The sequence below is a fragment of the Mesorhizobium robiniae genome, from assembly GCF_040545535.1.
GTDB lineage: Bacteria > Pseudomonadota > Alphaproteobacteria > Rhizobiales > Rhizobiaceae > Mesorhizobium > Mesorhizobium robiniae.
Genome location: NZ_JBEPMC010000007.1, coordinates 168,518 through 226,188 on the forward strand (window position 1 = coordinate 168,518; position 57,671 = coordinate 226,188).

The 57,671-nt window shown below is 62.7% G+C and carries 49 protein-coding genes and 1 riboswitch (2 of these 50 running past the window's edge); of the genes, 32 read left to right on the forward strand and 17 right to left on the reverse strand.

Going from position 1 to position 57,671, the window contains the following annotated elements; genetic code table 11:
* Positions 1-227 carry the 3' portion of a metallophosphoesterase gene (locus tag ABID19_RS20390; protein WP_354493008.1) on the forward strand. Its footprint begins 682 nt before the window's first position, so the window shows 227 of its 909 coding nt (coding positions 683-909); its start codon lies beyond the left edge, outside the window; it ends in the stop codon at positions 225-227.
* Positions 228-233: 6 nt separating this feature from the next.
* Here ABID19_RS20390 and ABID19_RS20395 read toward each other — a convergent pair whose 3' ends face one another.
* Positions 234-1,484 (reverse strand): glycoside hydrolase family 5 protein, encoded by a 1,251-nt coding sequence (locus tag ABID19_RS20395; RefSeq protein ID WP_354492763.1) that lies wholly within the window; start codon positions 1,482-1,484, stop codon positions 234-236.
* Between the two features lie 110 nt (positions 1,485-1,594).
* Here ABID19_RS20395 and ybgC point away from each other — a divergent pair, with 110 nt between their 5' ends.
* The 9 genes from ybgC to ftsH all read left to right on the forward strand — a co-directional run bounded on the left by ybgC (position 1,595) and on the right by ftsH (position 11,640).
* The gene (ybgC, locus tag ABID19_RS20400; RefSeq protein WP_354492764.1) at positions 1,595-2,068 is read left to right on the forward strand and encodes a tol-pal system-associated acyl-CoA thioesterase; all 474 of its coding nucleotides are present in this window, start codon (positions 1,595-1,597) and stop codon (positions 2,066-2,068) included.
* Between the two features lie 292 nt (positions 2,069-2,360).
* Entirely contained in the window at positions 2,361-3,071 is a 711-nt protein-coding gene (tolQ, locus tag ABID19_RS20405) for a protein TolQ (protein WP_354492765.1), read from the forward strand.
* Positions 3,072-3,080: 9 nt separating this feature from the next.
* On the forward strand, positions 3,081-3,539 hold the full coding sequence (gene tolR / locus ABID19_RS20410; RefSeq protein ID WP_352928166.1) for a protein TolR: 459 nt from the start codon (positions 3,081-3,083) through the stop codon (positions 3,537-3,539).
* A 7-nt stretch (positions 3,540-3,546) separates the two neighbouring features.
* Complete coding sequence (locus tag ABID19_RS20415; RefSeq protein WP_354492767.1) at positions 3,547-4,704, forward strand: TonB family protein; 1,158 nt, start codon at positions 3,547-3,549, stop codon at positions 4,702-4,704.
* A gap of 67 nt (positions 4,705-4,771) precedes the next feature.
* Positions 4,772-6,055, forward strand: a complete 1,284-nt coding sequence (gene tolB, locus ABID19_RS20420; RefSeq protein WP_354493009.1) for a Tol-Pal system beta propeller repeat protein TolB — start codon at positions 4,772-4,774, stop codon at positions 6,053-6,055.
* A 283-nt stretch (positions 6,056-6,338) separates the two neighbouring features.
* A complete protein-coding gene (gene pal, locus ABID19_RS20425) occupies positions 6,339-6,845 on the forward strand; it encodes a peptidoglycan-associated lipoprotein Pal (RefSeq protein WP_095487393.1) in 507 nt (168 codons plus the stop codon).
* Positions 6,846-7,046: 201 nt separating this feature from the next.
* Entirely contained in the window at positions 7,047-8,150 is a 1,104-nt protein-coding gene (gene ybgF, locus ABID19_RS20430; protein ID WP_354492769.1) for a tol-pal system protein YbgF, read from the forward strand.
* 34 nt (positions 8,151-8,184) lie between these two features.
* A complete protein-coding gene (gene tilS / locus ABID19_RS20435) occupies positions 8,185-9,588 on the forward strand; it encodes a tRNA lysidine(34) synthetase TilS (protein WP_354493010.1) in 1,404 nt (467 codons plus the stop codon).
* Between the two features lie 123 nt (positions 9,589-9,711).
* A complete protein-coding gene (gene ftsH, locus ABID19_RS20440; RefSeq protein WP_065011263.1) occupies positions 9,712-11,640 on the forward strand; it encodes an ATP-dependent zinc metalloprotease FtsH in 1,929 nt (642 codons plus the stop codon).
* Between the two features lie 424 nt (positions 11,641-12,064).
* Here the strand turns inward: ftsH and ABID19_RS20445 are convergent, their stop codons facing one another.
* Positions 12,065-12,721, reverse strand: a complete 657-nt coding sequence (locus ABID19_RS20445) for a hypothetical protein (RefSeq protein ID WP_435528760.1) — start codon at positions 12,719-12,721, stop codon at positions 12,065-12,067.
* 840 nt (positions 12,722-13,561) lie between these two features.
* Here ABID19_RS20445 and glmM point away from each other — a divergent pair.
* From glmM to serA, 5 genes are all read left to right on the forward strand, one after another.
* On the forward strand, positions 13,562-14,914 hold the full coding sequence (gene glmM, locus ABID19_RS20450; RefSeq protein ID WP_126104543.1) for a phosphoglucosamine mutase: 1,353 nt from the start codon (positions 13,562-13,564) through the stop codon (positions 14,912-14,914).
* Positions 14,915-15,141: 227 nt separating this feature from the next.
* A complete protein-coding gene (locus tag ABID19_RS20455) occupies positions 15,142-15,978 on the forward strand; it encodes an outer membrane protein (protein ID WP_354492772.1) in 837 nt (278 codons plus the stop codon).
* Positions 15,979-16,179: 201 nt separating this feature from the next.
* Positions 16,180-16,926 carry an outer membrane protein gene (locus ABID19_RS20460; RefSeq protein WP_354492773.1) on the forward strand — a complete coding sequence of 249 codons (747 nt, stop codon included), beginning with the start codon at positions 16,180-16,182 and terminating at the stop codon, positions 16,924-16,926.
* Between the two features lie 224 nt (positions 16,927-17,150).
* Positions 17,151-18,326, forward strand: a complete 1,176-nt coding sequence (locus ABID19_RS20465) for a phosphoserine transaminase (protein ID WP_354492774.1) — start codon at positions 17,151-17,153, stop codon at positions 18,324-18,326.
* Positions 18,327-18,395: 69 nt separating this feature from the next.
* Complete coding sequence (gene serA, locus ABID19_RS20470; RefSeq protein WP_354492775.1) at positions 18,396-19,997, forward strand: phosphoglycerate dehydrogenase; 1,602 nt, start codon at positions 18,396-18,398, stop codon at positions 19,995-19,997.
* A 163-nt stretch (positions 19,998-20,160) separates the two neighbouring features.
* Here the strand turns inward: serA and ABID19_RS20475 are convergent, their stop codons facing one another.
* Complete coding sequence (locus ABID19_RS20475) at positions 20,161-20,595, reverse strand: SH3 domain-containing protein (RefSeq protein WP_354492777.1); 435 nt, start codon at positions 20,593-20,595, stop codon at positions 20,161-20,163.
* Positions 20,596-20,840: 245 nt separating this feature from the next.
* Positions 20,841-21,731: a DMT family transporter gene (locus ABID19_RS20480; RefSeq protein ID WP_354492778.1), complete on the reverse strand. Its 891-nt coding sequence runs from the start codon at positions 21,729-21,731 to the stop codon at positions 20,841-20,843.
* A gap of 318 nt (positions 21,732-22,049) precedes the next feature.
* Here ABID19_RS20480 and ABID19_RS20485 point away from each other — a divergent pair, with 318 nt between their 5' ends.
* Positions 22,050-23,348 (forward strand): adenylosuccinate synthase, encoded by a 1,299-nt coding sequence (locus ABID19_RS20485; protein WP_354492780.1) that lies wholly within the window; start codon positions 22,050-22,052, stop codon positions 23,346-23,348.
* A 74-nt stretch (positions 23,349-23,422) separates the two neighbouring features.
* On the forward strand, positions 23,423-25,039 hold the full coding sequence (locus ABID19_RS20490) for a hypothetical protein (RefSeq protein ID WP_354492781.1): 1,617 nt from the start codon (positions 23,423-23,425) through the stop codon (positions 25,037-25,039).
* Positions 25,040-25,071: 32 nt separating this feature from the next.
* On the opposite strand, the gene ABID19_RS20495 is transcribed toward ABID19_RS20490, so the two are convergent.
* The 4 genes from ABID19_RS20495 to ABID19_RS20510 form a co-directional block, all read right to left on the reverse strand.
* Positions 25,072-25,371, reverse strand: a complete 300-nt coding sequence (locus ABID19_RS20495; protein ID WP_354492782.1) for a CcdB family protein — start codon at positions 25,369-25,371, stop codon at positions 25,072-25,074.
* Positions 25,371-25,613: a type II toxin-antitoxin system CcdA family antitoxin gene (locus tag ABID19_RS20500; protein ID WP_126035442.1), complete on the reverse strand. Its 243-nt coding sequence runs from the start codon at positions 25,611-25,613 to the stop codon at positions 25,371-25,373. Before ABID19_RS20500 ends, ABID19_RS20495 begins: the two co-directional genes overlap by 1 nt.
* Before the next feature lie 99 nt (positions 25,614-25,712).
* Positions 25,713-27,530 (reverse strand): ABC-F family ATP-binding cassette domain-containing protein, encoded by a 1,818-nt coding sequence (locus ABID19_RS20505; RefSeq protein ID WP_354492784.1) that lies wholly within the window; start codon positions 27,528-27,530, stop codon positions 25,713-25,715.
* Position 27,531: 1 nt separating this feature from the next.
* A complete protein-coding gene (locus ABID19_RS20510; RefSeq protein WP_354492785.1) occupies positions 27,532-28,176 on the reverse strand; it encodes a thiamine diphosphokinase in 645 nt (214 codons plus the stop codon).
* A 102-nt stretch (positions 28,177-28,278) separates the two neighbouring features.
* Positions 28,279-28,393: riboswitch (TPP riboswitch) on the forward strand.
* A gap of 43 nt (positions 28,394-28,436) precedes the next feature.
* On the opposite strand from ABID19_RS20510, the gene thiB reads away from it, so the two are divergent.
* From thiB to ABID19_RS20530, 4 genes are all read left to right on the forward strand, one after another.
* Entirely contained in the window at positions 28,437-29,450 is a 1,014-nt protein-coding gene (gene thiB / locus ABID19_RS20515) for a thiamine ABC transporter substrate binding subunit (protein ID WP_354492786.1), read from the forward strand.
* 263 nt (positions 29,451-29,713) lie between these two features.
* Positions 29,714-31,333, forward strand: a complete 1,620-nt coding sequence (thiP, locus tag ABID19_RS20520; RefSeq protein WP_354492787.1) for a thiamine/thiamine pyrophosphate ABC transporter permease — start codon at positions 29,714-29,716, stop codon at positions 31,331-31,333.
* Positions 31,330-32,103, forward strand: a complete 774-nt coding sequence (gene thiQ / locus ABID19_RS20525) for a thiamine ABC transporter ATP-binding protein (protein ID WP_354492789.1) — start codon at positions 31,330-31,332, stop codon at positions 32,101-32,103. Before thiP ends, thiQ begins: the two co-directional genes overlap by 4 nt.
* Positions 32,104-32,393: 290 nt before the next feature.
* Positions 32,394-33,821, forward strand: coding sequence for a M48 family metalloprotease (locus tag ABID19_RS20530; protein WP_354493011.1), 1,428 nt, complete (start codon positions 32,394-32,396; stop codon positions 33,819-33,821).
* Between the two features lie 107 nt (positions 33,822-33,928).
* Here ABID19_RS20530 and ABID19_RS20535 read toward each other — a convergent pair whose 3' ends face one another.
* Complete coding sequence (locus ABID19_RS20535; RefSeq protein ID WP_352928114.1) at positions 33,929-34,792, reverse strand: RNA polymerase factor sigma-32; 864 nt, start codon at positions 34,790-34,792, stop codon at positions 33,929-33,931.
* Between the two features lie 330 nt (positions 34,793-35,122).
* Here ABID19_RS20535 and ABID19_RS20540 point away from each other — a divergent pair, with 330 nt between their 5' ends.
* From ABID19_RS20540 to ABID19_RS20550, 3 genes are all read left to right on the forward strand, one after another.
* Complete coding sequence (locus ABID19_RS20540) at positions 35,123-35,896, forward strand: amino acid ABC transporter substrate-binding protein (RefSeq protein ID WP_354492791.1); 774 nt, start codon at positions 35,123-35,125, stop codon at positions 35,894-35,896.
* Between the two features lie 158 nt (positions 35,897-36,054).
* Positions 36,055-36,735 (forward strand): amino acid ABC transporter permease, encoded by a 681-nt coding sequence (locus ABID19_RS20545; RefSeq protein WP_029348816.1) that lies wholly within the window; start codon positions 36,055-36,057, stop codon positions 36,733-36,735.
* Positions 36,732-37,505 (forward strand): amino acid ABC transporter ATP-binding protein, encoded by a 774-nt coding sequence (locus ABID19_RS20550; protein ID WP_354492792.1) that lies wholly within the window; start codon positions 36,732-36,734, stop codon positions 37,503-37,505. Before ABID19_RS20545 ends, ABID19_RS20550 begins: the two co-directional genes overlap by 4 nt.
* Before the next feature lie 162 nt (positions 37,506-37,667).
* Here the strand turns inward: ABID19_RS20550 and ABID19_RS20555 are convergent, their stop codons facing one another.
* The 6 genes from ABID19_RS20555 to ABID19_RS20580 all read right to left on the reverse strand — a co-directional run bounded on the left by ABID19_RS20555 (position 37,668) and on the right by ABID19_RS20580 (position 45,639).
* Complete coding sequence (locus ABID19_RS20555) at positions 37,668-38,249, reverse strand: CarD family transcriptional regulator (RefSeq protein WP_027152934.1); 582 nt, start codon at positions 38,247-38,249, stop codon at positions 37,668-37,670.
* Between the two features lie 365 nt (positions 38,250-38,614).
* Positions 38,615-38,953: a ferredoxin FdxA gene (gene fdxA, locus ABID19_RS20560; RefSeq protein ID WP_095487362.1), complete on the reverse strand. Its 339-nt coding sequence runs from the start codon at positions 38,951-38,953 to the stop codon at positions 38,615-38,617.
* Between the two features lie 149 nt (positions 38,954-39,102).
* Positions 39,103-39,489 carry an RNA-binding S4 domain-containing protein gene (locus ABID19_RS20565; RefSeq protein WP_354492794.1) on the reverse strand — a complete coding sequence of 129 codons (387 nt, stop codon included), beginning with the start codon at positions 39,487-39,489 and terminating at the stop codon, positions 39,103-39,105.
* Between the two features lie 14 nt (positions 39,490-39,503).
* Positions 39,504-42,917, reverse strand: coding sequence for a helicase-related protein (locus tag ABID19_RS20570; RefSeq protein WP_354492796.1), 3,414 nt, complete (start codon positions 42,915-42,917; stop codon positions 39,504-39,506).
* 686 nt (positions 42,918-43,603) lie between these two features.
* Positions 43,604-44,326, reverse strand: coding sequence for an acetoacetyl-CoA reductase (phbB, locus tag ABID19_RS20575; RefSeq protein WP_354492798.1), 723 nt, complete (start codon positions 44,324-44,326; stop codon positions 43,604-43,606).
* Positions 44,327-44,454: 128 nt separating this feature from the next.
* Entirely contained in the window at positions 44,455-45,639 is a 1,185-nt protein-coding gene (locus ABID19_RS20580) for an acetyl-CoA C-acetyltransferase (RefSeq protein ID WP_354492799.1), read from the reverse strand.
* Between the two features lie 296 nt (positions 45,640-45,935).
* On the opposite strand from ABID19_RS20580, the gene phaR reads away from it, so the two are divergent.
* The 3 genes from phaR (at position 45,936) to ABID19_RS20595 (ending at position 48,928) form a co-directional block, all read left to right on the forward strand.
* Entirely contained in the window at positions 45,936-46,547 is a 612-nt protein-coding gene (gene phaR / locus ABID19_RS20585; protein ID WP_354493012.1) for a polyhydroxyalkanoate synthesis repressor PhaR, read from the forward strand.
* Positions 46,548-46,977: 430 nt separating this feature from the next.
* Positions 46,978-47,760 (forward strand): 3-hydroxybutyrate dehydrogenase, encoded by a 783-nt coding sequence (locus tag ABID19_RS20590; RefSeq protein WP_354492801.1) that lies wholly within the window; start codon positions 46,978-46,980, stop codon positions 47,758-47,760.
* 37 nt (positions 47,761-47,797) lie between these two features.
* Entirely contained in the window at positions 47,798-48,928 is a 1,131-nt protein-coding gene (locus tag ABID19_RS20595) for a patatin-like phospholipase family protein (RefSeq protein ID WP_354492802.1), read from the forward strand.
* A gap of 14 nt (positions 48,929-48,942) precedes the next feature.
* Here the strand turns inward: ABID19_RS20595 and ABID19_RS20600 are convergent, their stop codons facing one another.
* Complete coding sequence (locus tag ABID19_RS20600) at positions 48,943-49,542, reverse strand: TetR/AcrR family transcriptional regulator (RefSeq protein ID WP_354492804.1); 600 nt, start codon at positions 49,540-49,542, stop codon at positions 48,943-48,945.
* Between the two features lie 120 nt (positions 49,543-49,662).
* On the opposite strand from ABID19_RS20600, the gene ABID19_RS20605 reads away from it, so the two are divergent.
* The 5 genes from ABID19_RS20605 to ABID19_RS20625 all read left to right on the forward strand — a co-directional run bounded on the left by ABID19_RS20605 (position 49,663) and on the right by ABID19_RS20625 (position 57,443).
* Positions 49,663-50,124, forward strand: a complete 462-nt coding sequence (locus tag ABID19_RS20605) for a (2Fe-2S)-binding protein (RefSeq protein WP_354492806.1) — start codon at positions 49,663-49,665, stop codon at positions 50,122-50,124.
* Between the two features lie 2 nt (positions 50,125-50,126).
* Complete coding sequence (locus ABID19_RS20610; protein ID WP_354492807.1) at positions 50,127-52,400, forward strand: xanthine dehydrogenase family protein molybdopterin-binding subunit; 2,274 nt, start codon at positions 50,127-50,129, stop codon at positions 52,398-52,400.
* A 418-nt stretch (positions 52,401-52,818) separates the two neighbouring features.
* The gene (locus ABID19_RS20615; protein WP_354492808.1) at positions 52,819-53,994 is read left to right on the forward strand and encodes an efflux RND transporter periplasmic adaptor subunit; all 1,176 of its coding nucleotides are present in this window, start codon (positions 52,819-52,821) and stop codon (positions 53,992-53,994) included.
* Positions 53,995-53,996: 2 nt separating this feature from the next.
* Positions 53,997-57,176: an efflux RND transporter permease subunit gene (locus tag ABID19_RS20620; RefSeq protein WP_354492810.1), complete on the forward strand. Its 3,180-nt coding sequence runs from the start codon at positions 53,997-53,999 to the stop codon at positions 57,174-57,176.
* Between the two features lie 108 nt (positions 57,177-57,284).
* Positions 57,285-57,443, forward strand: a complete 159-nt coding sequence (locus ABID19_RS20625) for a DUF3309 family protein (protein ID WP_036267059.1) — start codon at positions 57,285-57,287, stop codon at positions 57,441-57,443.
* Between the two features lie 83 nt (positions 57,444-57,526).
* On the opposite strand, the gene ABID19_RS20630 is transcribed toward ABID19_RS20625, so the two are convergent.
* Positions 57,527-57,671: the final stretch of an NAD-dependent epimerase/dehydratase family protein gene (locus ABID19_RS20630; protein ID WP_354492812.1), read on the reverse strand. 815 nt of this gene lie beyond the right edge of the window; 145 of the gene's 960 nt are visible here — the last part of the coding sequence; its start codon lies beyond the right edge, outside the window; it ends in the stop codon at positions 57,527-57,529.

The following is a 57,671-nucleotide window of genomic DNA, read 5'->3' on the forward strand; positions in this document are numbered from 1 at the left end:
CGTCACGCGTTTCGCTCACGCTTTCCGGCCATACCCATGGCGGGCAGGTGCGGCTGTTCGGCTTTTCTCCGGTCGTGCCGTCGCGGTTCGGCAACCGCTTCGCCTATGGCCATGTCGTGGAGGAGAACCGCAACCTGATCGTTTCAGGAGGCCTCGGCTTCAGCATCCTGCCGGTGCGTTTCGGGATGCGTCCTGAGATTCTTTCGATCGAACTGGGCTCAGCGTGAACCGCTTCAATGAAGCGACCTGATCGCGTCCAGCACATCCGGCTCGGCCTTCTCGCCATTGAAAGCGTCGACGATGCCGAAGGCGCCGCCATAGCTCCACACCGACCATGAAAAGCCATGCGCTTCGGCGCGCGCGATCATGTCCTTGACGTAAGCGGCGCGATATTCTGCCGGCATCACATAGGCATTGCCGTATTCCTGGCGGATCATGCCGAATTCGCCGAGCGTGACGTTTTCGGATTTTATCCCATGGGCCTTCGCCCAGGCTTCGACAGTCTTGAACGGCGCGTCCATGACAGCGAGCAGCTTTTCGTGCGTGTCCATGCTGGCGACCTGTTCATCAAGGTAGGCGAGCAGACCGTTCTGGCGCGCCCATGGCGCCTCGGCCTTGATCCTGGCTCGGATCGTGTCGAGCGTCGCATCGAGTTCGGCACGCGGCACGGCGGTGAGCGGATAAGGCAGTCCGGTGACATAAGGGATGAAATCGCCGGCCCAGGTCGCACCCTGATGGGTGAGCAGGAACGGATCGTAGGAGTGGAAGGTCCAGATCACGTTGTCGTCCGGGATCGCCTTCGGATCGATCTTCGCCAGCGATGCCGCGCTGGAATAGCAGGCGCCGGTCAGGATCAGGGTGAGCTTTGTGGCCGACGAACGCGCCGCCGCGAACAGTCTTTGCTGACGCTCCGGCCACAGGCTGGTGCCGTCGCTGTCGCAGTCGACGATCGGCTCGTTCATCGGCTCGAAGGCGACCTTCGTTGGGTCTTCCGTGGCCAACGTGCGCGCCATCTTGCGTACCATTTCGACATAGGCGTCAAACGTCTGCGGGTTGTCCATCACCTGACCCATGCCGATCTTGCGGTTGCCACCAGCCGGGATCAGATGCATGTCGACGATCACCTTCAAACCGGCGCGATTGATCATGCGTACCGAACTCAGCACGCCGGCATAGAGCTCGTCGCGCAGCGCCAGCGTTTCGCCGGACAGGAACGGTGATGGGTCGACCGGCATGCGCAGAAAATCGAAGCCGGCGCTCTTCAGCGCCTTGAGGTCATCGTTTTTGAGGAACTTGCGCCATTCGGGATAGGGCAGGATTGCTTGCCGGTCGCTCCATTTGTCCTCGCCCGGCCAGGTCGTCCATTGGTCGAGATTGAGGCCGCGTTTCATCGAAAAGCTTGCGGCCTGGCCCGGCAATACCAGCACGCCGAGCAGAAGCAGCGCCGCCATCAAGGTCTTGATCATCGCCGTCAACAGTGCCATCGGGTTCTTGCGCCAAGCTAATGCGTGTCGCCTAAAAGTGTGTAGCGGTTTTGGGACAACGAAGCGCGTCGCACTGTAGGTGCCCGGCCAGACCCAAAAAGGGAAGCGCAATGGACGATCATGGTGAATCGGCGGCGCTATCCGCCGGACTTTCCGGCGCGCTGACGGAATTCGGCCACCGGCTGATGGCGCGGGTCTATTATGCCGACACCGATTTCTCCGGCGTCGTCTATCACGCGCGCTATCTCGAATTCTTCGAACGCGGCCGTTCCGACTATCTCAGGCTTGCCGGCGTCCATCACACCGAACTCGCCGAGGGCAAGCATGGCGAAAGAATAGTCTGGGTGGTGCGGCGTATGGAGATCGACTTTCGCGGGCCCGCCCGCATGGACGACATCCTGACCATCGAGACGCGCACCGAGGACATTTCAGGCGCCCGCATCTTCATGGCGCAGCAGCTGAAGCGCGGCGGCGAGGCGCTGGTCGAGGCGCGGGTCGAGGCGGCGATCATCGGCGAGAACGGCCGGCCAAAACGTTTTCCGAAGGAATGGATCGCAGCCTTCATGCCCACGACAAATCGATAGGTTCAATCGGTAAATTACTGACGCCGATGATCCGCTGACGATGCCTGGCGGCTCGCCCAAGGCGCGGCAATGCGCCGCGCTATACGTCCTAACCCATCCTTAACCATAACGGTTCATGAAGAGAGTGGTGAAGATTGGAGGAATCCAGCGCCTTCCTTTCACCAACATTTGCCCCGAAAAGGCCGCCAACGGTGCATTTTGGGGTTATTCCGCAAGCTTTGCGCGAACGGACCACAAGGGATGCCTATGGGCCAGCCGCCAGCCGTGCCCGGAAAATCTTAAGGACGTAACCATGGAAAATATCGCACTCGCCGAACCGGGCGCGCATTTGTCGATTTGGGCGCTGTTCATGCAGGCCGGCTGGGTGGTCAAGCTGGTTATGATCGGGCTGCTCTGCGCCTCGATCTGGAGCTGGGCGATCATCGTCGACAAACTCGTCGCCTATGGCCGCATGCGGCTCGCGCTCAATCGCTTCGAACAGGTGTTCTGGTCGGGGCAGTCGCTGGAAGAGCTTTATCGCACGCTCGCCGACCGCAAGACCACTGGCATGGGCGCCATCTTCGTTGCCGCCATGCGCGAATGGAAGAAGAGCTTCGAGAAGGGCGCGAAATCGCCGCTCGGCCTGCAGAACCGCATCGACAAGGCGATGGATCTGGCGCTGACCCGCGAAATGGAAAAGCTGGAAGGACGGCTTGGCTTTCTCGCCACCACCGGCTCGGCGGCGCCCTTCATCGGCCTGTTTGGAACCGTCATCGGCATCATGACCTCGTTCCAGGCGATCGCCGCATCCAAGAATACCAGCCTGGCGGTGGTTGCACCCGGCATTGCCGAAGCGCTGCTGGCCACGGCAATAGGCCTGCTCGCGGCCATCCCCGCCGTCATCGCCTACAACAAGCTGTCGTCGGACGCGAGCAAGATCGCCGTGCGCATGGAGGGGTTCGCGGACGAGTTCTCCGCCATACTCTCGCGCCAAATCGATGAAAAAGTCGCGCAGAAGACCTGAGGAACGATCATGGGAATGTCTGTAGGCGCGGGTGGCGGAGGACGCGGTGGTCGCGGCCACAGGCGGCGAGGCCGCCATCACGCGATGATATCGGAAATCAACGTCACGCCGATGGTCGACGTGATGCTGGTGCTGCTGATCATCTTCATGGTCGCCGCACCCTTGCTGACGGTTGGCGTGCCGATTGACCTTCCGGACACCCAGGCCAAGGCGATGAACGTCGACACGCAGCCGATCACCGTCTCGATCAACTCCACGGGCCAGATATATCTCCAGGAGACCGAAATCCCGATCGAGGAGCTGGTGGCGAAACTGCAGGCGATCTCGAAGACCGGTTACGACGAGCGCATCTTCATCCGTGGCGACAAGTCAACGGACTATGGCACCGCCATGAAGGTGATGGCTCGAATCTCTGCCGCCGGGTACAAGAATATCGGCCTGGTTTCGCTGCAGGAACAGGATCAATAGACGCAAGATGAGGACCGGCCTCACCACATCGGTGATCTTGCATGCGACGGCGATCGCCTTCGGGCTGTTCACGTTGTCCTCGCCGCCTGCGATGCCCGCGTCCGATGTCGAATCGGTGTCGGTCGACATCGTGCCGATGGAAGCAACCGCGCAGGTTCTGCAAGGCGACAAGAAGGCTGTGATGCACGAGAAGCCGGCGCCGGTGCCGACACAGCGCCCCGACATCGTTCCTGATGCCCAGAAAGTCGGCGAGAACAGCGTCGACACCGACAAGCCGATAACGCCGGAAGCCAAGCCCAACCCGGTCGATCTGGCCGCCGCGCCGCCGCCCGCGCCGACTCCGGTCGAGAAGCCGAAGCCGGAGGACGTGCCGAAGCCGAAGGAGCAGCCCAAGCCTGTTCCGGCGACGGAGGTCGCGCCGGTCCCGCAGCCGAAGGAAGAGGTCAAGCCAGAGCCGGTCAAGCAGGCGGAGCCCAAGCCGACACCAGCTAAGGAGCCGGCACCGACGCCGCCGCAGGACAAGACCGCCGCGATCGACCCGAAGCCCGAGGTTAAGCCGGACGCCGTCGCCGAAGCGATTGCCAAGGAACCGCCAACCGAGGAGACGCAGCTTCCGGACTCTGCGCCGGCCCCGCAGGCGCGGCCGAAGCCGCAACCGGCCCAGGCCGAAAGCGCCAAGGCGCCGGAGCGCAAGGACGCCGACAAGCCGGTCAAGGAAGCCTCATCCAAGCCGAAGTCGGATGACAAGCAGTTCAACGCCGACGAGATTTCGGCGCTGCTCGACAAACGGAAACCGTCCGGCGGCGGCGCCAAGCGCTCGACCCAGCAGGCATCGCTCGGTGGCGACAAGGATCAGGGCCAGAAGCTTTCAAGATCGGAGCAGGGAGCATTGGAGGCCCAGCTTGGCGGCTGCTGGACACTGCCGGCAGGGCTTGAGGGTTCGGAGAATTTCATCGTCGTAGTCCGGTTCAACCTGGACGCCTCCGGCAGGCTGGATGGCCGGCCGTCCGTCGAACAATCGAGCGGAAACCGCCCGTTCGACGAAAGTGCCGTACGCGCGGTTCAGAAATGCGACATGGCCGGTTTGCAGGTTCCCGCCGGCAAACAAGACATCTGGGCCGACGTTCGGGTCACGTTCGATCCGAGGGAGATGCTCGGCCTGTAGGCCTGGCGCCCGTAGAATCATTGAAGAGAAGCGAGAAGACATGAAATCCATCCTCAAGCCGCTCCTGATGATCATAGCGATGGCGCTGGGCATGACTGCCGCCGCCACCTTGCCGGCGCGGGCGCTCGTTGAGCTCAACGTCAACAAAGGCAATGTCGAGCCGCTGCCGATCGCCATCACCGATTTTCAGGGCGGCGATGCGCTGGGTGCGGAGATTTCCGGCATCGTCAGCGCGGACCTGAAACGCTCCGGCCTGTTCGCGCCGATCGACAAGAACGCCTTCATCGAAAAGATCTCCAACCCGGATGCCACACCTCGCTTCGAGGACTGGAAAGTCATCAATGCCCAGGCGCTGGTCACCGGCAGCGTCAGCAAGGAGGCCGACGGCCGCGTCCGCGCCCAGTACAGGCTGTGGGACACCTTTGCCGGCCAGCAGATGTCGGGCGAGCAGTTCTTCGCCAACGACGCCAATACAAGGCGCGTCGCCCATATCATCGCCGACGCGATCTACGAGCGGCTGACCGGCGAGAAGGGCTATTTCGACACGCGCGTCGTCTTCATCGACGAGTCGGGCGCGAAGAACGCGCGCAAGAAGCGCCTCGCCATCATGGACCAGGACGGCGCCAACGTCCGCTACCTGTCGGATGGCAAGTCGATCGTGCTCACGCCGCGTTTCTCGCCGAACCGGCAGGAAATCACCTACATGTCCTATGAAAGCGGCCAGCCGAAGGTCTATCTGCTGCAGATCGAGACCGGGCAGCGCGAACTGGTCGGCGACTTTCCCGGCATGACCTTTGCGCCGCGCTTCTCGCCCGACGGCCAGAAGGTGATCATGAGCCTGCTGCGCGACGACGGCAATTCCAACATCTTTGCCATGGATTTGAGAAGCCGCTCGACGACCAGGCTCACCAATTCGACGGCCATCGACACCTCGCCGTCCTATTCGCCTGACGGCAGCAAGGTCGTGTTCACCTCCGACCGCGGCGGTCGCGCACAGATCTATGTGATGGGCGCCGACGGTTCGGGCCAGACCCGCATCTCCTTCGGCGACGGCGTCTATTCGACGCCGGTGTGGTCGCCGCGCGGCGACCTCATCGCCTTCACCAAGCAGACCGCCGGCGAATTCCAGATCGGCGTCATGCGCATCGACGGTTCGGGCGAGCGCATCCTTTCAACCGGCTTCCAGCAGGAGGGGCCGACCTGGGCGCCCAACGGTCGGGTGCTGATGTTCTTCCGCGATTCAGCCGGCGGGCCAAAACTCGTCTCGGTCGATCTCACCGGCCGCAACGAACAGTCGATCCCGACCGCGAATTTCGCGTCCGATCCGGCCTGGTCGCCGCTGCTGGAATAGCCCGAGTAAAGGATGTTCAACTTGAGCATCCTTTGCTTTGGTTGCAGGTCTGCAACGATGCCGGATAAGCGGCGTTCTCGGCTTCTTTCCACGCCTTGGTCGCGTTTTGGCCGCATTTCCGCCTACGGTCCGCGCGCATTGTTGCTCCCTCGGATGCTCTTGGGCAAACGGCTGCGGACGGCAGCCGAAACCAAATTTTAACCGTGTTTCTTGAACGCCGGTTAACCCAAACGTGGTTACTGGACGATCAACGAAATCACTCGAATTGCGAAGGAGAGGCGGCATGGGCCGTATCGCAGCACTTACCAGAAACCCGGTGATGATCGCGTTGGTGGCGTCGCTCGCCATCGCCGGTTGCGCTTCGAAGAAGACCCCGAACAGCGCCGCCGATCTCGGTCTCAGCGGCGCCGGAGCGGCAACGCCCGGATCGGCCCAGGACTTCACCGTCAACATCGGCGACCGCATCTTCTTCGACACGGATTCGTCCTCGATCCGCGCCGACGCGCAGACGACGCTTTCGCGCCAGGCGCAGTGGCTGAACCAGTATGGGCAGTATGCCATCGTCATCGAAGGCCATGCCGACGAGCGCGGCACGCGCGAATACAATCTGGCGCTCGGCGCTCGCCGCGCCGCTGCCACCCGCGACTTCCTCGTCGCCAGGGGTGTTTCCGGCCAGCGCCTGAAGACCATTTCCTACGGCAAGGAACGTCCGGTCGCGGTTTGCGACGACATCTCCTGCTGGTCGCAGAACCGCCGCGCCGTCACCACGCTCAGCGGCGCCGGGTCCTGATCGGCAATTTCTGATCGGCAGAAATGCAACACATATATGCGAAAGGCGGCCGCGGCCGCCTTTTTCATGTCCGGCGCCCGGATATGAAACTTGAAACAAAATTTGGCCGAAGTCCTGCGTCCTGCTAAGAGCCGAGGCGCCTGACGGTTCCACTCGGATCGGAGGCATGCAACAGGCTAACAATTTCACGGCGAGAGGCACATGCATTTCAGATCGGTCTTGAGCGGCACGCTTGCGCTGCTGCTCGTATCAGGCGTCGCCGCATTTGCTGCCAGTACCGGGGCAAGCGGCAACGAGCAACAACCGCCGAAGGGCGGTTTTTCCTTCCACCTGCCGACGCTCGGCATTTTCGGCGAAAAGAAGAAGCCGGATCAGGTTCAGTTCGCACAGGATGGCACCGGCACCACCGCGCTGCAGGAACAGCTCCGGCAAATGAACGGCAAGATCGAGGAGCTCAACTTCCAGGTCCTGCAGATGCAGGAGCAGATCCGCAAGCAGCAGGAAGACAATGAGTTCCGCTTCCAGCAGCTGGAAGGCGGTTCGCAAGGCGCGCCGCAACCAACGGAGCAGAAAAAGTCGGACGCCACGACCGACACCGACAGCAGCGTCGCCGAGGCTCCGGCGACGAACGGCCCGGCCGATGCTGGCCCGCCGCCCGCCGGCGCTCAGGGCGAGGACGTTATCGTCGAATCGCCAACGGGCGAGCCCGGCCAGGTGATCCCGGGCACGCCGCCGAAGACATTCGGCACCATTACGGTCGATAAGAACGGCAATGTGATCGACGCCGACGGCAACACGCAGGCTCATGCACCGGCGCCGAGCACCGCCCCAGCCACTAGCGGTCAAGCCACGGGCGACCAAGCCACTGGCGCCCAGGCCGGCAAGTCCGACAATACAGTGGTCGCGGCGCTGCCCGCCACCGACGACCCGGAGGAGCTTTACCGCAACTCCTACCAGTTTATCCTGTCGGGCGACTATAGCACTGCCGAACAGGGTTTTCGCGACCACATCGCCCGCTTCCCCAAGGATGCCAAGACGGCGGACGCGCATTACTGGCTGGGTGAATCGCTGCTCGGCCAGCAGAAATACCGCGACGCGGCCGAGACTTTCCTCGCCGCCAGCAAGGACTATCCGAAGGCCAAGAAGGCTCCCGACATGTTGCTGAAGCTCGGCGTGTCGCTGGTCGGGTTGAACCAGCGCGATGTGGCCTGCGCCACTTTCGGCGAAATCGGCAAGCGCTATCCCAACGTGTCCGGCGCACTCAAGGAACGTGTCAAGCAGGAAAGGGCGCTCGCGGCGTGCTAGTTTTTTTCTTGCATGTCGTTGGCGACATGCATTGATGCTCGAAACCGAGCCTGACCTTTCGGTTTTTTCGCAGATCGACTTTACCAACGGCGCTGTTGCGGCCGTGTCCGGCGGCAGCGACTCGACCGCCCTTCTGCTTCTCCTCAAAGATCACCTCGACCGTACCGCGCCCGCTACGAAATTGCTGGCTGTGACGATCGACCACAATTTGCGGCCGGGCTCGGCAGCGGAAGCGCAAGCCGTGGCCAGGCTTTGCGCGGAGCGCGGCATTGCCCACCGCATCCTGGTCTGGTCCGGGCGCAAACCGTCGACCGGCCTGCCGGCTGCCGCGCGAGAGGCACGCTACCGGCTGCTGGCCGAGGCAGCGCAGGCGGAAGGCATCGGCCTGGTCCTGACCGGCCACACTGCCGACGACCAGGCCGAGACCGTGCTGATGCGGCAAGCACGTCAGGAGGGGCCGCGAGCGGCGGAGCGAGGCCTGGCCGGCATGGCACCGGCCACCCTGTACGATTGGCGGATCTGGATCGCACGGCCGCTTCTCGGCACACGGCGTGCGGCGCTGCGCGACGTCTTGCGGCGCGCGAATGTCGGCTGGGCCGAAGATCCGACCAATGACGACGTGGCTTTCGAGCGGCCGCGTATCCGTACAGCACTTGCGGCGGGTAACGGTGCGCAGCGCGTGGAAGACGCGGTGGCGCTGGCTGTGCGGGCTGCGGTGGAGCGCGACCAGCTTGGCCATAGGGCGGCCGCGCTGATCAGTGGATTTGCCAGCAGGCCCGCCGACGGCCTTATCCGTCTCGATCCGGGTTTCGCGACGGCCGGCGACGAACCTGCGGCCGTCTACGCGCTGCGCATCCTGCTGGCGACCGTCGGCGGCGTTGCCTTTCTGCCCGACCAGGCTCGCAGCGAGGCGCTGCTCGACCGGCTGAGGGCCGGCCCCTCTTGCGTGACGCCATTTTATGCTACCCGGTTTTGCGCCACATTGTCGCGGACGGTGGTCGATGCGCGGCGTGCCGGCATCTTCCTGCGTCGCGAAACTCGCAACCTGCCGCCCGCCGCTCCGGCCTCGGACAATGCCCTCTGGGACGGCCGTCGAAAGATCACATTGGGCGACAGGCCAGGTGCATTTTTGATCGCGCCGCTCGGCGCGGCTCGTGCCGCAAAACGAGCTATTGCCGAAGGCGGCACGCCGCCAAGCCTTGTCCGGGCGGCCCTGGCGGCCGAGCCGGTGTTGTGGCGTTCGCCCGAACAGCCTGGCGAATCCCTTGGCCTGGCACAGGACAGCCCGGTCTTGCCCGGAATGGCGGTACGGCCCGTCGTCGCTCCCTTTGCTCGTTTCCTGCCGTCCTTCGACCTGGCGCCGGCCATGACAGTCGCTGCGCTGATCGGCGCGCCGCTCGTTCCAGCCATGCCTTTCACCGGACACACTGCCGGTTGATGGTGGGCGAAAGCTTAACCGCGACATGCTGTTCTGCTTGGCAAGGGAGGACGCCATCCCTATGTTAGACCCAAGTTTCCTCTCACGACGCGTGTCCGCCAGCGGACGCCAACGGGACAATTGATGAATCCGAATTATCGCAATCTCGCGCTCTGGGCGATCATAGCGGTCCTGCTCATCGCTCTCTTTAACTTGTTCCAGACGCCGCAGACGCGCGGAGCAGCGAGCGATGTCCCCTATTCGCAGTTCCTGCAGGATGTCGCGGCCGGCCGGGTCAAGACGGTGACCATCGCGGGCGCTCGCATTTCTGGCACCTACACCGACACTTCGACCGGCTTCCAGACCTATTCGCCGGGAGATCCGTCGCTGGTTTCGAGGCTGCAGGACAAGAACGTCACTATCAATGCGCGCCCCGAATCCGACGGTTCCAATTCGCTGTTCGGCTATCTCATCTCCTGGCTGCCGATGATCCTGATCCTTGGCGTCTGGATATTCTTCATGCGCCAGATGCAGTCCGGCTCCGGCCGCGCCATGGGCTTCGGCAAGTCGAAGGCCAAGCTTTTGACCGAGGCGCATGGCCGCGTCACCTTCCAGGATGTCGCCGGCGTCGACGAAGCCAAGCAAGATCTGGAAGAGATCGTCGAATTCCTGCGTGACCCACAGAAGTTCCAGCGGCTCGGCGGCAAGATCCCGCGCGGCGTGCTGCTCGTCGGCCCTCCCGGAACCGGCAAGACGCTGCTTGCCCGTTCGGTTGCCGGTGAGGCCAACGTGCCGTTCTTCACCATTTCCGGCTCGGACTTCGTCGAGATGTTCGTTGGCGTCGGCGCCAGCCGCGTCCGCGATATGTTCGACCAGGCCAAGAAGAATGCGCCCTGCATCATCTTCATCGACGAAATCGACGCGGTCGGCCGCCATCGCGGTGCCGGCCTCGGCGGCGGCAACGACGAACGCGAGCAGACGCTGAACCAGTTGCTGGTCGAAATGGACGGCTTCGAATCCAACGAAAGCATTATCTTGATCGCTGCCACCAATCGGCCCGACGTGCTCGACCCAGCGCTGCTCAGGCCCGGCCGTTTCGACCGCCAGGTGGTGGTGCCGAACCCCGACATCGTCGGCCGCGAGAAGATCCTGAAGGTGCATGTGCGCAACGTGCCGCTGGCGCCCAATGTCGACCTCAAGGTGATCGCACGCGGCACGCCGGGCTTTTCCGGCGCCGACCTGATGAACCTCGTCAACGAATCCGCCCTGATGGCGGCGCGGCGCAACAAACGCCTTGTCACCATGGCCGAGTTCGAGGACGCCAAGGACAAGATCATGATGGGCGCCGAGCGCCGCTCGTCGGCCATGACCCAGGCCGAGAAGGAACTCACCGCCTATCACGAAGCCGGCCACGCCATCCTGGCGCTGAACGTGCCGTCGGCCGATCCGCTGCACAAGGCGACCATCATCCCGCGCGGCCGGGCGCTTGGCATGGTCATGCAGTTGCCGGAAGGCGACCGCTATTCGATGAGCTACAAATACATGATCTCGCGCCTCGCAATCATGATGGGTGGCCGCGTCGCCGAGGAGTTCAAGTTCGGCAAGGAGAACATCACCTCTGGCGCCTCCTCGGACATCGAGCAGGCGACCAAGCTGGCGCGCGCCATGGTCACGCGCTGGGGCTTCTCCGACAAACTCGGCCATGTCGCCTATGGCGACAACCAGGAAGAGGTTTTCCTCGGCCATTCGGTGGCGCGCACGCAAAACGTCTCGGAAGAGACGGCGCAGATCATCGACGCCGAAGTGCGCCGGCTGATCGACGAAGCCTACTCGACGGCGAAATCCATCCTGACCAAGAAGAAGAAGGAATGGATCGCGCTGGCGCAGGGGCTGTTGGAATATGAGACGCTGTCGGGCGAGGAGATCAAGCAGTTGATCGCCGGCCACAAGCCCGCCCGCGATCTCGGCGACGACACACCGCCGAGCCGTGGCTCGGCCGTGCCGAAGTCCGGCAGCCGCCGCAAGAAGGGCCCGGAGCCCGAAGGCGGCATGGAGCCCCAGCCGTCAAGCTAGGGTCTGCTCAAGAGGTTGATTTCGAAACGCCGCGGTTTGGACCGCGGCGTTTTTGTTTGGAAGGCCTCGTTGCCGGTCCAGCTGAGATCTTGCCGCATTGGGAGAGGTCCATGCGGATTTGATATCAAGACGACCAAATTGTTGAAGCTGGCGCCGCCGCCTGCCGACAGCTCCTCCCGTGAACGGGGAGAAGGCCGCTGACCAGCCCTGGGCGCTCTTCCTGCGACGCTGACAATTGGCGAAGCTGTCGATGAGAGCGCTCTCTCCCCGTCACTATACGGGAGAGGATGCCGGCAGGCAGATGAGGGCGGCACCAGCGCTCGCGAATGTCATCGCCAACTGCTTCGCCAGCCGATATGCCGTGCGGCAATAAAAAGGCCCGCGGACCTTGCGGTGCGCGGGCCTTTTTTTCAGATGTTGTCGATCAGCTCTTCAGCGCGGCGTTGCACAGGCTATAGAAGCCGCCGCCCTTCTGGATCCACTTGAGGCCGCCCAGCGCGTTGGCGTCCTTGTTGGCGTAGTATTGGTCGAGGCAGGTGTGCAACCGTGCCTTCCCTGGGGTTTCGCTGCTGTATTTGTTGGAGATCGCCTTCGGGAACTTGACGCCCTTCGGCGCGGTAACCGTCGGTGTTTCCGGGTCGCTGTTGTAGTTTGCCTCATCGGCAGCCGGCACGGTGTCGTCGTCGGATGCACCGGCGCCGCACTGGCTCTTGCGGAAGTCGTTCCACTTCATGCCGTTCAGCGTGTTGCCGGTCTTGGCCGCCTGATACTTGGCACTGCAGTCCGCCATGCTGAGGCCTTTGCCAGCATCAGCAGTTGCCGCCGCGCTGGTCGTCGCCGCAGCGGGTTCTACCGTGGCGCTAGCGCCGGCGGCGCATGCGCTCTTGCGGAAGTCATTCCACTTCATGCCGTTCAGCGTGCCGGCAGCCTTCGCAGCCTGGTATTTGGTGCTGCATTCCTTCGCCGTCAGGCCTGGTGCAGCGTCGTCGGTGGCCGCTGCCGCGTTGGTCGGCTGGGCGGGCTCAGCCGTCGCGCTGGCGCCGGCGGCGCATTCCGTCTTGCGGAAGTCGTTCCACTTCATGCCGTTCAGCGTGTCGGCGGCCTTCGCGGCCTGATATTTGGCGCTGCATTCCTTCGCCGTCAGGCCCGTTGCCGCATCGGTGGTGGCCGCGCTGGTGCTGTCCGCCTTGGCGGGTGTGGTGTCGGTTGCGGCAGCGTCCGTACCGCATTCGGCCTTGCGGAACTGATTCCAGTTCTGCCCGCCAAGTGTTCCGGCGTCCTTGGCCGCGTTATACTTGGTGCTGCACTCTGCCATGGTCAGCGCATTGGCAGGCGCCGCCAGGAACAAGGTCACGACGGCAAGACCCGTCAAAGTGGCAAGTCGATGGATGAGCATGCGTTTTCTCCCTACAGCGGTTCATGATATGTCCCAGCAAAGCAATAGCGCTCAACGGCTGGTTGCGCCAGATGCTAAGTAGCGTAAAGAGTGTCGGAAAGGGCATTCTTTCCAATAGAGTGATGAAATCGTTGCCGAGTGCTGGAGCCCAGCCAGGTTTTTCCGAGTGCATTTACACGGAGAGCGCGTATGTAGCGGTTCGCAGTCAGGTGACTGCCTCACATGACAGTCAGCCGAGCCGGCAGGTGCGGTGGAGCTGAATTCACCTCGGTCTGGAGCAGAAGGGCGTGCGGATTCCGAATTCAAAGCCATACTGCCACACACCAAGAATCCGGATGCGGTTTGAGTTGAAGTTCCTGAACGCAAAGCAGGAAACTTGAAAATCAATACACTGGCGTGACACAAAACACACAAAACAACAATTTTCTAAGGATTGGTGACATATAATCATGCATTGTGATGATAGGGCTCGGGCCAATTTGTGGCATGACGTGCCGGAAAAGAACCATCGGGAAGCTGGCTAGCATGGCAGGAAGTTATTTCGGTACGGACGGCATTCGCGGGCGCGCCAACAGGTTTCCGATGACGGCGGAGATCGCCATGAGGGTCGGCATGGCCGCCGGCCTTTCGTTCCAGCGCGGCAACCATCGCCACCGCGTCGTGCTCGGCAAGGACACCCGGCTCTCCGGCTACATGATCGAGAATGCGATGGTGTCGGGTCTGTGCGCCGCCGGGATGGACGTGTTCCTGCTCGGACCGATTCCGACGCCTGCGGTCGCCATGCTGGTGCGCTCGTTGCGCGCCGACATCGGCGTGATGATCTCCGCCTCGCACAATCCTTACTATGACAACGGCATCAAGCTGTTCGGTCCGGATGGCTACAAGCTCTCCGACGAGATCGAGGAGCGAATCGAGGGGATGCTCGATAAGGACATCGACCTGGCTCTCGCCGATTCAGACGGGCTCGGCCGCGCCAAGCGCGTCGACGGCGTCCATGACCGCTATATCGAATTCGCCAAACGCACGCTGCCGCGGTCGATGTCGCTGTCGGGGCTGCGCATCGTCGTCGATTGCGCCAATGGCGCCGCCTACAAGGTGGCGCCCGAGGCGCTGTGGGAACTCGGCGCCGAGGTGGTCGCCATCAATGTCGAGCCCAACGGTTTCAACATCAACAAGGAATGCGGCTCGACCCATCCGGCCGGCCTGCAGAAAAAGGTGCACGAAGTGCGCGCCGATATCGGTATCGCGCTCGATGGCGACGCCGACCGCGTCGTCATCGTCGACGAGAATGGTGCGATCGTCGATGGCGACCAGATCATGGCGCTGATCGCCGAGTCCTGGCATCAGAGCGGACGGCTGGCCGGCGGCGGCGTCGTCTCGACCGTGATGTCCAATCTCGGCCTCGAACGCTTCCTCGGCGACATGAACCTGCAGTTGCACCGCACCAAGGTCGGCGACCGCTATGTCGTCGAGCACATGCGTGCGCACGGCCTGAATGTCGGCGGCGAGCAGTCTGGCCACATCGTGCTGTCCGATTTTTCCACGACCGGCGACGGCCTCGTCTCGGCGCTCCAGGTGCTCGCCTGCATCAAACGGCAGAACCGGCCGGTCAGCGAACTGTCGAAGAAGTTCGAGCCGGTGCCGCAGCTTCTGAAGAACGTCCACATTTCCGGCGGTAAGCCACTCGAGGAAGCCCCGGTCAAGGCGGCGATCGAAGATGCACGCCACCGCCTGGGCAAGGCCGGTCGCCTGGTCATCCGTCCATCCGGCACGGAGCCGCTCATCCGCGTCATGGCGGAAGGCGACGACCAGCAACTGGTCGAAGCCGTCGTCAACGACATCGTCGAGATTATTTCGGAAACGCGCAGCGCCGCCTGATTCCGCAGCCTGCGCCAGTCGGAGAAGCCCGCCTGCCGGCGGGCTTTTTTGTTGCTCTGTACGTCGATTCATCTACGAGGACGACGCGGAAACCCTAAAGGTTTTAGAGATTCATGGTTAAGCGACAGGGTTAAACGCCTTTTAACTTTTCCAATTCATTATCCACAACTGAAGCCAATCATATTCGGACGCGTTCGCTGTGCCGAGGGTTCTCAGGGGTGACAAGCATGTTCAATTTGGCAAGGAAAGCGTTCATCGCCTTGATGGCGACGGCTGGACTGGCAGCGCCGGCCCTGGCGGCCGACTACATTCCCCCAGTCGAGGAATTGCCTCCACCGCCGGTGGTGGAGAGCGTCGATTTCGGCGGCTGGTACATTCGCGGCGACATCGGCTATCACAAGTCGAAATTCCGCGGTGCCGACTACATCACTTACGGCGTTGATCCTTGCGCCCCGTGCGGCCCCGAGCCGGTTCCCGGCAGCAATTCCTTCGATTTCGGCAAAATGAAAGGCGCCTTCTCGCTCGGCGGCGGTGTCGGCTATCAGGTCAACCAGTACTTCCGCACCGACTTGACGGTGGACTACTGGTTCAAGTCGAAATTCAACGGCCAGACCTCGGATCTCACTTCGGTGTCGGTCGACACATCGAGCGCAACCACGCTGCTGCTGTTGGCTAACGCCTATGCCGACCTCGGCACCTGGCATGGCATCACGCCCTATGTCGGCGCCGGTATCGGTGGCGCCCATGTGAAATGGGACAATCTGCGCAACACCATCGACGGCGTCGATACCTTCCATAAGGGTTCGAAAAACTGGCGTTTCGCCTACGCCCTGATGGCGGGTGCTTCCTACTGCCTGACCAACAACGTGATACTCGATGCGGGTTACCGCTTCAGCCACATCGACGGCGGTCGCATGTTCGAGCTCAACGGCGCCGGACCGGGCTTCGACAAGGGCTTCAATACGCATGAGGTGCGTGGCGGGCTGCGCTATCAGTTTGGAAACTCCGGCTGCGCCGAGCCGCAGGCGGTTGCCTATGAACCAGAACCGATCTACACCAAATAACGCCTCGAAAGCTTAAAAGATCTGCAGGCCGCCCGGTGAAAACCGGGCGGTTTTCGTTTTGCCGAAGCTGGTCGAAAGCCAATTAAATCAATTCGCTAACGCCCTATTATCCTTAACCGCCACTTAACCACTATAGTTAACAATGCTTCCTGAAACGGCGCTCGCGATCGCGAATGGCGCCACCTTCGGGAGCCGGGGATCATGACAGTCAAATCGCGCATAGCGCTGGCGCTTGCAGCAATCGCCCTGACGCCGCTGTCGCAGGCAGTTGGCGCCGACTACGATCCGCCGGTCTATGTCGACCAGGCGCCGGACTACGTGCCGGTCGAAGTCGGCTCGGGGTGGTATCTGCGCGGCGATGTCGCTTATTTGCCGGAAAAGAGTTTCAGGAATGTGGACTTCACTTTCACGCCTTCAAGTTATGACGAAAGCGAGGATCCGGTTTTTGCCAGTATCGGCTTCGGCTATCATCTGAACGACTATCTTCGAGCCGAGGTGAATCTCGGATACCTGCCTGGCAACGAGATTTCCGTTGGCTTCGACGATGGAACCATTGTTGCTTCCGCGAATGTGGAAAACTACGCCTGGACCGGCATGGTAAACGGCTATGTCGATCTGGGAACTTACGTTGGCCTCACGCCCTATGTCGGTGCCGGTGTCGGTATTTATCGAGGCAAACGCAGTCTTTCGGTGGACTATGCCGACGCCGATAACCCGGCAGACGATTTTGTCCTGCGCGACAACAAAACACAGTATTCGTTTGCGTATTCGCTGAATGCTGGCCTTGCTTACCAAGTGTCCAAGAACGTACTGGTCGACCTTGGCTACCAGTATCTATCTGCGCCGGATGCCGAATATGCAGTCGTGACTGACTTGGAGGACTCTCCGATCCGCAAAGGGATCGACTCCCATCAGATCAAGCTCGGGCTACGCTACGATCTTTGGTAGAACGTCGAACATTGAATTTGGGAGCGGCGGGTCTTCGGTCCCGTCGTTTTCGTTTGGGTGGGCGCGGCTCCTTCCTGCCGGTCGTCCTCTATTTCGCGAGACACAATCCGTTGTTCTCCCAGCGACAAAAACTTTCCCCTTGACGCCTGAGGCCTGAACGCATATCGCCGTCCGTGGGCCACCCCTCCCCAACGAGGGGCCACTATCTGGAAGGATAGACCACGATGACGACGCATACGAAGCCCGGACTCCGTCCGGCAAATCCCAATTTTTCCTCAGGTCCCTGTGCAAAACGTCCCGGCTGGTCGGTCGAGGCGCTGACCAATGCCGCGCTCGGACGCTCGCACCGCGCCAAGATCGGCAAGACCAAGCTCGAACAGGCGATCGAGCTGACGCGGGAAATTCTCCAGGTTCCGGCAGACTATCGCATCGGCATCGTGCCGGCGTCGGACACCGGCGCGGTCGAGATGGCGCTGTGGTCGCTGCTCGGCGAACGCGGCGTCGACATGGTCGCCTGGGAGAGTTTCGGCTCCGGCTGGGTTACCGACGTGGTCAAGCAGCTCAAGCTCGCCGACGTGCGCAGGATCGAAGCCGGGTACGGGGCGCTGCCGGACCTGGCAAAAATCGACTTCGACCGCGACGTGGTCTTCACCTGGAACGGCACGACATCAGGCGTGCGTGTGCCGAACGGCGATTTCATTCCGGACGCTCGCCGCGGCCTGACCATCTGCGACGCCACCTCGGCGGCCTTTGCACAAAGGCTCGATTTCCAGAAGCTCGACGTGGTCACCTTCTCCTGGCAGAAGGTGCTGGGCGGCGAGGGCGCACACGGCATGCTGATCCTCAGCCCGCGCGCCGTCGAACGGCTGGAAAACTACAAGCCGGCCTGGCCGCTGCCGAAGATCTTCCGCCTCACATCGGGCGGCAAGCTCATCGAGGGTATCTTCAAGGGCGAAACCATCAACACGCCGTCGATGCTATGCGTCGAGGACTATCTCGATGCACTCAATTGGGCGAAGTCGATCGGCGGGCTTGAGGCATTGATTGCCCGCGCCGACGCCAATGCCGCCGTTCTCGACGGCTTCGTCGACAAGTCCTCGTGGCTCGGCCATCTCGCCATCGACCCGGCGACGCGGTCGAACACGTCCGTGTGTCTTTCCTTCAGCGACCCGCAAGTCGCGGCACTTGATGCCGACGGACAAGCGGCGTTCGCCAAGGGCATCGTCTCGGCGCTCGACAAGGAAGGCGTCGCCTACGATATCGGCGCCTATCGCGACGCGCCGCCCGGCCTGCGCATCTGGTGCGGGGCGACGGTCGAGACCTCCGACCTCGAAGCGCTGCTGCCGTGGCTCGACTGGGCCTTTGCCCAGCAGAAGGCGTCGCTCAAAGCGGCCGCCTGAGTATTCCCGTGGCGGCCCCTCGGGCCGCCCATTTCCAAACGGATCAAATCCCATTTGAAGGAGGCCGCCATGGCGCCCCGCGTTCTCGTCTCAGACAAACTCTCCACCACCGCCGTGCAGATCTTCAAAGACCGAGGCATCGAGGTCGACTATCTGCCCGATCTCGGCAAGGACAAGGAAAAGCTGCTCGAAGTGATCGGCCAGTATGACGGCCTCGCCATTCGTTCGGCGACCAAAGTCACCGAAAAGCTGATCAACGCCGCCACCAGGCTCAAGGTGGTCGGCCGCGCCGGCATCGGCGTCGACAATGTCGACATCCCGGCGGCGAGCCGCAAGGGCATTATCGTGATGAACACGCCCTTCGGCAATTCGATCACCACCGCCGAGCATGCCGTCGCCATGATCTTCGCGCTGGCCCGCCAGATACCGGAAGCCAATGCCTCGACCCATGCCGGCAAATGGGAGAAGAACCGTTTCATGGGGGTCGAGATCACCGGCAAGACGCTGGGCATTATCGGCTGCGGCAATATCGGCTCGATCGTCGCCACGCGTGGCGTCGGCCTGAAGATGCACGTCATCGCCTTCGACCCGTTCCTGTCGGACAGCCGCGCCGAGGAGCTCGGCGTCGAGAAGGTCGAGCTTGACGAACTGTTCGCCCGCGCCGATTTCATCACCCTGCACACACCGCTGACCGACAAGACGCGCAACATCATCGACGCCGCGGCGATCGCCCAGATGAAGACCGGCGTGCGTATCATCAACTGCGCGCGTGGCGGGCTGATCGTCGAGGCCGATCTGATCGCCGCCTTGAAAAGCGGCAAGGTGGCGGGCGCCGGCATCGACGTATTCGAGGTCGAACCGGCCGAGAAAAGCGAGCTGTTCGGCATGGAGAATGTCGTGGCTACGCCGCATCTTGGTGCGTCGACGATGGAGGCGCAGGAGAATGTCGCCTTGCAGGTCGCCGAGCAGATGGCCGACTACCTGATCAAGGGCGCGGTTTCCAACGCCATCAACATGCCGTCGATCACCGCCGAGGAAGCGCCGCGGCTGAAACCTTTCGTCAAGCTGGCCGAGGTGCTCGGCGCCTTTGTCGGCCAGGTCACCGAGGACCCGATCAAGGAGGTCGAAATCCTGTTCGACGGCTCGACCGCGACGATGAACACGCGCGCGCTGATCAGCGCCGCGCTTGCCGGGCTGATCCGGCCGCAGGTCTCGGACGTCAACATGGTGTCAGCGCCGATCATGGTGAAGGAGCGCGGCATCATCGTCGCCGAGGTCAAGCGTGACAAATCGGGCGTGTTCGACGGCTATATCAAGCTGACCGTCAAGACAGAGCACAGGACGCGCTCGATCGCCGGCACCTGCTTTTCGGATGGCAAGCCGCGCTTCATCCAGATCAAGGGCATCAATCTCGATGCCGAGGTCGGCCAGCACATGCTCTACACGACCAACGCCGACGCGCCCGGCATTATCGGCCTGCTCGGCACAGTTTGCGGCGAGAACGGCGTCAACATCGCCAACTTTCAGCTCGGTCGAAACCGACCTGGCGGCGACGCCATTGCGCTTCTCTATCTCGATGCGCCATTCCCGGAAAGCGTGCTGGAACAGGTGCGGGCGCACAAGTCGATCGATTCTGCCAAGAGGCTGCATTTCGATGTGGGCAGTGCGTGAGAGGAAATCGGGCCTGATCGCTTGACGGCCGATCACGGCCGTCGAGCATCTGCTTCCTTCTGGCCGACTGCGGTCCGAAGCAACGCATCTGCACACGAGCACACGCGCCCCGCATGCCTTGGAAGGCACGTGGGGGCGTTTCGATTCAATTACCTGGCTGTTGTTATTTGCAGGAGAAGCCGGGCGCGATCTTGCACTGTGGCTTGTGAGGCCGTGGTGGGCGCGGCGGACGCGGCCTGTGTGGCCGATGCGGTCTGTGCGACCAATGCGGACGGTGATGCTGTGGGCGAATGACAATTTGCGGCTGCACGATGATCGGCCGGGAGACATAGGCGCGGTCCAGATAATTTGCACTGGCCCAGCCTCGTATCCCAGCGGCGCGAATCGAGCACCAGCTCCCTTCGCAACCGAATACCGTCACCCTGTGGCCGGCCGGCAGCGTCGCGACCCTGGCATAGTCGGGGCCGGGGCCGCTTCGTACATTCAATGTCGTGGTGGTATAGGCGGTGGCTGCGGAGGCCGATACAGGAAAGGCTACTAAGCCGACAAAAGCAAGGACAAGCGTCGCAAGCATTCGAAAATTCATGATGGTCTCCATTGCACCGAACTCAGCTAAACTGGCAGTGGGGAGATGAGTGCCGAAAGGTGAAAAAGTCAATCTCCTGGCGTTGCCGCCGTATATTGCAATGACCCTATCCTTAATACAGTCGTATTAACAATCGATCTCTTAATACATTAGTTGTTTTGGATATTAACCTGATCATTGCTGTGAGGTTTGGTTTACCATGGGACGCCGGCAAGCTCTGGACTGCTCATCCTCATCCTGTGGCGAACATTCGCCGGCTAAAACGCCATCTTCCTTCCGCTGTATTCGGCGAGGCTGATGCCGCCGAGCACCAGGACGAGGGCCAGTCCCTGGTAGAGTTGGAATGTCTCGCCGACGATCAGCACCGAAAGCAGCGTGCCGAAGATCGGCACCAGGTTGATGAACAACCCGGCCCGGTTGGCGCCGATCAGTTCGTTGCCCTTGATATAGAAGATCTGCGAGACGACCGAGGCGCCGATCGCAGTGTAGAGTGCAACCGCCCAGCCGCGCGCGTCGGGGACGATGACCTTTCCCGCAGCCACCTCCCACAGGAAGAAAGGCAGCGAGGTGGCAAGTGCCGCAATCGACAGCGCCAGCATCAGGCTCTGCCAGCGTATGGCCGGCTTCAGCCGCAGTCCGACCGAATAGAAACTGTAGCAAAGCACGGCACCCAGCATGATGGCGTCGCCGAAATTGAGATCCAGCTTGAGAAGCTGGCGCAGATCGCCATGGCTGGCGGTCAGCGCGACACCGACGATCGTCAGCATGACGCCGGCGATCTGCACCCGGTTCACACGCAGGCGAAACAGCACGAAATTGGCGAGGATGATGACGATCGGTATCGCCGCCTGCTCGATCGAAACGTTGATTGCCGTCGTGTAGTTGAGCGCCGTGTAGAAGATCGCGTTGAAGAAGGTGAAGCCGCAAGCACCGAGCCCGCCAAGCAGCAACCAGTGCCTGCGCACCACCGGCCAGTCCTCGCGCAGTGTTCTCCAACCGATCGGCAGCATGATCAGAACGGCCAGGACCCAGCGCAGGAAGACCAGCGTCATCGGCGAAATGTGATCGACCGCCAACTTGCCGGCCACGGAGTTGCCTCCCCATAGCAAGGTGGTGAACAACAGGAACAGATAGGCGGTTCGATGCATCGCGAAATTCCAGCCGGGGAGGGCAGGCGAAGGGTCTTTGCCGACCTATTGCGGTGATCCGTTCAAGTAAATGATGTCAAAGGCGAAAATTATTGTGCCTGAGAGCACTTTCGGCGGCAAAGAATGGTCGCACTTGCCGGGTCTTGACGGTATAGAGCGACGTGCGTCCACTTGGGCGCACAAAGTACGCGCCTCAAGGCTTGAATGTTCGTACCGTGCTTTCCGAAAATCGATTCCGATTTTCGAGCCGATGCGATAGAAGCCTGTCGTTTCGAACCATTTCAAGCCGTCCCGAGCGGCGCCTCAAGGAAAAGAAACATGGCCAATGTGGTGGTCGTCGGCTCGCAGTGGGGCGACGAAGGCAAAGGCAAGATCGTTGACTGGCTGTCGGAACGCGCCGACGTCGTCGTGCGCTTCCAGGGCGGCCACAATGCAGGCCATACGCTGGTCGTCGACGGCAAGGTTTATAAGTTGTCGCTGCTGCCGTCCGGTGTGGTGCGGCAAGGTAAGCTGTCCATCATCGGCAATGGCGTCGTCTTCGATCCGCACGCTTTTGTCGCGGAGGTGGCGAAGTTGAAGGCACAGGGCGTCGAGGTGACGCCGGAGCGCCTGAAAATAGCCGAAAACACCGCGCTAATCCTGTCCTTGCACCGGGAGCTGGACGGATTCCGCGAAGACGCCGCCTCCAATTCCGGAACGAAGATTGGTACGACCCGTCGCGGCATCGGCCCCGCCTACGAGGATAAGGTAGGCCGGCGCGCGGTCAGGGTGATGGATTTGGCGGATTTGGAAACGCTGCCCTTGAAGGTCGACAGGCTGTTGACGCACCACAATGCGCTGCGCCGCGGGCTTGGCCATGCCGAAGTCACGCATGACGCGATCATGAGTGAGCTGATTTCGGTCGCCGACGAGATCCTGCCCTATATGGACCGCGTCTGGAAGATCCTCGACGACAAGCGCCGCGCCGGCGAACGCATCCTGTTCGAGGGCGCGCAAGGCACGCTGCTCGACATCGACCACGGCACCTATCCGTTCGTGACCTCGTCCAACACGGTCGCCGGTCAGGCGGCGGCCGGATCCGGGGTCGGCCCGGGTGCCATCGGCTACGTGCTTGGCATCACCAAGGCCTATACGACGCGTGTCGGCGAAGGTCCGTTCCCGACCGAACAGAAGAACGAGATCGGCGAGTTCCTCGGCACGCGCGGCCACGAGTTCGGTGTCGTCACCGGCCGCAAGCGTCGCTGCGGCTGGTTCGATGCCGTGCTGGTTCGCCAGGCCGTCGCCGTCAACGGCATCAAAGGCATCGCTCTGACCAAACTCGACGTGCTCGACGGGCTGGACGAAATCAAGGTCTGCACCGGCTATCGCCTCGACGGCGAAGCGATCGACTATCTGCCGGCCAGCCAGGGTGCGCAGGCGCGCGTCGAACCGGTCTACGAGACGTTGGAGGGCTGGGAAGGCACCACCGCCGGCGCCAGAAGCTGGAACGATCTGCCGGCGCAGGCAGTCAAATATGTCCGCCATATCGAGGAACTGATCGGCGCGCCGGTCGCACTCCTTTCCACCAGCCCTGAACGGGACGACACAATACTTGTGACCGATCCGTTTCAAGACTAGATTCTCAGCTGTTCCGGGCATCGCGGCCGATTTGCGGGGGCCGGCCCAGAAACGAAATGCAGGTCGACTGAAGCATGGCAGATTTTGTTGGTGCTCTGAAAAAGACGCTCGATGGGCTTGGCAATCCGACGCCGGAGATACGCGCGAGAGTCTATGACAAGGCTCGCTCGACCATCGCGGACAAGCTGGCCAAGAACGTACCGCCGCTGGCGCCTTCGGTCGTTGCCCAGCATAAGCGCACCTTGGAAGACGCCATCGCCAGCGTCGAGCGGGGCTACGCCAAGAGTGTGCCGGCATCCGATCCGCTGGCGGAGCTGGAAGACATCTTCTCCTCGATCGACCGCAACAAAAACCAGCCCAGCCATGTCCGGCAGCCGGCAAAGGCCGAGCCGGCATGGCAGCCGGCGCCCGCCGCCAAGGCGGCGCCGAACTGGCAAAAGCCGCCATCCGTTGCTTCTCCTCCAGAGCGCATCGATCCGGTCCCTTCGGACAGGGATTTTCCAGCGGCGGAGGAAAAGAGCGACGGCTTTAGAAGCGATGCCTTTTCCAACGATGAGGAGCCGGCGGCGGACACCTTTCCGCGTCTGCGTCCTGCCGAGCGCAAGCGCAGCTACGGCGGGCTGATCGCTGCTGTCGTCGCTCTGCTTGTCGTTGCCGGCGGTGGCTACGGCATCTGGCTGAACAAGGATGCGTTCAGCAATATGCTGGGTCTCAACAGCACCGAAGTCGCAACGATCGAACCGCTGGTAAAGCCTGCCCCGGCTGAGCCGGCTACCGATGCTGCGGCAAGGCCTCCGGCCGCAGCGGCTCCCACTGATGCCGAGGGCACAAAGTTCACCCAGCGCCTGACGCCCGAGGGCGGCGAGGTCGATCCCGGTCCCGCTTCAGGCCAAAGCGGCATCGGAGAGGGCGAATCCGTCGCAGCACTGACCACGCCGCCGCCGGCCACTCCGCCGTCAGCCACTCCGGCGCCTGCTGCGCCGGCCGGCGATACGCCAGACACGGCAGCGCCCGCCACGCCGGGCGCAGCGCCAGCGACACCGCCCGCCGATGGAGCAGCGCCGCCCGATAGCGCAGCCGCCCCGGCAGCGCCGGCCCCGGGTGCCGCACCAGCTGTACCAGTGGAGACTGCGCTGGCGGTCGGCCAGAAGGCGATCTTCTACGAGGAGCGCACCAGCACCGCTCAAGGCTCAGCCGAGCCCGGCAATATCGTCTGGTCGCTGGTGCAGGAATCGCCCGGCGGCAATCTGCCGCCCGAGCCGGCAATCCGCGCCGAGGCAACCATTCCCGGCAAGGACGTGCAATTGCGCATGACGATCCGCCGCAACACCGACCAGACGCTGCCGGCCAGCCACATCATCGAGATGATCTTCCTGACACCCGACGGCTTCGACGGCGGCGGCGTCGACAACATCCTGCGCGTTGCCATGAAGGGTTCCGAACAGGATGCCGGCAGCCCGCTTATCGGCATTCCGGCCAAGATCGCCGACGGCTTCTTCCTGGTCGCTCTCAACGACACCAAGGCCGATGAAGACGCCAATCTGACCCTGCTTCGGGGCCAGAACTGGATCGACGTGCCGGTCGTTTACAAGACCGGGCGGCGGGCGCTGCTCACCATGGAAAAGGGCATTCCCGGCGAAAGAGTGTTCGATGAGGCGCTGAAGGCCTGGCAAACAAAGACGGCGGGCTGAGGCTCGGGCTTTAGTCGGGTACGTTTTTTCGCTCAGAAGCCCTGGAACAACATGTCGAGCGCGGCAACGATGTCGTCGTGGTGCTTCGACAGATTGCCGTCGGCCTGGCGTAGTTCGGTATCTGTCACGGCCGATATGAACTGGGTGACCATTACATAGTCTTTCCCATCGATGACGAAGATCGGGTTCAGGCGGCGACCTGGTACGGGCGCGCTATTGGGCGGCAACAGCGGTACGACGACGCGTGTGTTGAGGTGACCAAGAAGATCGCACTGAACGTCGAGTAGATAAGTATCGCCTTCGACATTGTAGTAGAGATCGTAGCGCGACATCAAAACAGCCGATATTTGGCCAATGGCAGCCCGTTGCGCCTCACATACTCATTTGAGCTTTCGATCGCTTCCCTGTTTTCCAGTAACCAGCGCCGCGATTTCTCATCCGAAATCGCCTTTGCAATTCCCTGTTCGGCGGCGCGCGACATATTTATGCCGAGCGCTTTTGCTTCTTCGATCAGCTTTGAATCGATCGAGGTGTTGACGGACTTTCGCTGCGATTTTGGGATGGAATGAAGCATGGGTTCCGCCCTAGATTATGCGCATAGTATATGCCCATAAGGCTCACATCGCAACGTTTTCCGACCCTTCGCCGCGACCGCCCTTCGACCGAACGCTTCCTACCCCTCCATCTCCTCGCGCAGCATCTCCAACTCCAGCCATTCCTCCTCGAGCGCTGCCAGCGTGGCGCGCTCCTTGTCGAGGGCGGTAATGGTCTTCTGGAATGAGGCCGGATCGCGTTCGTAATAGGCCGGGTCGGCGATGTTGTCCTCCAACCGTGAGATCGAGGCCGTCACCGCCTCGATCTTCTTGGGCAGCGACTCCAGCGCAAATTTCTGCTTGAACGACAGTTTCTTCGCTGGGCCCTTCGGCAACGCCTCAGCCTTTCTTGCCGGCGCTGCGTCGCCATTTTCAGGCTTTGTTCGCGACCTGCGGTCATCGAGCTTGGTGCCACCGCGTTGCGCCAGCATGTCCGAATAGCCGCCGGCATACTCGATCCAGCGGCCGTCGCCATCAGGTGCGATCAGGCTGGTCACGGTGCGGTCGAGGAAATCGCGGTCGTGGCTGACCAGGATGACGGTACCCGCAAAACCGGCGACCAGTTCCTGCAGCAGTTCCAGCGTCTCCATGTCAAGATCGTTGGTCGGCTCGTCGAGCACCAGAAGGTTTGCCGGCCGTGCCAGCACGCGGGCCAGCAACAGCCGCGCCCGCTCGCCGCCCGAAAGCTCGCGCACCGGCGTGCGCGCCTGTTCCGGCTTGAACAGGAAATCCTTCATGTAGGAGACGACGTGGCGCTGCTCGCCATTGATGACGAGGTTCTCGCCGCGCCCGTCGGTGAGGTATTGCGCCAGTGTCTCTTGCTGATCGACCGCCTCGCGCTTCTGGTCGAGTGTGGCGATCTCCAGATTGGTGCCGAGCCGCACCGAGCCCGAGTCCGGCTTCAATTCGCCGGTCAGCATCTTCAAGAGCGTCGTCTTGCCGGCGCCGTTCGGCCCGACCAGGCCGACACGGTCGCCGCGCTGGATGCGGGTCGAGAAGCCCTTCACCACGGTGAGGTCGCCAAAACTTTTCTCGATGTTCTTGGCCTCGATGACCAGCTTGCCGGATTCGGCGGCGTCGCTTGCCACCATGGTCGCCGCGCCCTCGGCGCCGCGATGGCCGCGAAAGCGCTGGCGCATGGTCTGCAACTCGCCGAGCCGGCGCATGTTGCGCTTGCGCCTTGCCGTCACACCATAGCGCAGCCAGTGCTCTTCGCGCACGATCTGGCGGCCGAGCTTGTGCTGCTCGCGCTCTTCCTCTTCCAGCACGGTGTCACGCCATTCCTCGAAATGGCCAAAGCCCTTGTCCAGCCGGCGGGTCTGGCCGCGGTCGAGCCAGATGGTGGCGCGCGATACGCGCTCGAGGAAGCGACGGTCGTGCGAGATGACAATCAGCGCCGAAGAGGTGCGGGCAAGCTCCTCCTCCAGCCATTCGATAACCTGGAGGTCAAGATGGTTGGTCGGCTCATCGAGGAGAAGAATGTCGGGCTCCGGCGCCATGACACGGGCAAGGGCGGCGCGCCGCGCTTCGCCGCCAGACAGATCGCCCGGCCGTTCCTCGCCGGACAGGCCAAGGTGCTCCATCAAGTAGGTGGCACGGTAAGGATCGTCAGCGGGTCCGAGCCCCGCCTCGACATAGGCGCGGACGCTGGCGAAACCGTCCATGTCGGGCATTTGCGGCAGGTAGCGCACTGTCGCCGAAGGCTGGCGGAACACCTCGCCATCCTGCGGCTCGATCAATCCCGCAGCGATCTTCAGCAATGTCGACTTGCCCGAACCGTTGCGGCCGACCAAAGCGATCTTGTCGCCCGCCGACGCCGTCAGCTCCGCCCCGTCGAGCAGCGGTGTGCCACCGAAGGTCAGTTTTATCCCGTCGAGATTGAGAAGTGGCGGCGCCATGTCAGCTTTCAGGTAGCGGAAAAGGATGGGCGAGCAACAGCGCGCGGCCGCTGCCCAGCGCGATTTCGAGCCGGCCCTTGACCTCGTTGGAAATGGTCAGCGACGAGCCGAACGCCACTTCGACATGGTTCAGCGGCCATTTGGCGCCGGTAACGGTCAGGCCAGAAAGGTCGGAGAAGCCGAGGATCGAAAACAGCGTGCCGTCGGCGTAGTCGAAGCCGGTCTTTCCGGGAAGCAAGGGAATGCCTTCCTGGGCGCCGCTGGTCAAAAGCACCTCCATGCCTCCCTCAGCCAGTCGGACGCTGAGCGCCAGGTGCAGGAAGGCGTGGTCGGTGCGCTTGCCGCCGAACGCACCGGCGAGCACGAGGCTGGTAGCGCCGCGTTCGAGTGCGGCGGCGATGGCCAGTTCGCCGTCGGTCTTGTCCTTTTCGGCGGGAAAGACCTGGCGGGGCACGGCGGCCAGCACGTCCGGCAAATCCGCCGGCACCGAATCGAAGTCGCCGACCCAGAGTTCGGGCGTCAGGCCAAGCGCCCGGGCGTGGCTCATGCCGGCGTCGGCGGCGATGACACGGGAGCCTTCGACCTGGCGGTCGAGCAGCGGCGTGCGGATAAGATCGCCGCCAAGCAGGATTGTGAATTTGCTCATATGCGTGGCCCTTACCAGCCCTGCTTGCGAAACGGAAGGCCGCGCTCTGGATGCCCGGTAAACTTCCGCTTGCGCAGTACTTGGGGCGGGCCTATGTGTCGAAACGCTCTAACGGGGTGCTGGACGCGATCTTCGCGGACCGGCTGAGAGGCAACGATGCCAACCCGCTGAACCTGATCCGGTTTGTACCGGCGGAGGGATTAGACGTTTCGGACAACCCGACGCCTCAATTCCTTTCAATGCCAACGAAGGAGGCGCCGATGCGCACGCTTTTATACTCTCTTGTTTCGGCAATGCTGCTTGCGGCATCCGTTCTGGCCGGCACCGGGCCGGCATCCGCGCAGGAGAAACTCACCGTCTATACCTATGAGAGCTTCACCGCCGAGTGGGGTCCAGGCCCCGCGGTGAAGAAGGCGTTCGAGGCGGAATGCGGCTGTTCTCTCGAATTCGTCGCGGTCGCCGACGGCGTCGCACTGCTCAACCGCGTCAGACTGGAAGGGGCCGCGACCAAGGCCGATATCGTGCTCGGCCTCGATACCAATCTGACGGTGGAAGCCAAGGCCACGGGCCTGTTTTCGCCGCATGGTGCCGTGATCGACGTCAATGTGCCGGGCGGCTGGAGCGACGATATTTTCGTGCCGTTCGACTATGGTTATTTTGCCTTCGTCTACGACACCGAAAAGCTGAAGACCCCGCCGAAAAGCCTGAAGGAATTGGTCGAGGGCGATGCCGATGAGAAGATCGTCATCCAGGATCCGCGCACCTCGACGCCAGGTCTCGGCCTGCTGCTGTGGGTGAGGTCGGTCTATGGCGACAAGGCGCCGGAAGCCTGGGCCAAGCTCAGGGCAAAGGTGCTCACCGTGACGCCGGGCTGGAGCGAGGCCTATGGCCTATTTACCAAGGGCGAGGCGCCGATGGTGCTGTCCTACACCACCTCGCCGGCCTATCACATGATCGCTGAGAACACCGAACGCTATCAGGCTGCCCCCTTCGAGGAGGGCGAATATCTGCAGATCGAGGTCGCCGGCATCACCACGTCGGGCGCGAAGAACCCGCTGGCGCAAAAGTTCCTGACCTTCATGACCGGGCCGAAATTCCAGAATGTCATCCCCGAGACGAACTGGATGTTCCCGGCCGGGAAAACCGACAAGCCACTCAACCCGGCTTTCGACAAATTGGTCAAGCCCACCAAGACCTTGCTGTTCAGCCCCGAAGAGGTCGCCGCCAACCGCAAGGCCTGGGTCGACGAATGGCTGTCGGTGATGAGCAAGTAGCTTCTGATTGACGATGATCACTCTACGGCGCCCCCCTTTGTCCTGCCCTCTTTGCCACCACTTGGCATCTCCCCCACAAGGGGGGAGATCGGCCGTCATGCCGGCTTTCGCCAATCTCCGACATTGCCGGAATGAGCGGAGCGCTGAACCTGCCAATCTCCCCCCTCGTGGGGGAGATGCCAAGTGGTGGCAAAGAGGGCAGGACAGAGGGGGGCGCGAAGGAACGCAATCCTCGCTAAGAATCTCGAATCTGGTGGTCTAGCGTGCAACGCGCGCCATCATCGGATTCCCGCGTCACAGCCGGCACCCTCGCGCTCGCCGCCATCGCATTGCTGATCGGTGGTGCGTTTGCCGGTCTCGTCGTCGAAGGCGTGCGCGACCCGTCCGGCGCCGCCTTGGCCTTTGATTCCTACCTCTTCCGCATCGCCCGTTTCACCCTGTGGCAGGCGCTTCTCTCGACGCTGCTTTCCGTCGTGCCGGCGTTGTTTGTTGCGCGGGCGCTGTCGAGGCATCCGCGTTTCTTCGGCCGCGGCTTCATCCTGCAGCTCTTCGCCGTGCCGCTTGCGCTGCCGGCTATCGTCGCAGCGCTCGGCATTCTGGCCCTCTATGGCCGTGCCGGCTATTTCGCCGGTGTGCTCAGCGCGATTGGCGGTCAGGGCTGGCCGGGCATCTACGGCCTGTCCGGCATCCTCGTCGCCCATGTCTTCTTCAACCTGCCGCTGGCCACGCGGCTGTTCCTTGAGGCGCTGAGTACCGTGCCGGTCGACCAGTGGCGACTGGCGAGCCAGCTCGGCATGGGCGCCAGACCCGCCTTCCGGCTGATCGAATGGCCGACGCTGCGCGCGGCACTGCCGGGGGTCGCCGGGCTTGTCTTCATGCTTTGCGTCACATCCTTCACCATCGTGCTCACGCTGGGCGGCGGGCCGCGCGCGACGACACTGGAGGTCGCCATCTACCAGGCGCTGCGTTTCGATTTCGATCCCGCCCGCGCCGTCACGCTGACGCTGCTGCAGATCGCGTTGACCTTCGTCGTGGTGCTGGCACTGATGCGGCTTGGCGCCAACACCGTCGGCGATGCCAACCTGCCGGTGGCGCAGCGCCGGTATCTTTCGGCCGGCCTTCCCGAGACCGTGCTGAACACAACATTGATCGTTCTGGCGTTGCTGTTCGTCGCCGGACCGATGGCGGCCACGGTGATGTCGGGCCTTGGCGCCGATCTCGGCCGGCTGGCGGGCGAGAGCGCGGTGCGGCAAGCGACGCTGACCAGCGCCGTGCTCGCTTTGCTGGCGGCGCTGCTTTCAGTCGCGCTGTCGCTGTCGCTCGTCATGGCGCGAAGGGCGCTGGCCTTGAAGCGCAGCGCCGGCGCCAAGACGCTGCTCGAACATGCCACCGATACCGGCGCCGGCTTCGTCCTCGTCGTGCCGCCCATCGTCATCGGCGCCGGCTGGTTCCTGCTCTTGCGTACCGTCAGCGATGTCTTTGCCATCGCTCCTGTCATGGTCGTCACCGTCAATGCGGTGATGGCGATGCCGTTTGCCATCCGCGCCATTCGCCCCGGCTATGATGCGGCAAGCGAACGCCACGAACGGCTCTGTCTGCTGCTTGGCATTTCGGGCTGGAGCCGTTTTTGGCTGGTCGACTGGCCGTCGCTGCGGCGGCCGCTCGCCACCGGTTTCGCCTTTGCCATGGCCTTGTCGCTCGGCGATCTCGGTGTCATTGCCCTGTTTGGCAGCGACGCCCTGCAGACGCTGCCTTATCTCTTGCTGGCGCGCATGGGCAATTACCGTACGATGGACGCCGCAGGCCTGGCGTTGCTGCTCGGCCTGGTCTGTCTCGCGCTTGTCCTGGTCGCGGATCGGCTGGGGCGGGGAGAAAAGATATGACGCTCAACAGCACGGAAAACGGTACGGCTGTGCGGCTGGAAAAGGTCTCGTTCAGCCATAGTGAAACGCCGTTTTTGTTCGATGTCGAATTCGCTGCCTCGAAGATTACCGCGATCATGGGGCCGAGCGGCTCGGGAAAATCGACGCTGCTCAATCTGGTGGCGGGCTTCGAGACGCCGCGATCGGGTCGTGTGCTGATCGGTGGCGCCGATGTCGGCGCCAAACCACCATCGACACGACCCGTATCGATGGTGTTCCAGGAAAACAATCTCTTTGCGCATCTTTCGGTCGAACGAAATGTCGGTCTTGGCCGCTCGCCGACACTCAGGCTGACCGAAGCCGACCGCGCGGCAATCGCCGAGGCGCTCAAGCGCGTCGGCCTTGCCGGCAAGGAACAGCGTCTGCCCCGCGAGCTCTCCGGTGGCGAGCGGCAGCGCGTCGCGCTCGCCCGCGTGCTGGTGCGCAACCGGCCGGTGCTTTTGCTCGACGAACCGTTCGCTTCGCTCGGGCCGGCCTTGCGCGACGACATGCTCGATCTGGTAGCCAGCGTCCATGCGGAGCGGCGCATGACGGTGCTGTTCGTCACGCATCAGCCGGAAGACGCGCACCGTATCGGCCAGGACATGGTGTTCCTGGACAATGGCACGGTTGCCGCAACCGGGGCTGTCGCCGATTTTTTCACCAAGGCTGGACCGGAAGCCTTCAGGCGCTATATCGGTGCAGGTTCGTTTGGCGCCGAATCACGAGATATTGCCCGGAAGCGGACATAATTTACGGCCAAACCGGCTTCAGGCGATGTGGCGCTTGCTTGCCATGGTCAAAGTAGTGTGGCTAGGTCCTCCGATACTGGTCCGGCATAGGCTGTGATTTGCCGCTACGTGCCGCGCGTGCTCGTAGACGGGAAGCTGTGGCAGTTGATTTGCGCATGGTCCTTCGGAAATCGATGCCCGATTTTCGGGAGTCATGTGCCGAGACCCGAAAGGAAGCTGTTCTGCCGACTGGCACCGACAGAGTGAAAAGGAAACCGCTGGCGCGCTTCCTCGCGCTGGCCGGCTTTGCCATGGCGCTGGCAAGCTGCCAGATGTTCACGCCTCCGGACGTCCAGGAATCTGGCTTCCAGCCTTCCAGCAAACCGGTCACGGTCGACAACGTCGCCGCCAACAGCAAGCTCGCCGAAATGGCGAAGGCGCAGCACCCGCGCATCCTCGCCACCTATGGCGGCGAATATTCCGATCCCAAGCTCGAGCGTATGGTCGCCAAGGTCGTCGGCAGCCTGACTGTGGTGTCAGCCAATCCGACCCAAACCTACCGTATCACCATCCTCAATTCGCCCAACGTCAACGCTTTCGCGCTGCCGGGCGGCTATCTCTACATCACGCGCGGCCTGTTGGCGTTGGCCAACGATTCGGCCGAACTCGCCGCGGTCATCGCGCATGAGATGGGCCACGTCACTGCAAACCACGGATTGCAGCGCCAGCAGCTCGAAGCCGAGGAAGGGTTTGCAACCAAGGTTGTCTCGGATGTGCTCGGCGACAGCCCGACCGCCAAGGCGGCATTGATCCGCGGCAAGCTGCGGCTTGCCCAGTTCTCGCGCAATCAGGAGCTGGAGGCCGACGGCATCGGCATCAAGTCGATCGGCGAGGCGGGCTTCGATCCCTTTGCCGCCGGCCGATTCCTGCAGTCTATGTCGGCCTACACCGATTTCCGCTCGATCAGCGGCGCCACCGACGCCAGTCTCGACTTCCTGGCGACGCATCCCAACACGCCGCAGCGCATCGATCTGGCGCAGCGCCATGCCCGCCAGTTCGGCGCCCCTGGCGTCGGCACGCGCGACCGTGACCCCTTCCTCGCCGGCATAGACGGCCTGCTCTATGGCGACACGCCGGAGGAAGGTTATGTGCGTGGCGAAACCTTCCTCCATCCGGGGCTCGGCGTGTCGTTCTCGGTGCCCGATGGCTTCATCATCGACAACTCGGCTGCGGCGGTGACGGCAACCGGGCCGGGCGACATAGCGATCCGCTTCGACGGCGTTTCGATCGACAAGAGCCGCTCGCTGACCGACTACATCCGCAGCGGCTGGGTGGCTGGGCTCGATGAAAGCAGCGTGCGCCAGCAAACGATCAACGGCAACGAGGCGGCGACGGCGCATGCCAGCGCCGAGGGCTGGCAGTTCGACATCGCGGTGATCCGAGCCGGCGGCCAGGTCTATCGGCTGTTGACGGCAGCCCCCTCCGCCAGCACCACGCTGGACTCGGTGGCGCGCTCCGTCAGCGGTTCCTTCCGCGTGTTGAGTGCGGCGGAGAAAGCGGCGCTGAAGCCGCTGCATGTCCGCGTCGTCACGGTGCAGCCCGGACAGACCATGGGTTCGCTCGCCGCGCAGATGGTCGGCGTCGACCGCAAGCTCGACCTGTTCCGGGTGCTCAATGCGATGTCGCCCGGTGCTGCCGTTTCGGCCGGCGATAAGGTCAAGATCATCACCGACAGGTAGGGTGTGTCGATATTCAGGTGATGCCGGCCCGCAAACGGCGGTTTCCCGCGCTTCCGGCCTTCGCCGGCCGAAACACTCATGAGCGGTCGCGGGCAGTCAAGGCTACGCTAGGCGGCTGTCGCCAAAAACTCGGGGTTCTGCTTCACCAGCGCCACCTTGAGCTTTTCCATGGCGCGTGCCTCGATCTGGCGGACGCGCTCCTTGGAGATGCCGAGCGCCTCGCCGAGTGCTTCGAGCGTCGCGCCCTCGTCGCTCAGCCGACGCTCCTCGATAATCCTGAGCTCGCGCGCATTAAGCGCGCCGAGCGCCGTTTTCAGCCAGAGAGAGCGGCGTTCGACGTCGATCGTGTCACCCACGACCTCGTCCGGCAAAGGATCGTCCGAAACGAGGAATTCCATCCGTTCGGTGGCGCCGGAATCATCGGCGAGCGGCTGGTTGAGTGAGCTGTCCGGTGCCGAAAGGCGGGAATCCATCATCGCCACGTCGGCCTCGGACACGCCGAGCGCTACCGACACCTCACGATAGAGCGAGGTGTTCGAGATCGGCTCGGCGCCATTTGCCAAGCGGGCGCGCAAGCGCCGCAAATTGAAGAACAGTGCCTTTTGCGCCGAACTGGTGCCGCCGCGCACGATCGACCAGTTGCGCAGGATATAGTCCTGCATCGAGGCGCGGATCCACCATGTCGCATAGGTCGAAAATCGCACCTCGCGCTCCGGTTCAAAACGGGCCGCCGCCTCCAGCAGGCCGACATGGCCTTCCTGGACCAGGTCGCCCAAGGGCAAGCCATAGTGGCGGAACTTCGAGGCCATGGAAATGACCAGCCGCATATGCGCCATGGCGATTTGGTGCAGCGCTTGCTGGTCGTTGTCTTCCTTCCAGCGCAACGCGAGCACGTGCTCCTCGTCGCGTTCGAGATAGGGGGCTTTCATCGCCGCGCGGACCATGGTTCGCCCTGCCGTATCTTCCATCATGCCGCGCTCCCTCTTCCGGGCGTTGCGGTGCGATCGCTCGACCCTGAGCTGGCATCGTGGTTGAATTGGCGACGCCGCGCCCTACAACAGCCAAGAACGTGCCATGCGGGTGAATGGTTCCGCTGCTGATGTCGCGTGGATTGGGCTGTCAGAAAAACCCATCACGGCGGTCGCTATGTGGCGGGTTGGCGTGATTCGAACGGTTGTGAGAATTGGATTTCGGAAGCGGCTCATTTTTGAAATCTGGTTCCTTATTTTGCCAGCCCGTATCTGTCAGTTTCCGGCGCTTAGAATGTGCCGGGCACCGGCCAAGGACGGGATCACAGAAAAATGAAATGGCTTAAATCGCTCATCGTCGTCGCAACATTGCAGGTTCTGGCCGTCACATCAGGCCATGCTGGCGCCAATCTCGATCAGATCAAGCAGGCCGGTGTCCTCAAGATCGGCACCGAAGGCACCTATGCTCCCTTCACCTATCATGATGCCTCGGGCGCGTTGGTCGGCTTCGATGTCGAGATCGCCCAGGCGATCGCCAAGCGCCTCGGCGTCAAGGCCGAATTCCTCGAGGGCAAATGGGACGGGCTGATCGCCGGCCTCGATGCCAAGCGCTATGACGCCGTCGTCAACCAGGTCGGCATCACCGAGGCGCGCAAGGCCAAGTATGATTTCTCCGATCCCTACATTGCTTCCAAGGCGGTGCTGATCGTGCGCGGCGACAACACCGACATCAAGAGCTTTGCCGACCTTAGGGGTAAGACGGCGGCGCAGTCGCTGACCTCGAATTTCGGCAAGCTGGCTGAAACGAACGGCGCCGAGCTCGTCGGCACCGATGGTTTCGACCAGTCGATCCAGCTGCTTCTTACCGGCCGCGCCGACGCGACCATAAACGACAGCCTGTCGTTCCTCGATTTCAAGAAGCACAAGCCCGACGCCAATGTGAAGATCGCCGCCCAGGAAGAAAACGCCGACTATTCCGGCGTGATCGTGCGCAAGGGCGATCCGGAGCTGGTCGCCGCGATCAATCAGGCGCTGGCGGACATCAAGGCCGACGGCACCTACAAGAAGATCGCCGACACCTATTTCGGTCAGGACGTTTCGAAGTAAGCGCATTTCACTGAGCGGGCTTTTTGCCGGCCCGCATGGCAAGTATCGCGGCGAGCCGTCTTTGACGGCCGCCGCTTTTCGCGTGATATGACGACCGTATGATCGCGCCTCGATGCTGCCGGGCCTGTTTTGGGCGGCAATCTCGCAAGGAGGTTTTCGTGCCGCACTGGCTGCAATTGATGCTGGACTCGTTGCCCACGCTGCTATGGGCCGCGCTGATCTTCACCGTGCCGCTGACGCTGCTGTCGTTCGCATTTGGCCTCTTCGTGGGACTGGTCGCGGCGCTTGTCCGGCTGTTCGGCCCGAAGCCGCTGGTCGCCGTGGTCCGCTTCTACGTCTGGATCTTCCGTGGCACGCCACTTCTGGTGCAGCTCTTCCTGATCTTCTACGGCCTGCCCTCGGTCGGCATCCTGCTCGACGCTTTTTCAGCCGCGTTGATCGGCTTCACGCTCAACATCGGCGCCTATACGTCGGAAATCATCCGTGCCGTCATAGGCTCGGTGCCGAAGGGGCAGTGGGAGGCGGCCTATTCGATCGGCATGACCTGGAGCCAGGCGATGCGGCGCACCATACTGCCGCAGGCCGGCCGCGTCGCAGTGCCGCCGCTGTCCAACACCTTCATCTCGCTGGTCAAGGACACATCGCTGGCCGCCGCCATCACCGTGCCGGAAATGTTCCAGGCGGCGCAGCGCATCGTCGCCACCACCTATGAGCCGCTGATCCTGTACATCGAGGCGGCGGCCCTCTATCTGGCGCTGAGCTCCGTGCTATCGGCATTGCAGACGCGCTTGGAAAAGCGGCTCAACCGCTATGGCGGCTTCCTGGAGGCGCGCTCATGATCGGTCTCACCGACATCGAGAAGCGCTTCGGCGACAACCTCGTGCTGAAGGGGGTGACCGTCACCATCGAGGAGGGCAGCGTCACCGCCCTTGTCGGTCCCTCGGGCGGCGGGAAAAGCACGCTTCTGCGCTGCATCAATCTGCTCGAGATCCCGACTTCGGGCACGGTGCGCATCGGCGACGACGCGCTCGAATTCCACCCCGGCGGCAAGGTTTCCGCAACGGCCATCCGGCGCCTGCGGCTGCAGACCGGCATGGTGTTCCAGAATTTCCAGCTATTTCCACACCGCACCGCGATCGAGAATGTCATGGAGGGGCTGGTGACGGTGCTGAAGTGGCCGGCGGCGAGGGCGCGCGAGCGGGCGCTCGCTCTGCTCGAAAAGGTCGGCATGGTGCACAAGGCCGATGCCTGGCCGGCGACGCTGTCAGGCGGCCAGCAGCAACGCGTGGCGATTGCCCGGGCGCTGGCGCCATCGCCGAAAGTGCTGTTGTGCGATGAGCCGACCTCGGCGCTGGACCCGGAACTGGCGCAGGAGGTGGTCGACGTGCTCAGCCAGCTCGCCCGCGAGGGCACTACCATGGTGATGGCGACGCACGACCTGCGCCTCGCCTCCAAGATCGCGCAGGAGGTGGTGTTCCTCGACGCCGGCGCCGTCGTCGAGAAAGGCCCCGCCGCTGTTCTGTTCAGCAATCCGGAGCGCCAGCGAACCAAGCGGTTCATCGCGACGCTGAAACAGGAGGCGGAGAAGGAAGGCGGCGGCAAAAGCTAGGTCTTCGCCTGTATGCGCTGCTACTGGCCGTCGGCGGATGAGGGCAACACTCCGATACTATTCGATTAGCTGATGAGAGACTGCCCCGCGCTAAGCATCCTATCCCAAAACAAAAAACCCGGCGCGAGGCCGGGTTTTTCCGAATTTTAGGCCGAGAAGCGATCAGGCAGCTTCTTCCTGCTCGGCTTCTTCGTTGTCGGCCTTGGCGCCGCGCTTCGGCCCCTTGTTGAGGTTCACCTCGATGAGACGCACCGCCTCGGTTTCCGACATGCGGTTGACGGCCGCGATCTCACGCGCCATGCGGTCGAGTGCCGCCTCATAAAGCTGGCGCTCGGAATAGGACTGCTCCGGCTGGTTGTCGGCGCGGTAGAGGTCGCGCACCACTTCCGAGATCGAGATCAGGTCGCCGGAATTGATCTTCGCATCGTATTCCTGGGCGCGGCGCGACCACATGGTGCGCTTGACGCGGGCGCGGCCCTGCACGACCTTCAGCGCGCGATCGACATAATCCTCTTCCGACAGCTTGCGCATGCCGATGGAAGTTGCCTTGGCAACCGGCACCTTCAGGCGCATCTTGTCCTTCTGGAAGTCGATGACGAACAATTCCAGCTTGTGGCCCGCAACTTCCTGCTCGTCGATCGAGACGATCTGGCCGACGCCATGCGCCGGATAGACGATGTACTCGCCGGTCTTAAAACCGTGACGCGCTGCACTGGACTTCTTCTGCGGGGTGATTGTTGCCATTACGCCATGAACTCCTTGGTGTGGTACCGGCATTCTGCCGGCCGAACTCGCGCGATCGGTAACCGATCGTTAGCCGCACAACGATGAACCCGCCGGAAAAGCCGAGGCCGGCAAACCGCATGATCGCGACTGCCTGCCCCAGATCACTCTGGTCCGGATTGAGAAATTCACCTTTCAGTGATTTGGGGCGTTTGCGCCATAAATCGACGTTGTGTCACCGGCATGTTTGGTTGATATAACACAAAAAGTCGGAAGAATCAAGGTTTTGCTGCACGCGCGAAGGCCATGCACGACCGCCGCCTGTCAAGGCAGTTAAAGCACCATGCCCCTTACGCTGCGTTATGCTGGCTGAATCAGCGGTCTGGTCAGTCGCCTTCGCCGGGCTCGGCGGAGAAATATTTCTCGAACTTGCCAGCCTCGCCATCGAAGGATTTGGCGTCGGCCGGAGGCTCCTTCTTGGCAGTGATGTTGGGCCATTTGTCAGCGTATTCGGTGTTGATCTGCAGCCATTTGTCGAGACCGGGCTCGGTGTCCGGCTTGATCGCATCGGCCGGGCATTCCGGTTCGCAGACGCCGCAGTCGATGCACTCGTCGGGATGGATGACGAGCATGTTCTCGCCTTCGTAGAAACAGTCGACCGGACAGACCTCGATGCAGTCCATGTATTTGCATTTTATGCAATTGTCGGTCACGACATAGGTCATCAGTCGGCTCCGGGACGTCCCGCTTTTGTTGGACTTTTTTTGGTCAGGTAACGCCTTTACCTGCCGCTTGCAAGGGCAGCCGTTGCGCGCGATGCCGATGTTCCGGAATGGAATTCCGGAGCGGTTGGCGCCGCGAAAGCCGTTGTGCGTCAATCTTCGCCGAATAGCCGGTCGGTTTCCCGGCGTTCCTTCTTGGTCGGGCGGCCGCTGCCGGCATCGCGCAGCACGGGAATCGCATCGGGAACGGCCTCGCCCTTTGGTACCGGCGGTGGCGACATATCCTCGTAGAGCAGGCGCGCTTCCTCGGCCGGACCGCGCCGGCTCCCTGTGCCGAGCACCTTCCAGACGAAGATGCGCCGCTCGAGAGTGATGGTCAGGACGTCGCCGACCCGGACCATATCGGAGGCCTGCGCTGCTTTGTCGCGATTGACGCGGACGCGTCCGGCCACCACCAGCTTCGCTGCTAGCGAGCGCGATTTCACCGCACGCGAAAAGAACAGCCATTTGTCGATGCGCTGGCGGCCTTCAGCGACCATCGGAGCGAGCGAACTTACTTCTTCAGCTGGTCGCGCAACGCGGCGAGCTTGGCGAAGGGCGAATCCGGGTCGAAGCGCACGGGACGCTCCTCGCGAGGCTTAGGCTGGAACGCGGGCTTTCCACCTGGCGCGCCACCCTTGCCGTCCTGCCTGCCGCCCTTCCAGTCGGGCCGGCTTTCGCGACGATCGGAACGCTCGCCCTGCGGCTTGCCGTCGCGCCGCTCTCCCGGCTCGCCCTGGGGCTTGGGCTTGAATTTGCTGCGGTCGAAGCGCGGCTTGCCGGCGCCGTCGCGGCGACCTTCATGGGTGGGGCGGCCGCCAGGAGCGCCGGCCGGTTGTCCGCCGGTGGCATCCGCCGGCGCGTCGCCGCGGCCGTCGCGCGCGGCTTGCCCGTTGCGCGGGCGATTGTCACGAGGTCTGTTGTCGTGATGGCGGTGGCGCGGGCGCTGATCGAAGCGGCCCTGCCGCCACAACAGAATAGGTTTTGGTTCCTCGGCCTCTGCTGGAACCTCTGGCGCGGCCTCGCCGGTGGCGGCTTCCGCCGCCGCGGCAGGTTCCGCCGACACTGCTTCCGTTACAGGCGAGGATTCGGAAGCCGGCTCTGCCGGTGCGACCTCAACCTCGGCGGCTTCGGGTTCTGCCTCCGGCTGAGCCGCTGATACCGCGGGCATTTCAGCTGCGGCTTCGGCTGGAGGCAGCTCCTCTTCCGTGACCTCAGCCGGAGTTTCCGGCTGAGCTTCCGCGACGGGCTCCGCTTCGATGGCGGGTTCCGCGGTAACTTCGGCTGTGGCCTCTGCCACGGCAGCCGCATCCGCTCCCGAACTCTCGGCCTGCGCCACGGCGGCTGCGTCCGCAATCGCGGCTTCCGCTGCCTTGGCCTGCTCGGCTTGTTCTTGCGCCGCCTGCTTGGCCGCGGCGGCTTCACGCGCGGCATTGTCCTGTGCTTCGAGCCTGGCCTTCACCTCGATCGCCGGCTTCGGCTCGGCCCGGTAGCCGAGGCCTTTCAAAATCTCTTCCATGTCGTCGGCGGTGGCGCCGAGGATCGACATCATCGGCGGCGTCACCATGAAGGACTGGCCGTCATAGGCGCCGTCGGGGCGCTGGCCGAGTCCAGGCTTCCAGTTGGTTGCGGGCCGGATCAGGTCGGCCAGTCGTTCGAGAATGTCGACGCGCACCGCACGACGGCCGAGATTGCGATAGCCGGCCAATTTGTAGAATGTCTTATCGAATGTGGGGTCGATCACCACTGAGGTACGGCCGGAGGCCAGCGCGTGAACCACGTCGCCAAAGCCGGGCTTGTCCTTGCCGTCGTTCTGCAGCGCCCACAACAGCGTCACCAGTCCGGCCGGGGCCGGCTTGATCAGCGCCGGGACGAAGACGTGGTAGGCGCCGAAGCGTACACCGAGCCGGCGAAGGGCGGCGCGGCCTTCCTGGTCGAGCGACTTCATCTCCTCGGCGATGTCGCGGCGGTTGATGAGGCCGAAATTTTCGACGAGCTGGAAGGCGATGCCGCGGCCGATACCGGTGATCTGCTCGGCGTTCTTGAGGTCGACCAGCGGCTTCAGCAAGGACTCGATCTGGAAATTGACGAAGCGCTCGGCGCGCGCCGCAACCTTGTCGCGGGCGGGTCCGGTGAGCTGTTCGTCGGCCAGCAGCACAAGGCGCGGCTTCAACGGCTCGTCGCCTGCGACCAGCGTGCCGATCGGCGCGCCGATCCAGCGCAGCGTGCCGTCGGAGCCCAGCGCGATGTCGCCGTTGGCGCAAGCGCCGAAGCGTTCGGCCCGCGCTTCGAATTCGGCTGCAAGTGCCTTCTGGGCCGCTGTGCGCACCGCCTTGGCGTCCTCGCCGCCGGCGCTCTGGTCGGCAGTGAAGCGGAACCCCTGCAACTCGCCGACGTGGTGGCCTTCGACGAGGACGGTTCCGGTTGGGCTAATTTCGGCTTCAGGCATGGTATTTTCTCTAAGGCGCCGCATGAGGACGGAAGTCCTGCGGTCTACGAAGCGTTTCGTCAACCGCTCATGCAGCGCATCCGACAATCTGTCTTCGATTTCGCGCGTCTTTTCCTGCCAGTGTGCCTGATCGGCCAGCCAGCCGGGCCGGTTGGAAACGAACGTCCAGGTGCGGATCTGGGCAATCCGGTGCGACAGCGTGTCGATATCGCCCTCGGTGGTGTCGGCACGGCGCACCTGCTCGGCCATGTAATTTTCATCGACATGGCCATGCCTGGCAAGGTCCATATAGATCGAGGCGATCAGGTCGGCATGCTGGGCCGGTGCGATTTTCCTGTAGTCTGGGAGAGCGCAGGCCTCCCACAACAGCGCCACGCGCCTGGCGTCGGTGGCAAGTGCCCTTATGTCCTCGTCGCGGGACAAATGTTCGAGCGCCTGCGCATCCACCGCCGGCAGCGCACGCGTCAGGCCTTCGACCGGCGCGTTGGTCTCGGTGGAACGCTTCAGCGCATCGAGGCTGGCGAAATCGAATTGCGCGGTGCGCCATTGCAGCACTTTCACCGGGTCGAACTCGTGACCTTCGATTTTCTTGACCAGATCTTCGTCCAGCGGATCGACCTGGCCGGTGACGCCGAAGGTGCCGTCGCGCAAATGCCGGCCGGCGCGACCGGCGATCTGGCCGAGTTCCGCCGCGGTCAGGTTGCGATACTGGTAGCCGTCGAACTTGCGGTTCTGGGCGAAGGCGACATGATCGAGATCGAGATTGAGGCCCATCCCGATCGCATCGGTGGCGACCAGGTAATCGACGTCACCCGATTGGAACAGCTCCACCTGCGCGTTGCGCGTGCGGGGCGATAGCGCGCCGAGCACGACGGCCGCACCCCCTTGCTGGCGACGGATCAGTTCGGCAATGGCATAGACCTCGTCGGCGGAAAAGGCGACGATCGCCGTGCGTCGCGGCAGGCGGGTCAGCTTCTTCGAGCCGGCATAGGCGAGATGCGACAGCCGTGGCCGCGTCACCACCGACACGCCCTTCAGCAGGCGCTGGAGAATGCCATGCATGGTGGCAGCACCCAGCAGCAGCGTCTCCTGGCGGCCGCGCAGATGCAGGATGCGGTCGGTGAAGATGTGGCCGCGCTCGAGATCGCCGGCCAGCTGGACCTCGTCGATGGCGACGAAGGCGGCGTCGGTCTGGCGCGGCATGGCTTCCACCGTGCAGACCGAATATCTGGCGCCGTCGGGCTGGATCTTCTCCTCGCCGGTGATGAGCGCCACCTTGTGAGCGCCGACCTTCTCGCAGACGCGCGAATAGACCTCGCGGGCGAGCAGCCTGAGCGGCAGGCCGATGATGCCGCTTTCATGCGCCACCATGCGCTCGATGGCGAGATGGGTCTTGCCAGTGTTGGTGGGGCCGAGCACGGCGGTCACGTCGCGACCGGACAGGATCAGCGGCTCTGTATGTTTCGGCTGGATGTTCATCGACCTGGAAATAAGGCTCTCTGCCTCGCATTGTCGGGTGCGCGCCCCGTGTTGGCGCGTGTGACAGCCGACACATAGGGATTTCGGGCGCGAAGCGAAAGCGGAATGTTCCGATGGCAGGTCGAAGCTTCTCGTCCGGCGTCGTCAACCGGTCCTGATTAACACTTGGAACGAGTCTGGAACGAATCAGCTACGAATCGCTGACTCCAACTGATTCAGGGTTTGTTCACGGCTATATCTGGGATTTTTGCCGGCGAATCTCACCACATGCTGAATCGCTGAACTGGCCCGATTCATGCAGGGCAGACGTCGTTCTTAACATTTGCCGGTGAACGATCGATGCAGACTGACGAGAGCCGCCCAACATTATGAAATTATTGACCTTTCCTAACGCGCCTTAACGGTTCGGGGGCTGTTTTCCGCCTTTGTCGTTAATTCTCCGGCCAAAGCCGGAACGAAACGGCGACGAATCAGCGCTGGCGCGCTTTTCCCGTTTTGTTCACCCCAACATGTTGTGTCGTGAACAGGTTTTCCACCGAGAATCCACAGGTGGCTAACAGGGTTTTGCACATGCCGTGGCGTCGCCGTTAACGATTGCGTGCCGGATTGGAGCAGGGCCTTGTATCGAGATCTCGCGACGAGGAGCCGTTGGCGGATGCGGACCGGTCTCCCCGCGCGTGTCTGCCTCAGGTAATATACTGGCCGCCATTGGCGGTGAGGGTCGAGCCGGTGATGAAGCCGGCGTCCTCGGAAGCGAGGAAGACCACGCAGCGCGCGATCTCCTCCGCCTCGCCGAGCCGGCCAATTGGGATTTGGGCGATGATCGATTCACGCACTTTTTCCGCCACCGCCATGACCATTTCGGTGGCAATATAGCCGGGGCAGATGACATTGACGGTGATGCCCGCGCGAGCACCCTCTTGCGCTAAGGCCTTGGTGAAGCCGATGTCGCCGGCCTTGGAGGCTGAGTAATTGACCTGGCCGGTCTGGCCTTTCTGGCCGTTGATCGAGGAAATGATGATGACGCGGCCGAACTTGCGGTCGCGCATGCCGCCCCACAGCGGGTGCGTCATGTTGAAGACGCCGGACAGATTGGTGTCGATGACGTCTTTCCACTGCTCGCGCGTCATCTTGTGAAACATGGCGTCGCGGGTGATGCCGGCGTTGTTGACCAGCACGGAAACCGGGCCGAGATCGGCCTCGATCTGCTTGATGCCGGCGGCGCAGGCATCGTAGTCGGCGACCGACCATTTATAGACCGGGATGCCTGACATCGCATTGAATTTTTGCGCCGCTTCGTCATTGCCGGCATAATTCGCGGCGACTTGGTAACCGGCATTTTTCAGGCCGATCGAAATCGCGGCGCCAATACCGCGCGACCCACCGGTGACGAGCGCTACCCTTGTCATATTTCTCCTCCCTTTACTCCATGAGCGGCGGGCGACGAATGGGATCGCTCTGACGGCGATTGGACCCCGTTCGCCACCGACTATTTCATGGCTTGCTCAGTCTGTCTTCACGGCTTCGCATATGGCTCTCACAGTGCTTCCACGCACATGGCAACGCCCATGCCGCCGCCGATGCACAGCGTGGCGAGGCCTTTCCTGGCGCTTCTGCGGCGCATCTCGTAGACCAGCGTATTGAAGATGCGGGCGCCCGAGGCGCCGACCGGATGGCCGATGGCGATGGCGCCGCCATTGACGTTGACGATGGACGGGTCCCAGCCCATGTCCTTGTTGACGGCGCAGGCCTGTGCGGCAAAGGCTTCATTGGCCTCGACCAGGTCAAGATCGCCGACCGACCAGCCGGCCTTGGCCAGCGCCTTGCGCGAGGCGGGAATAGGCCCAGTGCCCATGATTTGCGGATCGACCCCCGCGGTTGCCCAGGAAACGATGCGCACCAGCGGCGTGATGCCGCGCTTGGCGGCTTCGGCTTCGGTCATCAGCACCACGGCAGCGGCGCCGTCGTTGATGCCGGAGGCATTGGCGGCGGTCACCGTGCCTTCCCTGTCGAAGGCGGGCTTCAGCTTGGTCATCGCCTCGAGCGTGGCGCCGTGGCGGATGTACTCGTCCTGGTCGACAATGGTGTCGCCCTTCCTGCCCTTGACAGTAAAGGCAACGATCTCGTCTTTGAATTTTCCGGCCTTCTGGGCGGCCTCGGCCTTGTTCTGCGAGCCAACGGCGAACTGGTCCTGGTCGTCGCGGGTAATCTGGAACTGGTTGGCGACGTTCTCGGCCGTGTTGCCCATGTGGTAGCCATAGAAGGCGTCGGTCAGGCCGTCCTTGATCATGGTGTCGATCAGCTTGAAGTCGCCCATTTTGACGCCGCCACGCAGGTGCTGGGCATGCGGCGCCATCGACATCGATTCCTGACCGCCGGCGACGATGATTTTTGCATCGCCCTGGGCGATCTGCTGCATACCGAGTGCGATGGCGCGCAGGCCCGAGCCGCAGAGCTGATTGAGGCCCCAGGCGGTCGCTTCCTGCGGTACGCCGGCCGCCATCGCCGCCTGCCGCGCCGGGTTCTGGCCTTGAGCCGCGGTCAGGATTTGGCCGAGGATCACCTCATCGACCTCCTTACCGTCGACGCCGGCACGGGCGAGCGCTTCCTTGACGGCGACGGCGCCCAGTTCATGGGCCGGTGTGTTGGCAAAGGCGCCGTTGAAGGAACCGACGGGCGTGCGCGCCGCGCTGGCGACGACAATGGCATTGGAAGCGGACATGTTCTTCTCCAGACTTCGGGGTCGAATTGAGGTGCGGTTAACGACTTTTCTTGCCCTTTCCATGACCCAAGTCAAACCGGAAATGGGCATGCCGGTTATGCGCCGCAAGCAGGTTGCGCATCGCCATGGAAACAGCCCGCCCGTTGCTGCGCAGCATATTTAGCCCGCCATGCAGCATTAATCGATCCCGCACTGCACAAACCACTTGGAATTGTGACGCTTTTGCGCATATCCTTGAAAAGCGCAATCGTTATCGGCTGCTTACTCAAGTGTGCCGGTGTCCCGGGAGGATATTGATGGCCGCGAAAGACGAACCGATTATCATTAAGAAGTATGCCAATCGCCGCCTCTATAACACCGGCACCAGCACTTATGTGACGCTCGAGGATCTTGCCGAAATGGTCAAGAAAGGCGAGGAATTCACCGTCCAGGACGCCAAGACCGGCGACGACATCACCCATCCCGTGCTGACCCAGATCATCTTCGAACTGGAGAACAAGGATGGCCAAAACATGTTGCCCATTCCGTTCCTGCGCCAGTTGATCGCCTTTTACGGCGACCAGATGCAGATGATCGTGCCGAGCTTCCTCGAGCAGTCGATGATCGCCTTCTCAAAGGAACAAGAGCGCTTCCGCGAGCAGATGAAGGGTGCCTTGGGCAAGTCACCGCTCGACATGATGAAGATCGCCACGCCCATCAAGGCGCTGGAAGAACAGACGCGCCGCAACATGGAGATGTTCCAGAACGCCATGCGCCTGTTCACGCCCTTCCCACCCGCAGGCTCGAATGGCTCTTCTGCAGCGCCGGCAGAGCCAGCCAGGAAAGAAGCATCGGAAAAACCCGACGACCTTCAGGAGTTGAAGGAACAGATCGCCGCCATGCAGCGCAAGCTCGACACCATGTCGTGATCACCGGCCGGACAAGGTCCGGCCGAAACCATCCTCAGCGGCCCGTGTCAGACACTGATCTCGATCATCTGGTGCTTGCCGCGCGTGCCTTTGTCTATGGTTGGCGCGCATGGCGATTGATGGCCATTTTCCGGAGTGGCATCCGTCCGAGCCGTCATCCCTCGCTGTGCAGAGCGCTCTGCATCTTTTCATGAGCCAGATGACCATTCCAGCCAAAACCAAATCTTAGGAGCATCCAAAGAGGCTGCCCGGAGCGCTGACAAAACTGGTTTCACGCAGCCTGTCAGAGGCCCAACTTCGAGTGAGAACGGCATCTTCATGACAAAAATTTCATGTCGTCGCCGATCCGTGCCGCTGTTCTTGCGCCACACGAGACATATATGCTGCACTGCAATATGTTCCCGTTAGCACCCTACCGAAGGATTTCGCCTTGCCCAGCAGAAAAACCGCCATCGTCACGGGTTCCACCTCGGGCATCGGTCTGGCTATCGCCCATGCACTCGCGGCAGAAGGCTGCAACGTCGTCGTCAATTCCTTCTCCGACACGGCCGACGACCGGGCCATCACCGAAGCGATTGCCAAACATCACAAGGTCAGGGCTGCCTATATCAAGGCGGACATGTCGAAGCCGGCCGAATGCCGGGCGCTGGTTGCGAAGGCAGCCGAGACATTCGGTTCGGTCGACATTCTGGTCAACAATGCCGGCATCCAGCATGTCGCGCCGGTGGAAGAATTTCCGACCGAGAAGTGGGATGCGATCATCGCCATTAATTTGTCGTCGGCGTTTCACACCATCGCCGCCGCCATCCCGCTGATGAGAGAAGCCGGCGGCGGCAGGATCGTCAACATCGCCTCGGCCCACGGGCTGGTCGCCTCGCCGTTCAAGTCGGCCTATGTCTCGGCCAAGCACGGCATTATGGGGCTGACCAAGACGGTCGCGTTGGAACTGGCGCGCGACAAGATCACCTGCAACGCCATCTGCCCCGGCTATGTGCTGACGCCGCTGGTCGAGGCGCAGATCCCCGACCAGATGAAGGCCAACAAAATGGATCGCGACACGGTGGTCCGCGAGGTCATGCTCGAAAAGCAGCCGACCAAGGAATTCGTCACGGTCGAGCAGGTCGCGGCAGCCGCCGTATTCCTGTGTTCCGATGCGGCGGCGCAGATCAACGGCACGCATATCTCAGTCGACGGCGGCTGGACCGCCCAGTGAATTGCGAAACAAGTCTGGACACACAAAGGGCAACGCCATGACGACAAACGGCAAGGCGGAGGAGCCCAAGAAGATCAACGTCGCACTGCAGGGTGGCGGCTCGCACGGCGCTTTTTCGTGGGGCGTGCTCGACCGACTGCTGGAGGACGGGCGGCTCGAGATCGCGGCGGTGTCGGGCACCAGCGCCGGCGCCATGAACGCGGTGGCGCTGGCCGACGGTTTCGTGCGCGGCGGCGTCGAGGGCGCGCGGCGCAAGCTCGACGATTTCTGGCGAGCGGTGGCGCTGAAGGGCCGCTTCAGCCCGGTGCAGCGCATGCCGTGGGACGTGGCCTGGGGCAACTGGTCGATCGAGAATACGCCCGGCTACCTCTTTTTCGATACCATGTCGCGGGTGTTTTCGCCCTATGTCGCCAACCCGCTCGGCCTCAACCCGCTGCGCGACGTGATCGAGCAGGAGATCGATTTCGGCAATGTGCGCGCCTGCAAGTCGATGGAGTTGTTCATCTCCGCGACCAATGTCGAGACCGGACAGTTGCGCGTCTTTTCCGATGGCGAGATCGACCTCGACACGGTCATGGCGTCGGCCTGCCTGCCGCAGCTGTTCCGCGCCGTCGAGATCAAGGGCGTGCCCTACTGGGATGGCGGCTATGGTGGCAATCCGGCGCTGTTTCCATTCTTCAAGACGGCTGCCACCGAGGACGTGCTGTTGGTGCAGATCAATCCGGTGGTGCGCGAGGGGACGCCGAAGAGCGCCAACGAAATCCAGAACCGCATCGACGAGATCACCTTCAACGCCGGGCTGCTGCGCGAATTCCGCTCGATCGCCTTCGTTAAGGAGCTGATCGCCGCCGGCCGGCTGCCGCATGGCGAATACCGCGACATCCGCATGCACCGGATCGATGCCGATGAGGCGTTCAAGGACCTGTCGGCATCGTCCAAGGTCAATGCCGAATGGGCGTTCCTGACCTATCTGCGCGACCTCGGCCGCACCGCCGCCAGCGACTGGCTGGAGGAGAATTACGACGCCGTCGGCAAGCGGCCGACGCTCGATCTCTCCGGCGAGCTCGACGACGGCTTCAAGCCGGTACGCCGTCCGGCGCCGGGCCGGCGGGTGAAGGCGTTCCTCGCGGCGCGCAAGAAGCCCGAGGCGGCGCGCCGCCAAGTCTGAGGCGTTTGGGGACGTCAGCCTTTTTTCAGGGCTAGATCGATCACCCTGATCAGGGCGGCGGCGGCTTGTCGTTGCTCGTCCGGATCGCTGATGCGCGTCTTCATGCCTTCCAGCCCGTCAAGCAGCATGTCGGCCAGCAGTCTTGCCGACAGGCCTCTGGCGGTGAGGTCGGCGCCGTTTCTCCTGGCCTCGTTCTCGACTGCCGTGGCGACATGCTCGACAAGACCGCCGCGCCAGCATCCGACCAGATCGGCCACACTCGACTTCATGTCGAGGAGTTCGGCGCCATGCGGCGAGGTGACGACGGTGCGCATCATCGAGATCAGCGCTCCGTCGATGGCCCGCGTCATGCGGTCGGCGAAGGCGCCGTCGCCGGCAAGCGCCGTTTTCGCCTGCTCGATCGAACGGCCGAGTAGCATCATGGCTATGGCGCGGAAAATGTCGGTCTTGTTCTTGAATTGGAGGTAGAGCGCCGGCCGCGACATGTCGGCGGCACGTGCAATGTCGTCCATGGTGGTGCGGGCGAAGCCATAGGCCAAAAACACCTTCATCGCGCCGTCGAGGATACGGGCGCGTTTGGGGTCTATGTCGGCGATGTCTTCGATCTCGATCATTGGCAAACACTATCTGCCGCAACTCTATTGACAAAATAACGAAATTTGTCAAGATGTATAAGGACGAATGACCAATCGGCCATTCGCCTTGGGCTGTGGACGACAACGAAGGGTATCCCCATGCGCCTCACTGTCGACGGGCAGGCACTCGACATCAATGCCGATCCGGAAATGCCGTTGCTGTGGGCGCTGCGCGACCTCTTGGGCAAGACCGGGCCGAAATTCGGCTGCGGCATCGCCGCTTGCGGCGCCTGCACGGTGCATATCGACGGCCAGCCCGTCCGCTCCTGCTCGCTGCCGGTCGGCGAAGTCACCGGCGCGGTCACCACGATCGAAGGCATCGGCGCCGAAGGCAAGCTGCATCCAGTGCAGCAGGCATGGCTGGAAGAGCAGGTCGCCCAGTGCGGCTACTGCCAGGCCGGCCAGATCATGAGTGCGGTGGCGCTGCTCGACGAGATCGCCGACCCGACCGATGCCGACATCGACAATGCCATGGGCGGCAATCTCTGCCGCTGCGGTACCTATCCGAAGATTCGCGCGGCGATCAAACGAGCGGTCGTGCTCAAGACGGCGGGGATCTGACCATGGCCAGTATCGGAAAGATCGCCCGCCGCACGTTTCTCATCGGCGCGGCCGCCGTCGCGGGCGGCGTCGCCGTCGGCTATTATTACTACCGCAAACCCTATCCGAATCCGCTGGAAGGTGATCTCGCGGCCGGTGAAGCGACCTTCAATCCCTATGTGAAGATCGGCGCCGACAACACCATCACCGTCGTCGCGCCGAGAGCCGAGATGGGCCAAGGCATCTCGACGACGCTTGCCGCCATGGTTGCCGAAGAGCTCGATGTCAGTCTCGATCAGGTCAAGGTCGAGCATGGCCCGGCCGCTTACGCCTACTACAACACGGCGATCCTGGAAGAGGGCGGTCCGTTCGCCTTCTTCGACGAAAGCATGACCGCCGAAGCAGTGCGCGCCGGCATGGGCGTCGTCGGAAAATTCCTCGCCCTCCAGGGCACTGGCGGCTCGGCCTCGACGCGCGACGGTTTCGACAAGATGCGGCAAGCAGGCGCCGCCGCTCGGCAGATGCTGATTGCTGCGGCCGCGCAAAAGTTCGGTGTAGCCGCGACCGATTTGGAAACAGCCAATGGCACGGTCCTGCACAAGGCGTCAGGCAAGTCGGTGACCTATGGCGCCGTCGCCGCGACCGCTGCGACGATGCCGCCGCCTGCGGATGTCAGGCTCAAGGACAAAGCCGACTGGAAACTGCTCGGCAAAGCGCAAAAACGCGTCGACATGCTGGCCAAGGTCACCGGGGCGCCGATCTTCGGCATCGACGTGACGCTGCCGGACATGCTGTACGGCACGGTCAAGATGAGCCCGCGGTTCTGGGCCAAGCCGGTCAAGGCGGACTTCTCCAAGGCCGAGAAAATGCCTGGCGTGATCAAGATCGTGCCGATCGAAACGAATTACGGCCACGGCTTCGGCATCATCGCCGAAAACACCTGGGCGGCGTTCAAGGCGGCGGAGGCGATCGACGCCGAATGGGCGGATCCCGAATATCCGTTGGACAGCGCCGCCATTTCCGAAGCCTTGAAGCAGGCGCTTAGAACCAAAGGGTCGGCGATGCGCGACGATGGCGATGTCAATACTGCCTTCGCCGACGCGCCGCGCGAAAGAATAGTCGAGGCCGACTACGCGGTGCCCTATCTGGCCCATGCGACGATGGAGCCGATGAACGCCACGGCGCAATTGAAGGACGGCGTCCTCGACATCTGGTGCGGCAACCAGGCGCCGACCCTGGTGCGCCAGCTTTGCGCCAATGCTGTCGGCATCGAACAGGACAAGGTCGGCGTGCATACCACATTCATGGGCGGCGGCTTTGGCCGACGTGTCGAGGTGGATTTTGCGCTCTGTGCCGCGCTGATGGCGAAAGAAACGGCAGGCCGGCCGATCAAGGTGATCTGGACACGCGAGGAGGACATGCGCCACGACGCGTACCGGCCGGCTTCTGTCGGTAAATTCCAGGCGCGGCTTGGCGGCGACGGCATGCCGATCGCCGTCGACATGACAATCGCCTCGCCATCGCTGATAGCCAGCACCTTGCGCCGGCTGTTTCCCTCGATATCGCCGCTCGGTCCCGACAAGTCCATCGTCGACGGAGCCTTTAACCAGCCCTATACGATCCCGAACTACCGGGTGACCGGCGTCGCTGCGCCCGTCTCCATCCCCGTCGGCTCCTGGCGATCGGTCGGCAGTTCAATCAACGGGTTCTTCCATGAAGGATTTCTGGACGAGATCGCCGTCGCCGGGAAAACCGACCCGGTCGAACTGCGCAAGAAGCTGATGGCTGCCTACCCGGCAGCGGTGAAGGTGGTCGAAAAGGTCGCCGAGATGGCGAAATGGGGCGAGGCGCTGCCCGCCGGCAAGGCCAAGGGCATGGCTTTTTCGCTGTCCTTCGGCAGCTGGGTCGGCGAGATCGTCCAGGTCGCGGACACGCCTGCCGGCATCCGCATCGAGAAGGTGTGGATCGCCGCCGATGTCGGCACCGCACTCGATCCCGGCATTATCGAGGCACAGCTCATTTCTGCCGCCATCTATGGCCTGTCGGCGGCGATGGGTCAGGAAATCACCTTCGCGGACGGCATGGTCGAACAGTCGAATTTTCACGACTACGACGCCATGCGCATCTCCCAGTGTCCTGCGTTCGAAGTCGCTATCCTGGAAAATTTTCACAAGATGGGTGGTGTCGGCGAGGTCGGCACGCCGCCGGCGGCACCGGCACTCGCCAATGCCGTCTTCGCGCTGACCGGCAAGCGCATCCGTACTCTGCCCTTGTCGAAGGAGGTGACCTTTGCATGAAACTGTTTTCCACCATGCTGACAGCTGCTGCCACGCTGCTTCGACGCCGCCTTTCCCAACGGCATTAGCAAGCCAGGCACGGCACCGATGACAGTCAAGCGCAGCCCATGACTTGCCCGTGTGGGACGCGGTTTACACGGTGTTTCGCATTCCCGTTGGGCCCAATGCGATGTTGCAGACGAACGACCATGCCGATCCAATGCGCCTTATATTAGCGAGCGCGTCCTTCCGGCGAAGTAATGTTGCCGCAATTTTTCTGACTATATTGCGGTGCAACTTTGATGTAGAAGCGCAGCTCGCCGATCACGGCAAATTGAACACGGCCTTGCGCGCACCCATATCGGCGCCGCGCCCGAGTTAGAAGACGCGGTAGTTGAAGACACGGTCTGGCCGAACCCCGCGCACTGGAAAAACGACGATGCCGAAATACAGGTTTCACAAGCTTGCAGCCATTGTTGTGCTTGTCGGGTTCGCTGCCTGGATGGTGACGGGCGAGTTCTCGTCCGTCGGTAGCGCGGCTGCCGACAACGAACCCAAGGCGGGGGAGCAGCCAAAGGCGGCTGAGGCGGGTAAGCCCAAGCCCACCGAGGCAGAACAGCCCAAGGCCGCCTTGCGCACCGTCGCGGTCATAACCCCGCCGCGGCGCACCTATGCGCGCGCCATTCGGATTTCCGGGCTGACCGAAGCCGACAAGCGCGCGGTCCTGGCGACGCGCGTTGCCGGCGTCATCGACAAGTTGCCCGTCAGCCAAGGCCAGCACGTCAAGACGGGCGACCTGGTGCTGATGCTTGCCGCCGAGGAAAAAATCTCGGCGGTCGACAATGCCAAGCAGCTTGTCGTGCAGCGTCAGGCCGAGCTCGCTGCAGCCCTTCGGCTGATGAAAACCGGCAATCTGCCCAAGCTGCAGCTCGATACTGCCCGCTCGAATTTGACCTCGGCGCAAGCCCTGTTGGAAACGGCGCAAGCCGAGCTCGACCGTAACGAGGTGAAGGCACCGTTCGACGGCGTCATCGACCGGGTGCCGGTGGAACTCGGCAGCTCGGTGATGCAGGGCGGCGAGGTGGCGACCATCCTGAAGCTCGATCCGGTAATTGCCCGCGGCGAAGTCAGCGAACGTGATCTCGGCTTTCTGAAGATCGGCGACAAGGCGAATGTACGTTTGGTCAGCGGCCAGAATGTCGAGGGCACGGTGCGCTATATCAGCCGCGACGCTTCCTCGGCCACTCGCACCTTTCGCGTCGAGATCGCAATCCCTAATCCCGAGGGCACCATCCCAGCCGGGATGACGGCCGAGATCGCGCTGAGCGCGCAACCGACCGACGCCGTCATGCTGCCGCGATCGGTGGTCACGCTCGGCGACAAGGGCGATCTCGGCATTCGCGCCGTCGACAAGGACGACAAGGTCGTGTTCTTCCCGATCGACCTGGTCGACGACACGCCAACCGGCCTGGTGCTCGGCGGCATTCCGGCCGATGCGCGTGTCATCGTCGCCGGTCAGGAACTGGTGACCGAAGGCGAAGTGATCAAGCCGGTCGAGGCCGACCAGGCGACCATCCAAAAGCTGTTGGGCGAAGCGACGGCCGGGACGCAGTAATCATGGATATCGTCAAACTTGCGATCAACAATGCCCGGCTGACCATTTCAGTCCTGATCTTCCTCATCCTTGCGGGTGCGGTCGCCTACCAGTCGACGCCGAAGGAAGCGGAACCGGACGTTCCGATTCCGATGATGTATGTCAGCCTGATCTATCAGGGCATCTCGCCCGAGGATTCGGAGCGCCTTCTGCTGCGGCCGATGGAAGCCAAGCTGAAAAGCCTCAAGGGCCTCAAGGAAATGCGCTCGGCCGCCTTCCAGGGCGGCGGCTATGTGCTGGTCGAGTTCCAGCCGCAGACGGACCTGGCGACGGCGCTGCAGGACACTCGCAGCAAGGTCCAGGACGGCAAGGCCGACCTGCCGCAGGCAGCCGAGGAGCCTGTGGTCACCGAAGTCAACATCTCCGAATTCCCCGTCCTGGTGGTGACGCTGTCGGGCGAGGTGCCCGAGCGCGTGCTGACGGCGGCGGCGCGTGAATTGCGCGATCGCATCGAGGAAGTGCCGGGCGTGCTGGAAGGCTCGCTGCAGGGCGCGCGCGACGATCTCGTCGAAGTCGTCATCGATCCGATGAAACTGTCTTCCTACGGGCTGCAGCTCGAGCAACTGATCGGCGCCGTCGGCAATTCCAACAGTCTTGTCGCCGCCGGCAACATCGAAGGGTCCGAAGGCAAATACGCGGTCAAGGTTCCCTCGCTTATCGAGACGCCGGAGGACGTCGCAAACCTGCCGGTCGTGGCCACCCCCAACGCGGTGGTGCAGGCCAAGGACATCGCCACCGTCCGCTCCACCTTCAAGGATGCCGAGACGGTCACCCGCCTCGACGGCAAGCCGGCGATCGCAATCGAGGTGAAGAAGCGCATCGGCTCCAACCTTATCGACACGATTGCCAAGGTCACGGAAGTCTCCGACGCCTTCATAAAGACCATGCCGGAAGGCATGCATGTCACCTACACCCAGGACAAATCGGTCTTCGTCAACCAGTTGCTCGGCGATCTGCAGAACCACGTGATGATCGCCGTGATCCTGGTGTTCATCGTCATTCTCTATGCCCTGTCGGGCCGTGCGTCGGTGCTGATTGGCCTCGCCATTCCATCGTCCTTCCTGATCGGCATCCTGCTGCTGGCCATGATGGGCTACACGATCAACATGATCGTGCTGTTCAGCCTGATCCTGGCGGTCGGCATGCTCGTCGACGACGCCATCATCGTCACCGAATTCGCCGAGCGGCGCATGAGCGAAGGCATGCCGAAGGCAGCGGCTTTCGAACTTGCGGCCAAGCGCATGGCTGGGCCGGTCATTGCGGCGACGATGACGCGCATCGCCGCCTTTTCGCCACTGCTGTTCTGGCCGGGCATCATCGGCGACTTCATGAAATATATGCCGATCACGCTGATCGTCACGCTTTCGGCCTCGATGCTCTATGCGCTGGTGTTTGCGCCGACGCTGGGCGCCCTGTTCGCCAAGGCGCCGCCCCATGACGAGGACGACAACCGTGACGGCTGGTACATGGCCGTGGTCAAGCAGGCGGTGCGCTTTCCGGTCACCGTGCTTGTGCTCACCGTCGCGCTTTTGTTCGGTGTCGGCTTTGCCTATTCGAAATACGGCGCCGGCGTCGAGTTCTTCCCCAATGTCGAGCCTGACTACGGCCTGCTCTATGTGCACGCCCGCGGCAACCTTTCGCTCGCCGAAATGGATGCCGCCACGAAGATCGCCGAGGATCGGCTTCTCGGCTGGCCAGGCGTGAAATCGGTCTACACCCGTATCGGCAAGACGCAAGGCGGCGGCCAGGACATACCTGAAGACGTGGTCGGGGTGATCCAATACGAATTCGTCGACTGGCGCGAGCGCAAATCGGCGAATGCGATCCTGGACGAACTGCGCGGCGTCATGGCCGGCATTCCCGGCGTCGACGTTGAGGTTCGCGTGCCCGAGGCCGGCCCGCCCACCGGCAAGCCGATCCAGATCAGGCTTTCGGCCATCGACCCGAAAGGTCTCGACGACAAGGCGCGCGCGGTCGCCGCCCGCATTGCCAAGGTGCCCGGCGTCATCGACATTTCCGACGGCCTGCCGCCGCCCGGCGTCGACTGGGCGCTTGAGGTCGATCGCGCCAAGGCGGCACAATACGGCATTAGCCCGACCTCGGTCGGAACGGTGGTGCAATTGGTGACGAACGGGCTGAAGCTCAGTGAATACCGGCCAGCCGGTGCTGACGATGCCGTCGACATCAGGCTGCGTCTGCCCGAGGACCGGCGTACGCTGTCGACACTCGACGACCTCAGGGTGCAGACTTCGCAAGGGTCGGTGCCGATCTCGAATTTCGTCGTGCGCAAGCCCGAGCCGACTGTCGGTATCCTCAACCGCATCGACGGCGCGCGCACGGTGGTAATCCAGGCCAATGTCGCCGCCGGCGAGCAAGTCGCTGCTGTCCAGCAGCAGGTCACCCAGGCTGTCGCCGACATGGATCTCGGCAGCGGCATACGCTGGAAGCTCGCCGGCTCGAACGAGGACAGCGCGGAGGCCAGCGCCTTCCTCAGCAAAGCCTTCGGCGCCGCGATCTTCTTGATCTTCATCGTGCTTCTGGCGCAGTTCAACAAGTTCACCAGCGTCTGGCTGGTGCTGTCCTGCGTTGTCATGGCAACGGTCGGCGTGTTCCTGGGACTCCTGATAACGGGAGAAACATTCGGCATCGTCATGTCGGGCATCGGCGTCATCGCGCTGGCCGGCGTCGTGGTGAACAACAACATCGTGCTGATCGACACCTATGACCGGCTGCGTGAAGAGGGCTGGGACAAGGTCGAAGCGGTGCTGCAGACCTGCCGCGAACGTGCCCGCCCGGTCGTGCTGACGGCAGTGTCGGCCATCCTCGGCGTGCTGCCGATCGCCTTCGGCCTCGGCCTTGAAATCTTCCATCATGAGACGACGATCAACGCGCCGTCGACGCAATGGTGGATTTCACTATCCTCGGCGATCGTCTTCGGTCTGTCGTTCGCTACCGTGCTCACGCTGGTGGTGACGCCGTCGATGCTGATGGTGTTCACCCGGGCCAAGGTCAAGCCCGGCGCACGGCGCGGCTGGTTCAGCCGCCTGTTCGGGCGCGGCAAGGAAGCGATTTCATCGCCGCAGGTTCCGGAACCAGAGCTCGGTACGGAGCCGGAGATAGCCTTCCCGAAGGCCGCCGAATAGGCCGATTCCTTCGTCAGGCAGATCATTCAGGTAAAAAGGCCGCCGGGAACAACCCAGCGGCCTTTTGCATTGTCCTGTCATGCGACACCTCAAAGCGGGGAGTTTCTCATGACGCTCAGCACCATTCTCGTCATCATTCTGATCCTCATCCTGATCGGCGCCGTGCCGGCATGGCCTCACTCGCGTTCCTGGGGTTATGGTCCCTCCGGTATCGTCGGCGTCATCCTGATCGTGCTTTTGGTGTTGCTGCTGATGGGCCGGATCTGACCCCGGAGTTTGATGTGCATAAACGCTACGACGCTGCGCGTCCTTGGCCCGCGGCGCCGTAGCATTTAATTGCGCATGGTCCTTCAGGCAGCTTTCGCAACGCCGTCAATCGTGACGACACCGATATCATCGAGAGCTTTTGCCACCGCCTTATCCAGCGGCGTATGCGGGATCGTGCCGATGATGCCTTCCAGCCTTGTCGAGGCCAGCTGGTGTGGTTCGAAGCGG

What these genes read in the sequence shown, in the direction of transcription:
- ABID19_RS20395 (WP_354492763.1), bottom strand. Translation starts at nt 1,484, where the DNA reads ATGGCACTGTTGACGGCGATGATCAAGACCTTGATGGCGGCGCTGCTT.
- ybgC (WP_354492764.1), top strand. Translation starts at nt 1,595, where the DNA reads ATGGACGATCATGGTGAATCGGCGGCGCTATCCGCCGGACTTTCCGGC.
- tolQ (WP_354492765.1), top strand. Translation starts at nt 2,361, where the DNA reads ATGGAAAATATCGCACTCGCCGAACCGGGCGCGCATTTGTCGATTTGG.
- tolR (WP_352928166.1), top strand. Translation starts at nt 3,081, where the DNA reads ATGGGAATGTCTGTAGGCGCGGGTGGCGGAGGACGCGGTGGTCGCGGC.
- ABID19_RS20415 (WP_354492767.1), top strand. Translation starts at nt 3,547, where the DNA reads ATGAGGACCGGCCTCACCACATCGGTGATCTTGCATGCGACGGCGATC.
- tolB (WP_354493009.1), top strand. Translation starts at nt 4,772, where the DNA reads ATGATCATAGCGATGGCGCTGGGCATGACTGCCGCCGCCACCTTGCCG.
- pal (WP_095487393.1), top strand. Translation starts at nt 6,339, where the DNA reads ATGGGCCGTATCGCAGCACTTACCAGAAACCCGGTGATGATCGCGTTG.
- ybgF (WP_354492769.1), top strand. Translation starts at nt 7,047, where the DNA reads ATGCATTTCAGATCGGTCTTGAGCGGCACGCTTGCGCTGCTGCTCGTA.
- tilS (WP_354493010.1), top strand. Translation starts at nt 8,185, where the DNA reads ATGCTCGAAACCGAGCCTGACCTTTCGGTTTTTTCGCAGATCGACTTT.
- ftsH (WP_065011263.1), top strand. Translation starts at nt 9,712, where the DNA reads ATGAATCCGAATTATCGCAATCTCGCGCTCTGGGCGATCATAGCGGTC.
- ABID19_RS20445 (WP_435528760.1), bottom strand. Translation starts at nt 12,721, where the DNA reads ATGAAGTGGAACGACTTCCGCAAGACGGAATGCGCCGCCGGCGCCAGC.
- glmM (WP_126104543.1), top strand. Translation starts at nt 13,562, where the DNA reads ATGGCAGGAAGTTATTTCGGTACGGACGGCATTCGCGGGCGCGCCAAC.
- ABID19_RS20455 (WP_354492772.1), top strand. Translation starts at nt 15,142, where the DNA reads ATGTTCAATTTGGCAAGGAAAGCGTTCATCGCCTTGATGGCGACGGCT.
- ABID19_RS20460 (WP_354492773.1), top strand. Translation starts at nt 16,180, where the DNA reads ATGACAGTCAAATCGCGCATAGCGCTGGCGCTTGCAGCAATCGCCCTG.
- ABID19_RS20465 (WP_354492774.1), top strand. Translation starts at nt 17,151, where the DNA reads ATGACGACGCATACGAAGCCCGGACTCCGTCCGGCAAATCCCAATTTT.
- serA (WP_354492775.1), top strand. Translation starts at nt 18,396, where the DNA reads ATGGCGCCCCGCGTTCTCGTCTCAGACAAACTCTCCACCACCGCCGTG.
- ABID19_RS20475 (WP_354492777.1), bottom strand. Translation starts at nt 20,595, where the DNA reads ATGGAGACCATCATGAATTTTCGAATGCTTGCGACGCTTGTCCTTGCT.
- ABID19_RS20480 (WP_354492778.1), bottom strand. Translation starts at nt 21,731, where the DNA reads ATGCATCGAACCGCCTATCTGTTCCTGTTGTTCACCACCTTGCTATGG.
- ABID19_RS20485 (WP_354492780.1), top strand. Translation starts at nt 22,050, where the DNA reads ATGGCCAATGTGGTGGTCGTCGGCTCGCAGTGGGGCGACGAAGGCAAA.
- ABID19_RS20490 (WP_354492781.1), top strand. Translation starts at nt 23,423, where the DNA reads ATGGCAGATTTTGTTGGTGCTCTGAAAAAGACGCTCGATGGGCTTGGC.
- ABID19_RS20495 (WP_354492782.1), bottom strand. Translation starts at nt 25,371, where the DNA reads ATGTCGCGCTACGATCTCTACTACAATGTCGAAGGCGATACTTATCTA.
- ABID19_RS20500 (WP_126035442.1), bottom strand. Translation starts at nt 25,613, where the DNA reads ATGCTTCATTCCATCCCAAAATCGCAGCGAAAGTCCGTCAACACCTCG.
- ABID19_RS20505 (WP_354492784.1), bottom strand. Translation starts at nt 27,530, where the DNA reads ATGGCGCCGCCACTTCTCAATCTCGACGGGATAAAACTGACCTTCGGT.
- ABID19_RS20510 (WP_354492785.1), bottom strand. Translation starts at nt 28,176, where the DNA reads ATGAGCAAATTCACAATCCTGCTTGGCGGCGATCTTATCCGCACGCCG.
- thiB (WP_354492786.1), top strand. Translation starts at nt 28,437, where the DNA reads ATGCGCACGCTTTTATACTCTCTTGTTTCGGCAATGCTGCTTGCGGCA.
- thiQ (WP_354492789.1), top strand. Translation starts at nt 31,330, where the DNA reads ATGACGCTCAACAGCACGGAAAACGGTACGGCTGTGCGGCTGGAAAAG.
- ABID19_RS20530 (WP_354493011.1), top strand. Translation starts at nt 32,394, where the DNA reads ATGGCGCTGGCAAGCTGCCAGATGTTCACGCCTCCGGACGTCCAGGAA.
- ABID19_RS20535 (WP_352928114.1), bottom strand. Translation starts at nt 34,792, where the DNA reads ATGATGGAAGATACGGCAGGGCGAACCATGGTCCGCGCGGCGATGAAA.
- ABID19_RS20540 (WP_354492791.1), top strand. Translation starts at nt 35,123, where the DNA reads ATGAAATGGCTTAAATCGCTCATCGTCGTCGCAACATTGCAGGTTCTG.
- ABID19_RS20550 (WP_354492792.1), top strand. Translation starts at nt 36,732, where the DNA reads ATGATCGGTCTCACCGACATCGAGAAGCGCTTCGGCGACAACCTCGTG.
- ABID19_RS20555 (WP_027152934.1), bottom strand. Translation starts at nt 38,249, where the DNA reads ATGGCAACAATCACCCCGCAGAAGAAGTCCAGTGCAGCGCGTCACGGT.
- fdxA (WP_095487362.1), bottom strand. Translation starts at nt 38,953, where the DNA reads ATGACCTATGTCGTGACCGACAATTGCATAAAATGCAAATACATGGAC.
- ABID19_RS20565 (WP_354492794.1), bottom strand. Translation starts at nt 39,489, where the DNA reads ATGGTCGCTGAAGGCCGCCAGCGCATCGACAAATGGCTGTTCTTTTCG.
- ABID19_RS20570 (WP_354492796.1), bottom strand. Translation starts at nt 42,917, where the DNA reads ATGAACATCCAGCCGAAACATACAGAGCCGCTGATCCTGTCCGGTCGC.
- phbB (WP_354492798.1), bottom strand. Translation starts at nt 44,326, where the DNA reads ATGACAAGGGTAGCGCTCGTCACCGGTGGGTCGCGCGGTATTGGCGCC.
- ABID19_RS20580 (WP_354492799.1), bottom strand. Translation starts at nt 45,639, where the DNA reads ATGTCCGCTTCCAATGCCATTGTCGTCGCCAGCGCGGCGCGCACGCCC.
- phaR (WP_354493012.1), top strand. Translation starts at nt 45,936, where the DNA reads ATGGCCGCGAAAGACGAACCGATTATCATTAAGAAGTATGCCAATCGC.
- ABID19_RS20595 (WP_354492802.1), top strand. Translation starts at nt 47,798, where the DNA reads ATGACGACAAACGGCAAGGCGGAGGAGCCCAAGAAGATCAACGTCGCA.
- ABID19_RS20600 (WP_354492804.1), bottom strand. Translation starts at nt 49,542, where the DNA reads ATGATCGAGATCGAAGACATCGCCGACATAGACCCCAAACGCGCCCGT.
- ABID19_RS20605 (WP_354492806.1), top strand. Translation starts at nt 49,663, where the DNA reads ATGCGCCTCACTGTCGACGGGCAGGCACTCGACATCAATGCCGATCCG.
- ABID19_RS20610 (WP_354492807.1), top strand. Translation starts at nt 50,127, where the DNA reads ATGGCCAGTATCGGAAAGATCGCCCGCCGCACGTTTCTCATCGGCGCG.
- ABID19_RS20615 (WP_354492808.1), top strand. Translation starts at nt 52,819, where the DNA reads ATGCCGAAATACAGGTTTCACAAGCTTGCAGCCATTGTTGTGCTTGTC.
- ABID19_RS20620 (WP_354492810.1), top strand. Translation starts at nt 53,997, where the DNA reads ATGGATATCGTCAAACTTGCGATCAACAATGCCCGGCTGACCATTTCA.
- ABID19_RS20625 (WP_036267059.1), top strand. Translation starts at nt 57,285, where the DNA reads ATGACGCTCAGCACCATTCTCGTCATCATTCTGATCCTCATCCTGATC.